The sequence below is a fragment of the Streptomyces sp. NPDC031474 genome (genome assembly GCF_055581185.1).
In genome coordinates, this window is the sequence record NZ_JBVIJX010000011.1 from 342583 (window position 1) to 400253 (window position 57671).

At 72.1% G+C, this 57671-nt stretch carries 48 protein-coding genes (2 of these 48 only partly in view); 40 read left to right on the forward strand and 8 right to left on the reverse strand.

Translation table 11 applies throughout. The features are described from left to right. The 6 genes from ACZ5SK_RS25070 to ACZ5SK_RS25095 all read left to right on the forward strand — a co-directional run. Positions 1-864 carry the 3' portion of a carbohydrate ABC transporter permease gene (locus tag ACZ5SK_RS25070; protein ID WP_334576794.1) on the forward strand. Its footprint begins 72 nt before the window's first position, so the window shows 864 of its 936 coding nt (coding positions 73-936); its start codon lies beyond the left edge, outside the window; its stop codon occupies positions 862-864. A gap of 218 nt (positions 865-1082) precedes the next feature. Then, positions 1083-3296 carry a WD40/YVTN/BNR-like repeat-containing protein gene (locus ACZ5SK_RS25075; RefSeq protein WP_334576793.1) on the forward strand — a complete coding sequence of 738 codons (2214 nt, stop codon included), beginning with the start codon at positions 1083-1085 and terminating at the stop codon, positions 3294-3296. After that, positions 3296-5278: a beta-galactosidase gene (locus ACZ5SK_RS25080; protein ID WP_468576606.1), complete on the forward strand. Its 1983-nt coding sequence runs from the start codon at positions 3296-3298 to the stop codon at positions 5276-5278. Before ACZ5SK_RS25075 ends, ACZ5SK_RS25080 begins: the two co-directional genes overlap by 1 nt. After that, positions 5275-7539, forward strand: coding sequence for a glycosyl hydrolase family 95 catalytic domain-containing protein (locus ACZ5SK_RS25085; RefSeq protein WP_334576791.1), 2265 nt, complete (start codon positions 5275-5277; stop codon positions 7537-7539). The genes ACZ5SK_RS25080 and ACZ5SK_RS25085 overlap by 4 nt, the downstream gene beginning before the upstream one ends. A gap of 26 nt (positions 7540-7565) precedes the next feature. After that, on the forward strand, positions 7566-8294 hold the full coding sequence (locus ACZ5SK_RS25090; protein ID WP_334576790.1) for a glycoside hydrolase family 12 protein: 729 nt from the start codon (positions 7566-7568) through the stop codon (positions 8292-8294). A gap of 35 nt (positions 8295-8329) precedes the next feature. Further along, positions 8330-8956 carry a chorismate mutase gene (locus tag ACZ5SK_RS25095; protein ID WP_334576789.1) on the forward strand — a complete coding sequence of 209 codons (627 nt, stop codon included), beginning with the start codon at positions 8330-8332 and terminating at the stop codon, positions 8954-8956. 55 nt (positions 8957-9011) lie between these two features. Here the strand turns inward: ACZ5SK_RS25095 and ACZ5SK_RS25100 are convergent, their stop codons facing one another. Next, on the reverse strand, positions 9012-11054 hold the full coding sequence (locus ACZ5SK_RS25100; protein ID WP_468576607.1) for a glycoside hydrolase family 31 protein: 2043 nt from the start codon (positions 11052-11054) through the stop codon (positions 9012-9014). 146 nt (positions 11055-11200) lie between these two features. Between ACZ5SK_RS25100 and ACZ5SK_RS25105 the strand changes: the two genes are divergently transcribed. Continuing rightward, positions 11201-12403, forward strand: coding sequence for an RNA-guided endonuclease InsQ/TnpB family protein (locus ACZ5SK_RS25105; RefSeq protein WP_334576787.1), 1203 nt, complete (start codon positions 11201-11203; stop codon positions 12401-12403). A 127-nt stretch (positions 12404-12530) separates the two neighbouring features. Here ACZ5SK_RS25105 and ACZ5SK_RS25110 read toward each other — a convergent pair whose 3' ends face one another. Next, the gene (locus ACZ5SK_RS25110) at positions 12531-13544 is read right to left on the reverse strand and encodes a LacI family DNA-binding transcriptional regulator (RefSeq protein ID WP_334576786.1); all 1014 of its coding nucleotides are present in this window, start codon (positions 13542-13544) and stop codon (positions 12531-12533) included. 448 nt (positions 13545-13992) lie between these two features. On the opposite strand from ACZ5SK_RS25110, the gene ACZ5SK_RS25115 reads away from it, so the two are divergent. The 13 genes from ACZ5SK_RS25115 (at position 13993) to ACZ5SK_RS25175 (ending at position 27820) form a co-directional block, all read left to right on the forward strand. Next, a complete protein-coding gene (locus ACZ5SK_RS25115) occupies positions 13993-15930 on the forward strand; it encodes an acyl-CoA dehydrogenase family protein (protein ID WP_334576785.1) in 1938 nt (645 codons plus the stop codon). A 109-nt stretch (positions 15931-16039) separates the two neighbouring features. Further along, positions 16040-17299 carry a 1-deoxy-D-xylulose-5-phosphate reductoisomerase gene (gene dxr, locus ACZ5SK_RS25120; protein WP_079659170.1) on the forward strand — a complete coding sequence of 420 codons (1260 nt, stop codon included), beginning with the start codon at positions 16040-16042 and terminating at the stop codon, positions 17297-17299. Further along, positions 17296-18600, forward strand: coding sequence for a M50 family metallopeptidase (locus tag ACZ5SK_RS25125; RefSeq protein ID WP_334576783.1), 1305 nt, complete (start codon positions 17296-17298; stop codon positions 18598-18600). The genes dxr and ACZ5SK_RS25125 overlap by 4 nt, the downstream gene beginning before the upstream one ends. A gap of 224 nt (positions 18601-18824) precedes the next feature. Next, positions 18825-19409 (forward strand): RICIN domain-containing protein, encoded by a 585-nt coding sequence (locus ACZ5SK_RS25130; protein ID WP_334576782.1) that lies wholly within the window; start codon positions 18825-18827, stop codon positions 19407-19409. Between the two features lie 252 nt (positions 19410-19661). Further along, positions 19662-20819 (forward strand): flavodoxin-dependent (E)-4-hydroxy-3-methylbut-2-enyl-diphosphate synthase, encoded by a 1158-nt coding sequence (gene ispG, locus ACZ5SK_RS25135; RefSeq protein WP_079659167.1) that lies wholly within the window; start codon positions 19662-19664, stop codon positions 20817-20819. 258 nt (positions 20820-21077) lie between these two features. Continuing rightward, positions 21078-21926, forward strand: coding sequence for a GNAT family N-acetyltransferase (locus tag ACZ5SK_RS25140; RefSeq protein ID WP_334576780.1), 849 nt, complete (start codon positions 21078-21080; stop codon positions 21924-21926). A gap of 21 nt (positions 21927-21947) precedes the next feature. Next, complete coding sequence (locus ACZ5SK_RS25145; RefSeq protein ID WP_334576778.1) at positions 21948-22478, forward strand: GNAT family N-acetyltransferase; 531 nt, start codon at positions 21948-21950, stop codon at positions 22476-22478. A gap of 73 nt (positions 22479-22551) precedes the next feature. Further along, a complete protein-coding gene (locus ACZ5SK_RS25150; protein WP_334576777.1) occupies positions 22552-24255 on the forward strand; it encodes a proline--tRNA ligase in 1704 nt (567 codons plus the stop codon). Positions 24256-24379: 124 nt separating this feature from the next. After that, entirely contained in the window at positions 24380-24742 is a 363-nt protein-coding gene (locus tag ACZ5SK_RS25155; RefSeq protein ID WP_457494156.1) for a hypothetical protein, read from the forward strand. After that, positions 24742-25770 (forward strand): FAD:protein FMN transferase, encoded by a 1029-nt coding sequence (locus ACZ5SK_RS25160; protein WP_457494155.1) that lies wholly within the window; start codon positions 24742-24744, stop codon positions 25768-25770. The genes ACZ5SK_RS25155 and ACZ5SK_RS25160 overlap by 1 nt, the downstream gene beginning before the upstream one ends. Further along, positions 25767-26366 carry a ferric reductase-like transmembrane domain-containing protein gene (locus tag ACZ5SK_RS25165; protein WP_457494154.1) on the forward strand — a complete coding sequence of 200 codons (600 nt, stop codon included), beginning with the start codon at positions 25767-25769 and terminating at the stop codon, positions 26364-26366. Before ACZ5SK_RS25160 ends, ACZ5SK_RS25165 begins: the two co-directional genes overlap by 4 nt. Further along, entirely contained in the window at positions 26363-27580 is a 1218-nt protein-coding gene (locus ACZ5SK_RS25170) for an NADH-ubiquinone oxidoreductase-F iron-sulfur binding region domain-containing protein (RefSeq protein WP_457494153.1), read from the forward strand. The genes ACZ5SK_RS25165 and ACZ5SK_RS25170 overlap by 4 nt, the downstream gene beginning before the upstream one ends. A 3-nt stretch (positions 27581-27583) precedes the next feature. Then, positions 27584-27820 carry a ferredoxin gene (locus tag ACZ5SK_RS25175; protein ID WP_468576608.1) on the forward strand — a complete coding sequence of 79 codons (237 nt, stop codon included), beginning with the start codon at positions 27584-27586 and terminating at the stop codon, positions 27818-27820. Here the strand turns inward: ACZ5SK_RS25175 and ACZ5SK_RS25180 are convergent. The 3 genes from ACZ5SK_RS25180 to ACZ5SK_RS25190 are packed head-to-tail and all read right to left on the reverse strand — an operon-like array spanning position 27817 to position 29832. Further along, the gene (locus ACZ5SK_RS25180; RefSeq protein ID WP_334576769.1) at positions 27817-28713 is read right to left on the reverse strand and encodes an aminoglycoside phosphotransferase family protein; all 897 of its coding nucleotides are present in this window, start codon (positions 28711-28713) and stop codon (positions 27817-27819) included. The genes ACZ5SK_RS25175 and ACZ5SK_RS25180 overlap by 4 nt on opposite strands. Before the next feature lie 28 nt (positions 28714-28741). Then, positions 28742-29239, reverse strand: a complete 498-nt coding sequence (locus ACZ5SK_RS25185) for a ferritin-like domain-containing protein (RefSeq protein WP_468576609.1) — start codon at positions 29237-29239, stop codon at positions 28742-28744. Next, positions 29236-29832, reverse strand: coding sequence for a hypothetical protein (locus tag ACZ5SK_RS25190; protein WP_361705005.1), 597 nt, complete (start codon positions 29830-29832; stop codon positions 29236-29238). The genes ACZ5SK_RS25185 and ACZ5SK_RS25190 overlap by 4 nt, the downstream gene beginning before the upstream one ends. A 227-nt stretch (positions 29833-30059) precedes the next feature. Between ACZ5SK_RS25190 and rimP the strand changes: the two genes are divergently transcribed. The 9 genes from rimP (at position 30060) to ACZ5SK_RS25235 (ending at position 42420) form a co-directional block, all read left to right on the forward strand. Then, positions 30060-30590 (forward strand): ribosome maturation factor RimP, encoded by a 531-nt coding sequence (gene rimP / locus ACZ5SK_RS25195; protein WP_334576763.1) that lies wholly within the window; start codon positions 30060-30062, stop codon positions 30588-30590. Positions 30591-30592: 2 nt separating this feature from the next. Further along, positions 30593-31591, forward strand: coding sequence for a transcription termination factor NusA (nusA, locus tag ACZ5SK_RS25200; protein WP_319340991.1), 999 nt, complete (start codon positions 30593-30595; stop codon positions 31589-31591). Positions 31592-31704: 113 nt separating this feature from the next. Then, positions 31705-32001 carry a YlxR family protein gene (locus ACZ5SK_RS25205; RefSeq protein ID WP_079659159.1) on the forward strand — a complete coding sequence of 99 codons (297 nt, stop codon included), beginning with the start codon at positions 31705-31707 and terminating at the stop codon, positions 31999-32001. 146 nt (positions 32002-32147) lie between these two features. Next, positions 32148-35279 (forward strand): translation initiation factor IF-2, encoded by a 3132-nt coding sequence (infB, locus tag ACZ5SK_RS25210; RefSeq protein ID WP_334576762.1) that lies wholly within the window; start codon positions 32148-32150, stop codon positions 35277-35279. 190 nt (positions 35280-35469) lie between these two features. Beyond that, entirely contained in the window at positions 35470-35763 is a 294-nt protein-coding gene (locus ACZ5SK_RS25215) for a DUF503 domain-containing protein (RefSeq protein WP_319676398.1), read from the forward strand. Positions 35764-35807: 44 nt separating this feature from the next. Beyond that, positions 35808-36257 carry a 30S ribosome-binding factor RbfA gene (gene rbfA / locus ACZ5SK_RS25220; RefSeq protein ID WP_079659156.1) on the forward strand — a complete coding sequence of 150 codons (450 nt, stop codon included), beginning with the start codon at positions 35808-35810 and terminating at the stop codon, positions 36255-36257. Next, the gene (gene truB, locus ACZ5SK_RS25225; protein WP_468576610.1) at positions 36257-37162 is read left to right on the forward strand and encodes a tRNA pseudouridine(55) synthase TruB; all 906 of its coding nucleotides are present in this window, start codon (positions 36257-36259) and stop codon (positions 37160-37162) included. Before rbfA ends, truB begins: the two co-directional genes overlap by 1 nt. 267 nt (positions 37163-37429) lie before the next feature. Next, positions 37430-41251: a trypsin-like peptidase domain-containing protein gene (locus ACZ5SK_RS25230; protein ID WP_457494150.1), complete on the forward strand. Its 3822-nt coding sequence runs from the start codon at positions 37430-37432 to the stop codon at positions 41249-41251. Positions 41252-41475: 224 nt separating this feature from the next. Next, positions 41476-42420, forward strand: a complete 945-nt coding sequence (locus ACZ5SK_RS25235) for a bifunctional riboflavin kinase/FAD synthetase (protein WP_099935834.1) — start codon at positions 41476-41478, stop codon at positions 42418-42420. Between the two features lie 66 nt (positions 42421-42486). On the opposite strand, the gene ACZ5SK_RS25240 is transcribed toward ACZ5SK_RS25235, so the two are convergent. The 3 genes from ACZ5SK_RS25240 to eccE form a co-directional block, all read right to left on the reverse strand. Beyond that, entirely contained in the window at positions 42487-45834 is a 3348-nt protein-coding gene (locus ACZ5SK_RS25240; RefSeq protein WP_468576611.1) for an SCO5717 family growth-regulating ATPase, read from the reverse strand. Between the two features lie 375 nt (positions 45835-46209). Further along, positions 46210-47022, reverse strand: coding sequence for a hypothetical protein (locus tag ACZ5SK_RS25245; protein ID WP_443041220.1), 813 nt, complete (start codon positions 47020-47022; stop codon positions 46210-46212). Then, positions 47019-48359: a type VII secretion protein EccE gene (gene eccE / locus ACZ5SK_RS25250; protein ID WP_361704991.1), complete on the reverse strand. Its 1341-nt coding sequence runs from the start codon at positions 48357-48359 to the stop codon at positions 47019-47021. Before eccE ends, ACZ5SK_RS25245 begins: the two co-directional genes overlap by 4 nt. A 208-nt stretch (positions 48360-48567) precedes the next feature. Here eccE and eccB point away from each other — a divergent pair, with 208 nt between their 5' ends. The 11 genes from eccB to ACZ5SK_RS25305 form a co-directional block, all read left to right on the forward strand. Then, entirely contained in the window at positions 48568-50094 is a 1527-nt protein-coding gene (gene eccB, locus ACZ5SK_RS25255; protein WP_468576612.1) for a type VII secretion protein EccB, read from the forward strand. 14 nt (positions 50095-50108) lie between these two features. Next, on the forward strand, positions 50109-51482 hold the full coding sequence (gene mycP / locus ACZ5SK_RS25260; RefSeq protein WP_468576613.1) for a type VII secretion-associated serine protease mycosin: 1374 nt from the start codon (positions 50109-50111) through the stop codon (positions 51480-51482). A 123-nt stretch (positions 51483-51605) separates the two neighbouring features. Next, the gene (locus ACZ5SK_RS25265) at positions 51606-52025 is read left to right on the forward strand and encodes a WXG100 family type VII secretion target (protein WP_334576752.1); all 420 of its coding nucleotides are present in this window, start codon (positions 51606-51608) and stop codon (positions 52023-52025) included. A gap of 56 nt (positions 52026-52081) precedes the next feature. Continuing rightward, positions 52082-52396, forward strand: a complete 315-nt coding sequence (locus tag ACZ5SK_RS25270; protein ID WP_334576751.1) for a WXG100 family type VII secretion target — start codon at positions 52082-52084, stop codon at positions 52394-52396. Further along, positions 52396-54153 (forward strand): RNase A-like domain-containing protein, encoded by a 1758-nt coding sequence (locus tag ACZ5SK_RS25275; RefSeq protein ID WP_361704984.1) that lies wholly within the window; start codon positions 52396-52398, stop codon positions 54151-54153. Before ACZ5SK_RS25270 ends, ACZ5SK_RS25275 begins: the two co-directional genes overlap by 1 nt. Before the next feature lie 70 nt (positions 54154-54223). After that, a complete protein-coding gene (locus ACZ5SK_RS25280; protein WP_334576748.1) occupies positions 54224-54823 on the forward strand; it encodes a hypothetical protein in 600 nt (199 codons plus the stop codon). A 61-nt stretch (positions 54824-54884) separates the two neighbouring features. Beyond that, positions 54885-55256, forward strand: a complete 372-nt coding sequence (locus ACZ5SK_RS25285; RefSeq protein ID WP_334576747.1) for an RNase A-like domain-containing protein — start codon at positions 54885-54887, stop codon at positions 55254-55256. Positions 55257-55268: 12 nt separating this feature from the next. Further along, positions 55269-55970, forward strand: coding sequence for a contact-dependent growth inhibition system immunity protein (locus ACZ5SK_RS25290; RefSeq protein ID WP_334576746.1), 702 nt, complete (start codon positions 55269-55271; stop codon positions 55968-55970). Between the two features lie 182 nt (positions 55971-56152). Next, positions 56153-56713, forward strand: a complete 561-nt coding sequence (locus ACZ5SK_RS25295; protein ID WP_361704977.1) for an SAV_915 family protein — start codon at positions 56153-56155, stop codon at positions 56711-56713. Next, a complete protein-coding gene (locus tag ACZ5SK_RS25300) occupies positions 56713-57015 on the forward strand; it encodes a DUF6317 family protein (protein WP_319676190.1) in 303 nt (100 codons plus the stop codon). Before ACZ5SK_RS25295 ends, ACZ5SK_RS25300 begins: the two co-directional genes overlap by 1 nt. Next, on the forward strand, positions 57015-57671 hold the 5' portion of the coding sequence (locus ACZ5SK_RS25305; RefSeq protein WP_468576614.1) for a WXG100 family type VII secretion target. It continues 618 nt past the right edge of the window; 657 of the gene's 1275 nt are visible here — the first part of the coding sequence; it begins with the start codon at positions 57015-57017; its stop codon lies beyond the right edge, outside the window. The genes ACZ5SK_RS25300 and ACZ5SK_RS25305 overlap by 1 nt, the downstream gene beginning before the upstream one ends.

Below are 57671 nucleotides of genomic sequence, written 5' to 3' on the forward strand. Positions count from 1 at the left end.
GAGGAGCCCAGCAGGGCCGGCCTCGCGGGCAAGGGCATCGCCCTGGCCTTCGCCTGCCTGGCGATCCTCTTCCCGCTGTGGATCGTCCTCGTCACCAGCCTCTCCTCCCGGAAGACCATCGACGAGGCCGGCGGGCTGGTGATGATCCCCAAGGGGATCACCCTCGTCGCCTACCGGGAGCTGCTCAGCGGCGGACAGGTCACCCGCGCGGCGGTCATCAGCGTCCTGATCACCCTCGTCGGCACGCTCTTCTCGATGGGCGTCTCCGTGCTGTGCGCCTACGGTCTCTCCCGCTCGGGCTCGCTCGGGCACCGCTGGATCCTGATGGTCCTGCTGGCGACGATGTTCTTCAGCGCGGGCCTGATCCCCACCTATCTGCTGGTGCAGTCCCTGGGCCTGATGGACTCCTACCTCGCGCTGATCCTGCCGAGCGCGATCAGCGTGTTCAACATCCTGGTCCTGCGCGGCTTCTTCATGGGGATCTCGCAGGAGCTCATCGACAGCGCGCGGATCGACGGGGCGGGCGACTTCCGCATCCTCTGGCAGATCGTCATGCCGCTGTCGAGGGCGGTCCTGGCGGTCATCACGCTGTTCTACGCCGTCGGGTACTGGAGTGCCTGGTTCAACGCGTCGCTGTACCTCAACGACCAGGACATGATGCCGCTGCAGAACGTCATGATCCAGCTGGTGCAGAAGCAGGAGGCGCCGGTGGGCATGGGGCAGGCCATCAAGACGGGCCAGGTGTCGGGCCTGGCCGTGCAGATGGCGGTCATGGTGCTGGCGTTGCTGCCGGTCGCCGTGCTCTCCCCGTTCGTCCAGAAGCACTTCAAGAAGGGCATGCTGACCGGCGCGGTCAAGGGCTGACGCCCGGCGCCGGGGGCGGCAGGCACGGCGGCCGCGGTTCGCCGTGGCAGGCGTGCCCATGTCGCGGAGCCGCATACCGACACTGTCCCGCGCCTTGCGGGCCGGGTGTGACCGGCCCTGCTCAGGGGCGCGGGGGAACCGCGCGACCAGCCCCCACCACCCGCAGCCGAACGACATGGCCCCGGCCCGTACACCTTCACCCACCGAGGTAGCCCACCATGCTCCCCACCCGCCGCACCCTCCTCACCGGCACCGCAGCCGCCGCCACGCTCACCGCACTCCCACTCACCCAGAACCCGGCCCGAGCCGCAGCCACCCGATCCGGTTCGACCGCCCGAGGCTACCGCTGGCGCAACGTCGTCATCGGCGGCACCGGGTTCGTCACCGGCGTCCTCTTCCACCCCACCGTCCGCTCTCTCGCCTACGCCCGCACCGACATCGGCGGCGCCTACCGCTGGGACGACAGAGCCGCCCGCTGGACCCCCCTCACCGACCACCTCGGCTGGGACGACTGGAACCTCCTCGGGGTCGAGGCGCTCGCCGTGGACCCCGCCCACCCCGACCGCGTCTACCTCGCGCTCGGCACCTACGCCCAGTCCTGGGCCGGCAACGGAGCCGTCCTGCGTTCCGAGGACCGCGGCGCCACCTGGACCCGCAGCGACCTCACCGTCAAGCTCGGCGGGAACGAGGACGGCCGGGGCACGGGGGAGCGGCTGCTGGTCGACCCGCGCGACAGCGACACCCTGTGGCTCGGGACGCGACACGACGGGCTGCTCAAGTCGACCGACCAAGGAGCCACCTGGGCCGCCGCCACCGCCTTCCCCGGCGCCCCGAGCGCGAGCGGCCAGGGCGTCACCCTCCTCGTCGCCGCCGGCCGCACCCTCTACGCCGGCTGGGGCGACTCCGACGGGGCCACCGCCAACCTGTTCCGCACCGCCGACGGCGCCACCTGGGAAACCGTCCCCGGCCTGCCCGCCGGCGCCGCCGCCAAGGTCCCCGTCCGCGCCGCCTACGACTGCCACACCCGCGAGCTGTACGTGACGTACGCCAACGCGCCAGGACCCAACGGGCAGTCCGACGGCAGCGTGCACAAGCTGGCCACCGCCACCGGCAAGTGGACCGACGTCACGCCCGCGAAGCCGGGCGGAACGACGAGCGACGGGAGCGTCGACAGCTTCGGCTACGGCGGCGTCGCCGTCGACGCCCGGCGGCCCGGCACCGTCGTCGTCTCCACCAACAACCGGTGGGCCGCCGTCGACACCCTGTACCGGACCACGAACGGCGGCCGTACCTGGACGTCCCTGAAGGACTCGGCGGTCCTCGACGTGTCCGAGACGCCGTTCCTCACCTTCGGCGCCGACCAGCCGAAGTTCGGCTGGTGGATCCAGGCCCTCGCCGTCGACCCGTACGACTCCCGGCACATCGTCTACGGCACCGGCGCCACCCTCTACGGCACCCGCGACCTGAAGCACTGGGCCCCACAGATCCGCGGCCTGGAGGAGACCTCCGTACGCCAGTTGATCTCGCCCCCGACCGGGCAGGCGCACCTGATCAGCGGGCTCGGCGACGTCGGCGTGATGTACCACGAGCGGCTCACGGCCTCGCCGTCGCGGGGCATGGCGACGAACCCCGTGTTCGGGTCGGCGACGGGACTCGCCCAGGCCGCCGCCAAGCCGTCCTACGTCGTCCGCACGGGCTTCGGCGACCACGGCAACGGCGCCAGCTCCAGCGACGGCGGCAGGACCTGGGCGCCCTTCGCGACCCAGCCGGCCCTCGCCAAGGACGCGCCCGGGCCGATCGCCGCGAGCGCCGACGCAAGCGTGCTGCTGTGGACCTTCGTGCACTGGGACGGCACCAAGTACCCCGCCCACCGCTCCACGGACAACGGCGCCACCTGGGCCGAGGTCTCCTCCTTCCCCAAGGGCGCCACCCCGCTCGCCGACCCGGCCGACCCGACGCGTTTCTACGCCTACGACAGCGACACGGGAACCCTGTTCGCCAGCACGGACGGCGGCCTCACCTTCACCGCTCGGGCCGGCGGACTGCCCTTGGGCGACAGCCAGTTCCAGCTGGCCGCGGCCCCGGGACGCTCCGGCGACCTGTGGCTGAGCACCAAGGGGAACGGCCTGTACCGGTCCACCGACGGCGGCGCGACCTTCACCAAGCTGACCAGCTGCTGGGCCTCGTACACCCTCGCCTTCGGCAAGGCCGCCGACGGCGCCGACTACCCGGCGGTCTACCAGGTCGGCTCCACCGAGGCGATCACCGCCGTGTACCGCTCCGACGACGGCGCGAAGAGCTGGACGCGGGTCAACGACGACCAGCACCAGTGGGGCTGGATCGGCGCGACCATCGCCGCCGACCCGCGGATCCACGGCCGTGTCTACATCGCCACCAACGGCCGGGGCATCCAGTACGGGGAGCCCGTCTGATGCCGGCCGTCCACCGGCCCACCCTCGCCGACGCCACCCGGGGCCGCATCCTCTTCGGCGGCGACTACAACCCCGAGCAGTGGCCCGAGGAGACCTGGCACGAGGACATCCGCCTCATGAAGGACGCCGGCGTCAACTCCGTCACCCTCGGCGTCTTCTCCTGGGCGAAGCTCGAACCCGAGCCGGGCGCCCGGGAGTTCGGCTGGCTGGACCGGCTGATGGACCTGATGCACGAGCACGGCGTCGGCGTCGTCCTGGCCACCCCCACCTCCGCCCCGCCCCCGTGGCTGGGCCGCCTGCACCCGGACACACTGCCCCGCGACGAGAACGGCGACGTCGAGCGGTGGGGCGGCCGGCAGCACTTCTCGCACTCCAGCGCCACCTACCGCCGCTACGCCGCCGCCATCACCGAGGACCTGGCCGCCCGCTACGGCGGCCACCCCGCCCTCACCATGTGGCACATCAACAACGAGTACTGCACCGCCGACCACGGCGACGAGGCGGCCGCCGCGTTCCGCCGCTGGCTGCGCGAGAAGTACGGCACCCTCGACGCCCTCAACACCGCCTGGGGCACGGCGTTCTGGAGCCAGGGCTACGACAGCTGGGACGGCATCCTGCCCGCCCGCCGCACCCACTACCTGAAGAACCCGGCCCAGGTGCTGGACTTCCGGCGCTTCACCTCCGACGCGCTCCTGGAGTGCTACCTCGCCGAACGTGACATCGTCGCCCGGCACACCCCGCACATCCCCGTCACCACCAACTTCATGCCGCTCTTCATCGGCCAGGACGCCTGGCGCTGGGCCGAGGAGGAGGACGTGGTCTCCGTCGACCTCTACCCCGACCCGCGCGACCCCTTCGGCGCCCAGCACGGCGCTCTCGTCCAGGACCTGACCCGGTCCCAGGCCCGCGGCCCCTGGATGCTGATGGAGCAGGCGGCCGGCCCGGTCAACTGGCGCGGGGTGAACCACCCCAAACCGCGCGGCCTCAACCGGCTCTGGTCCCTGCAGGCCGTGGCCCGTGGCGCGGACGCCGTCTGCTACTTCCAGTGGCGCCAGTCCCGGCAGGGCGCCGAGAAGTTCCACTCCGGGATGGTCAGCCACGCGGGCGAACACGGCCGCACCTTCCAGGAGGTCAAACAGCTCGGCACCGAACTCGCCCGCATCGGCGGTCAGGTGACGGGCAGTCATATCCCTGCGGACGTCGTGATCCTGCACGACTGGCACGCCTGGTGGGCCGGCGCCCAGGACGGCCGCCCCTCCACCCGCGTCGACCACGCGGCGGTCCTGCACGCCTGGCACCGCGCCCTGTGGGAGGCTCACCTCACCACCGACTTCGCTCACCCCGAGCACGACCTCACCGGCTACAGACTGGTCGTCGTCCCACAGCTGTACGCGATGACCGACGCGGCGATCGACAACCTCCTCGCCCACGTCCACGGCGGCGGCACCCTCGTGGCCGGCTTCCTGACCGGTGTGGCCGACGAGGACGACCGGGTCCGCCCCGGCGGCATCGACGCCCGGCTGCGCGAGCTGTTCGGCATCCGCACCCTGCACGAGTGGTGGCCGCTGGGGGCGGGGGAGCGCGTCGAGACCGACGGCTTCGGCGGCACCCTGTGGTCGGAGGAGCTGGAAGCGGCCGACCCGGGCGCGGTGGAAGCCGTCTACCAGGGCGGCGAGCTCGACGGACTGCCCGCCGTCCTGCGAGGCGACCGCGCCTGGTACGTCTCCACGCTCCCCGAGCCCGACGCCCTGCGCGCACTGCTCGCCCGGATCGCCGCCGACGCGGGCGCCCGGCCCGTCCTCGACGGCCTCCCGCCGGGCGTCGAGGCCGTACGCCGCGGCGACCTGCTGTTCCTGCTCCACCACGGCCGCGAGCCGGTCACCGTCCGCCTCCCGGGCACCCACCACGACCTGCTGACCGGGACGACCCTCACCGATGAGATCACGCTGGGCCGCTACGGCGTGGTGGTGTTGCGCTCATGACCCACGTCCCGCCCCGCGCGTACCCCGCCCGCCCGAACACCGACAGCCCCGTGCACGCAACCTTCGAGTACCAGCCCGCCGCCCGCTGGGAGGACGCCTTCCTCAGCGGCAACGGCCGGCACGGCGCCCTCGTGTTCGGCGATCCCTACGACGACCGGGTGATCGTCACCCACCACACCCTGGTCCGCCCCAACGGCGCCGAACACGCCCGCCCGCCCGAGCTGGCCGCCGAACTCCCCGCCCTCCAGGACAAGTTGCTGGCCGGCCAGTGGGAGGCCGCCGAAGGCTTCACCGACCACCGGCCCCTGCAATGGGTCCAGCCCTTCCACCCCGCCTTCCAGATACGGCTGCGCAGAGCGCCCTCGGACGAACCGCGCCGATACCGCCGCTATCTCCGCCTCGTCGACTTCACCACCGGCGAGACCGACGCCGCCTGCGTGGGCGGCGCCGGCCGGGTCTTCGTCTCCCGCGCCGACGACGTGATCGTCCACCAGGTCACCGGCCTCGACCTGGACATCTCCCTCGACCACCGGCTGCCCGGCGCGCCCGCCGACCTCGCCGTCGGCCAGGGCTGCGTCCTCACCCCGGACGGCGCCCTGCTCACCCTGCGCGCCCGCTACCCCGACAGCGACCGCGCCTACACCGGCGTGACCCTCGTCGTCGCCACCGGCGGCCGCACCCGGCTCACCCACCCCGGCGTACGCGTCACCGGCGCCCAGTCCGTACTGCTGCTCACCCGCGTGCACCGGCACACCGGCGAGCTCGACGTCACCGCGCAGCAGCGCGCCCTGACCGAGCTGCCGCACCTCTACGACGACCTCCTCGCCCGCCACCTCCCCCTCCACCGCACCGCCTACGACCGCGTCACCCTCGACCTGAACGCCGACCCCGCCGAGCGCGGCCTCCCCGGCTCCGAACTGCTGGAACGCCCCCGCAGCACGGCTCTCCTGGAGCGCCTCTTCGCCGCGGGCCGCTACCACCTGCTCTCCTCCTCCGGCCTCAACCCGCCCCGCCTGCCCGGCCTGTGGACCGGCGACTGGGACACCGCCTGGGCCGGGGCCTTCACCAACGACGCCAACGTCAACCTCCAGACCGCCTCCGCCGCTCCCGCCGCACTTCCCGAAGTCACCGACGCCCTCGCCTCTCTGATCCACCGTCAGCTCGACGACTGGCAGGAGAACGCCCGAGCGGTCTTCGGCGCCCGGGGCGCGGTCGCGCCCGCCCACACCGACGGCGAGTCCGGACTGACGTACCACTTCAGCCGCGAGTACCCGCTCCACCTGTGGACCGCCGGCGCCGACTGGCTGCTCAAACCGCTCGTCGACCACGACGAGACACGCGGCGCACGCGACCCGCGCACCGCCGCCGCCCTCGCCGAAGTCGCCCGGTTCTACGAGGACTTCCTGACCCGCACCGACCCCGGCGACCCCGACGGCCACCTCGTCGTCGTCCCCTCCTACTCGCCCGAGAACCGCCCCGCCAACGCGAGCTGGGGCGCCCTCAACGCGGCCATGGACCTCTCCGCCGCCCGGCACGCGCTCCTCACGGCTGCCGACTACCACCCGGACGACCCCGAGCAGGCCGACCGCTGGCGCGCCCTCGCCGACCGCCTCCCGCCCCACCGGATCAACGCGGACGGCGCCCTCGCCGAATGGGCCCGGCCCGGCCTCGACGACACCTACGACCACCGCCACCTCAGCCACCTCTACGGCGTCTGGCCCCTCGACGAGATCAACCCCTACGACACCCCGCGCCTCGCGGCCGCCGCCCACCGCGCCCTCGCCCTGCGCGGCGCCGAGAACGACTCCGCGCACGGCCACCTCCACCACGCGCTGATCGCGGCCCGGCTCCGGGACGGCCGGCGCGTCGCCCACGCCCTCGCCCAGGTCCTCGACGGCGACTTCTTCCACGCCTCGCTGATGAGCGCCCACTACCCCCGCCGCGACGTCTACAACGCGGACGCCGCGCACACCCTGCCCGCCGTGCTGATCGAGACGCTCGTCCAGTCGACCCCCGACCGGCTGGTCCTGCTGCCCGCCCCCGACCCGGCCCTCCCGTCGGGCGAACTGCGGGGCGTGCGCACCCGGTTCGGCGCCGAACTCGACCTCGTGTGGGGCCCCGACGGCGCGCGGGCCGTACTGAAACCGCACCGCAGCCACCGCATCGAACTCAGGACTTCCTCCGGCGACGGCGACGACGAAGCACAGCCGCTCGACCTCGTCGCCGGAGAAGACCACGTCCTCACCCTAGGGGCGTGGTAACTCCCCCCACCCATGGAAGGGACACCATGGCAACACGCACCCTCGGCAGGGTCGCCAAAGCCCTGCTCGCCCCCGCTCTCGCGCTCGGCGCCACGATCGGCCTCGCCTCCGCGCCCGCCTCGGCCGCCGTCTGGAACTCCTGCGACCAGTGGGGCAACACCAGCCTGAACGGCTACACCCTCTACAACAACATCTGGGGCTCGGGCGCGGGCAGCCAGTGCATCTGGGCCAACTCCGGCACCAACTGGGGTGTCTGGGCCAACCACCCCAACACCGGCGGCATCAAGTCCTACCCCAACGCCAAGAAGGTGATCAACAAGTCGATCACCTCCCTCGGGTCGCTCAACAGCAGCTACAACGTCACCGTGCCGTCCTCGGGCTCGTACAACACCTCGTACGACGTCTGGGACACCGGCAACAACCACGAGATCATGCTGTGGGTCAACTACAACGGCAGCGTCGGGGCGCTCGGCAGCCTCCAGGGCAGCGCGACGCTCGGCGGCCACAGCTGGAACGTCTACAAGGGCACGGCCACCCGGTCCGACGGCTCGACCTGGCAGGTCTACTCGTTCCTGCGCACGTCGGACTCGACCTCCGGCACCGTGCAGATCCTGCCGATCCTGAAGTGGATCAAGGACACGAAGCAGTGGATGGGCAACGTGACCATCACCGACGTGCAGTTCGGCTTCGAGATCACCTCGTCCTCGGGCGGCCTGGACTTCACCACGAACAACGTTTCCGTGAGCAGCAGTTGACCTGATCGTGAAGCGGCGTCGGGTTGGATGGGGGTATGCGTACCCCCACCCCCCTGCGCCGTGTCCTGACCACCGTGGCCGCGGCCGCGGCCGTCGCCCTCGCCGCGACGAGCACCGCGGTCGCGGTTCCCCTCTCCGGGACCTCCGCGTCCGCCACGGCGCCCCGTGCCACCCCCCACCCCCTCTCCGCCCTCCACCTCGTCGTCGAACTGTCCGCCGAGCGGCTCGCCACCGCCGACCAGGTCGCCGCCGCCAAGTGGGGCACCGCCACTCCCATCGACGACCCTGCCCGTGAGCAGCAGGTCCTCGACAACGTGGCCGCCCAGGCCACGCGGCTGGGCGCCGACCCGGACGAGGTCCGGACGATATTCCGCGACCAGATCGAGGCGAACAAGATCGTGCAGCGCGGCCTGTTCCAGCGCTGGACCGACCACCCCGAGCAGGCTCCCACCACCCGCCCCGATCTGAGCGTCGTACGCGTGGAGATCAACCGCGTCACGAGCGCCCTCGTCCAGGCCCTCGCCGACACGACCGCCGACCGCTCCACGCCCACCTGCCGTCCCGGAGTGGCCGTCGGCGTACTCCAGGTCCACCACGAGGACCACCTCGACGGCCTGCACACCCGGGCACTCGTCCGCTCCCTGGCCTCCGTCTGCGGCTGACCCGCACGACCATGCGGCCGGCCCCACCCCCGTGGGACCGGCCGCACCGGCGCCGCTACCCGGCCACCGGCAGCCGCGCCCCGTCCCGCAGGAACAGCGGGAGCCGGTCCAGCGGGGCGTCGACCGTCACGGCCGTACCGCCCTCGTACGTCTCACCCGTCCACGCGTCCGTCCAGGTCGCGCCTGCCGGGAGGTAGGCCGTGCGGGCCGTGGCGCCCGCCGTCAGCACCGGGGCGACCAGCACATCCCGGCCGAAGAGGTAGGAGTCGTCGACGGACCAGGTCGCGGGATCGTCGGGGAACTCCAGGAACAGCGGCCGCATCGGCGGCAGCCCCTCCTCGTGCGCCTCCCGCATGACCTTCAGGACATACGGCTTGATGCGCTCGCGCAGCCGCAGGTACTTCTCCAGGACCGGCCCGGCCTGCTCGCCGTACGACCACACCTCGTTGGGGCCGCCGGTCATGTCCGGGCCCAGCGGCATGCCCGGGTCGCGGAAGCCGTGCAGACGCATCAGCGGGGACAGCGCGCCGAACTGGAACCAGCGCACCATCACCTCCTGGTACGCCGGGTCGCCCGGGTCGCCGCCGTGGAAGCCGCCGATGTCCGTGTTCCACCACGGGATGCCGGACAGCGCCGTGTTGAGACCCGCCGCGATCTGGCGGCGCAGGGTCGCGAAGTCGGTGCCGATGTCACCGGACCACAGGGCGGCGCCGTAGCGCTGACTGCCCGCCCACGCCGACCGGTTGAGGCTGATGATCTCTTCCTCGCCCGCCGCGCGCAGCCCCTCGTAGAAGGTGCGGGCGTTGTCCGCCGGGTAGATGTTGCCGACCTCCAGACCCGGACCCGCCCAGTACCGCAGGTTCTCCTGGAAGCCCGGCTTCAGCTCGGGCTCGCAGGCGTCCAGCCAGAACGCCGTGATGCCGTACGGGGCAAGGTAGTTGTCCCGGATCTTCGACCACACGAACTCACGGGCGTCGGGGTTCGTCGCGTCGTAGAACGCCACCTGGACCGTGGAGGCGACGCCCTTGTCCGGCCAGTCGGCGTGCGCCATCGGGCCGTACTGGGTGCCGATGAAGTAGCCGCGCTGCTCCATCACCGGGTGGTTCTCGCTCAGCGGCGACACCGACGGCCAGACGCTGACCACCAGTTTCACGCCCAGCTCGTCCAGTTCACGGACCATCGCCGCCGGGTCGGGCCACTCCGCCGGGTCGAACTTCCACTCGCCGAGATGCGTCCAGTGGAAGAAGTCGCAGACGATGGCGTCCAGGGGCAGCCCGCGGCGCTTGTACTCCCGTGCCACGGCGAGGAGTTCGTCCTGCGTGCGATAGCGCAGCTTGCACTGCCAGAAGCCCGCCGCCCACTCCGGCAGCATCGGGGTGCGGCCGGTCACCGCGCTGTAGCGGCGCTGGCCCTCGGCCGGCGTTCCCGCGCTGATCCAGTAGTCGATCTGCCGGGCCGAGTCCGCCACCCAGCGCGTGCCGTTCCCGGCCAGCTCCACCCGGCCGATCGCCGGGTTGTTCCACAGCAGCGTGTAGCCGCGGCTGGAGGTGAGCACCGGGATGCCGACCTCGGCGTTGCGCTGGACGAGGTCCAGGACCAGCCCCTTCTGGTCCAGCCGGCCGTGCTGGTGCTGCCCGAGCCCGTACAGCTTCTCGTCGTCGTACGCGGCGAAGCGCTGCTCCAGACGGTGGTGTCCGTTGCCGACGGCCGTGTAGAGCCGTGAGCCGGGCCACCAGAAGTGGGCGCGCTCCTCGGCCAGGATCTCCGTACGGCTCTCCGTGCGCAGAAAGCGGATCAGGCCCTCGGCGGACACCTCGACGGTCAGCGCGCCGACCGTCAACTGGCCTTCGTCGTCGCCGACCTTGACGCTGCTCTCGGTGGCCGGCGGCTCGTCGAGCAGCGCTCCCGGCAGCCCTTGGAGAATCGGCCCGCCGAGCCGGGCCCGCACCCGGACGGCGTCCGGACCCCAGGGCTCGATCCGCAGGGTCTCCTGACGGCCGCTCCACTCCAGCGCGCCGTCGCGTTCGCGGAACGTGCCGACCGTGGGGGAGGACTGCGCGAGGGAGACCTGAGGCTGGTTTTCGGCAGGCTGTTTCATCGGATTCCTCCGTGGATGCTCCGCCCTTCAGGGCGGAGAAGAAACGGACTCCTGCGGAGCACGGCAAGGAGCGGGGTTTCGCCCCCAGGGCGGAAGACCGTGCCCTGACCCGCAGATTTGATCTTAAGTCGTAGCCTCGTTAGTTTGTGAGCGTGACAGCGACGTGCGTGAAGCGGGCGTTCAAGTACCGCTTCCATCCGACCGATGCGCAGGCAGCCGAGCTGTCGCGCACGTTCGGTTGCGTGCGGAAGGTCTACAACCTGGCCCTCGCTGCTCGCACGGAGGCGTGGGCGCGGCAGGAGCGGGTCAACTACAACGCCACGTCGGCGATGCTGACGGCATGGAAGAAGACCGAGGAGTTGGCGTTCCTCAACGAGGTGTCGTCGGTGCCGCTCCAGCAGACGCTGCGGCACTTGCAGACCGCCTTCACCAACTTCTTCGGCAGGCGGGCGAAGTACCCGCGCTTCAAGTCGCGGAAGAAGTCCCGCAGGTCGGCGGAGTACACCACCAGTGGGTTCCGCTTCCGCGACGGGGAGGTGACCCTGGCGAAGATGACCGAACCGCTTGACATCGTGTGGTCCAGGCCGCTCCCATGTGGGGCGAAGCCGTCCACGGTGACTGTTTCCCAGGACCCGGCGGGACGCTGGTTCGTCTCTTTGCTGTGCGACGACCCGTCCGTCCAGCCCCTCCCCGCCACCGAAAGCGCGGTCGGAATCGATGTCGGCCTGGACCACCTGCTGATCCTCTCCACAGGGGAGAAGATCACCAACCCCAAGCACGAACGCCGGGACCGTGTCCGACTTGCCAAGGCCCAGCGGAAACTGTCCCGCAAGGCCAAGGGCGACGGCGCCAACCGGACCAAGGCCCGGCGCAAGGTCGCCAAGATCCACGCGAGGATCGCCGACCGACGCCGTGACCTGCTCCACAAGCTGACCACTCGGCTCGTGCGTGAAAACCAAACGCTCGTGATCGAGGACCTGACCGTGCGCAACATGGTCAAGAACCACACGCTCGCCCGAGCCATCTCGGACGCGAGCTGGCGCGATTTCCGCTCCATGCTGGAGTACAAGGCCGCCTGGTACGGGCGGGAAGTGATCGCGGTGGACCGCTTCTTCCCCTCGTCCAACATGTGCTCCCACTGCGGCGCCTTGCAGGACAAGATGCCGCTCAACGTCCGCACCTGGGCGTGTGCCTGCGGAACGACCCACGACCGGGACGTGAACGCGGCGATCAACCTTCTGGCGGCCGGACGGGCCGTTGCAGCCTGGGGAGCTGGTGTAAGACCTCAACGGAGTTCTCCGGGCGGGCAGTCGGCGATGAAGCAGGAAGTCTCACGGCGCGAGCCGTAAGAAGCTCCCTCCGTCAGGAGGGAGAGCGTCAAGTGGGGTGCTCCTTATGAGGAGTGCAGGCCGGCGGTGCCCCGGCAGGGCACGACAGCGGGCAGAGCAGGGGTGGGGCAGGCGGCGAGGGGGTGGGTCAGGAAGCGGCGGGGGCCGGTCCCGTGCTCGCCCTGACCGTCAACTCGGGGGAGATCAGCACGACTTCGTCGCTGCCGCGCCCCTCCAGCTTGGCCACGAGGCGTTCCACCGCGTGGCGGCCCATGTCCTGGGCGGGGATGGCGACGGACGTCAGCCGGACCGAGGCCTGCACGGCGACCTGGTCGGGGCAGATCGCCACCACCGACACGTCCTCCGGCACGGCCCGGCCCTGCTGGCGCAGCAGCGCGAGCAGCGGCTCGACCGCCGACTCGTTCTGCACGACGAACCCGGTGGTGCCCGGACGCTCGTCGAGGACCCGGGCCAGGGTCACGGCCATCGCGTCGTACCCGCCCTCGCACGGGCGGTGCAGCAGCCTGAGGCCCAGGTCCCTGGCCCGGTACCGGAGTCCGTCGAGCGTGCGCTCGGCGAATCCGGTGTGTCGTTCGTAGACCGCCGGCGCCTCGCCGATGACAGCGATGTCCCGGTGACCCAACGTCGCCAGATGCTCCACGCACAGCGCGCCGGTCGCCGCGAAGTCCAGGTCGACACAGGTCAGTCCGGAGGTGTCGGCGGGCAGCCCGATCAGCACCGACGGCTGGTCGGTGGAGCGCAGCAACGGCAGCCGCTCGTCGTCCAGCTCGACGTCCATCAGGATCATCGCGTCGGCGAGCCCGCTGCCGGTGACACGGCGCACGGCGTCGGGACCCTCCTCGCCGGTGAGCAGCAGGACGTCGTACCCGTACGTGCGTGCCGTGGTGGCCACCGCGATGGCGATCTCCATCATCACCGGCACATACATGTCGGTGCGCAGCGGGATCATCAGGGCGATGATGTTCGACTTGCTGCTGGCCAGTGCGCGGGCGCCCGCGTTCGGGTGGTAGCCGAGCTCGCGGATGCTCTGCTCGACCCGCTGCCGGGTGGTCGTGGAGATGGACCGCTTGCCACTGAGGACATAGCTCACCGTGCTCGCCGAGACTCCGGCGTGCTGGGCGACCTCGGCGAGGGTGACCATCCAGCTCTCCAAGTTTTGTGAAGCGCTTCGACAGTGCGCATTGCGAACAGGGGCGGGTGAGGGTGGTTCGACAGTAGCTCTAGCGGGGGTGGGTGTCCATAGGTTGTCGAAGCGCTTCGACAGCGAGTTGTGGGGGATTGGTGGAGAAGAGTACGGCAACCCTTCGCCGAGGCCCTCACCCCCGCCCGGACACTCGTTCGGCGCAGGGCGCCGAGCGGCGACGATCACGCCCCCGGCGACGGGTTCGGCTCCGGCTCCGGCCCCGGCGTCGGCCGGGGAGCAGGCCGGGGAGCAGGCCGGGGAGCGGGCCGGGGAGCGGGCCGTCCGGGACGCCCGAACCCGCCCGCGAGGGGTGGCGGGCTCGTCCCGGATCGGGTACCAACGATCGGGTAGCACCCATCGGTAACCAATGTGGTCCGAGATCCCGATTCGCGGCGAGGTGAGCCTCATGTCCGCACCACCCCTCAAGAAACCCACCGTCACCGAGCGTGAGGCCCGCCAGGTCGCCGAGGCCGCCCGGGAGCAGGACTGGCGCAAGCCGAGCTTCGCCAAGGAACTGTTCCTGGGCCGCTTCCGGCTCGACCTCATCCACCCCCACCCGCTCCCCTCCGACGAGGCCGTCCGGCGCGGCGAGCAGTTCCTGGCCAAACTCCGCGACTTCTGCGAGACGAAGGTGGACGCGGCCCGCATCGAGCGCGAGGCCCGCATCCCCGACGAGGTCGTGAGCGGGCTCAAGGAGCTCGGCGCCCTCGGCATGAAGATCGACCCCAAGTACGGCGGTCTCGGCCTCACCCAGGTGTACTACAACAAGGCGCTGGCCCTGGCGGGCTCGGCCAGCCCCGCGATCGGCGTGCTGCTGTCGGCGCACCAGTCGATCGGCGTACCGCAGCCGCTGAAGCTGTTCGGCACCGACGAGCAGAAGCAGCGGTTCCTGCCGCGCTGCGCGACCACCGCCATCAGCGCCTTCCTCCTCACCGAGCCGGACGTCGGCTCCGACCCGGCCCGCCTCGCCACCAGCGCGGTCCCCGACGGCGACGACTACGTCCTCGACGGCGTGAAGCTGTGGACGACCAACGGCGTGGTCGCCGACCTGCTGGTGGTCATGGCGCGGGTCCCGAGGAGCGAGGGGCACAAGGGCGGCATCACGGCCTTCGTCGTGGAGACGGACTCGCCCGGCATCACCGTCGAGAACCGCAACGCCTTCATGGGCCTGCGCGGCATCGAGAACGGCGTCACCCGCTTCCACCAGGTCCGGGTCCCGGCCGCCAACCGCGTCGGCCCCGAGGGCGCGGGGCTGAAGATCGCCCTGACCACGCTCAACACCGGCCGGCTCTCGCTGCCCGCGTCCTGCGTGGCCGCCGGCAAGTGGTGTCTGAAGATCGCCCGCGAGTGGTCGGCGGCCCGTGAGCAGTGGGGCAAGCCGATCGCCCACCACGAGGCCGTCGGCGCGAAGATCAGCTTCATCGCGGCGACGACCTTCGCCCTGGAGGCGGTGCTGGACCTGTCGAGCCAGATGGCCGACGAGGACCGCAACGACATCCGCATCGAGGGCGCGCTCGCCAAGCTCATCGCCTCCGAGATGGGCTGGCGCATGGCCGACGAGCTGGTCCAGATCCGCGGCGGCCGCGGCTTCGAGACGGCGGAGTCGCTCGCCGCCCGGGGCGAGAAGGCGGTCCCCGCCGAACAGGTCCTGCGCGACCTGCGGATCAACCGCATCTTCGAGGGCTCGACGGAGATCATGCACCTCCTCATCGCCCGCGAGGCCGTCGACGCCCACCTCACGGTCGCCGGCGACCTCATCGACCCCGACAAGTCCCTCCAGGACAAGGCGAAAGCGGGCGCCAACGCGGGCGTCTTCTACGCCAAGTGGCTGCCGAAGCTCGTCGCGGGGCCGGGCCAACTGCCGTCGTCGTACGGAGAGTTCAAGCACGCGGGCGTGGACCTCTCGCCGCATCTGCGGCACGTCGAGCGGCACGCCCGCAAGCTCGCCCGCTCCACCTTCTACGCCATGTCCCGCTGGCAGGGCCGGATGGAGTCCAAGCAGGGCTTCCTCGGCCGGATCGTGGACATCGGCGCGGAACTCTTCGCGATGAGCGCCGCCTGCGTCCGCGCCGAGCTGCTGCGCTCGCGCGGCGAGAACGGGCGCGAGGCCTACCAGCTCGCCGACGCGTTCTGCCGCCAGTCCCGCATCCGCGTCGACGAGCTCTTCGCCCGTCTGTGGACCAACACCGACGACCTGGACCGCAAGGTCGTCAAGGGCGTCATGGCGGGCGCCTACGAGTGGCTGGAACAGGGCATCGTCGACCCGTCCGGGGAGGGTCCCTGGATCGCCGACGCCACACCGGGACCGAGTGAGAAGGAGAACATGCACCGCCCGATCAGGTGAGGCGCCGCACACCCGTCCGCAGGGTGCCCCCTGTCCCGAACCTCTCATGAGGGGGACGAGGAGGGGGCACCCTGCCCTGCCGCCCACCCGCCTCGGCAACAATGGGGGGATGACCGACAGTCCAGCCCCCCGCGCCCTCGCCGACCCGCACCTCGTCTACGACCCGGTCGCGGGCGACGGCCCGAAGGACGTGGTGATACTCGGCTCCACCGGTTCGATCGGCACCCAGGCCATCGACCTCGTGCTGCGCAACCCGGACCGCTTCCGGGTCACCGGCCTGTCCGCCAACGGCGGCCGGGTCGCCCTCCTCGCCGAGCAGGCCCGCCGGCTGCGGGTGCGGACCGTGGCGGTCGCCCGCGAGGACGTCGTCCCCGCGCTGCGCGAGGCGCTCACCGCCGAGTACGGGGCCGCCGAGCCCCTCCCCGAGATCCTCGCCGGCCCGGACGCGGCCACCCGGCTCGCCGCCTCCGACTGCCACACCGTGCTCAACGGCATCACGGGCTCCATCGGCCTCGCTCCCACCCTCGCCGCCCTGGAGGCGGGCCGCACCCTCGCGCTCGCCAACAAGGAATCGCTCATCGTCGGCGGCCCGCTGGTCAAGGCGCTCGCCGAGCCCGGGCAGATCATCCCGGTGGACTCCGAGCACGCCGCCCTCTTCCAGGCGCTGGCCGCCGGCACCCGCGCCGACGTCCGCAAGCTGGTCGTCACCGCCTCCGGCGGCCCCTTCCGCGGCCGCACCAAGGCGGAACTGGCGAACGTCACCGTCGAGGACGCCCTCGCCCACCCCACCTGGTCCATGGGCCCGGTCATCACGATCAACTCCGCGACCCTGGTCAACAAGGGCCTGGAGGTCATCGAGGCGCACCTCCTCTACGACATTCCCTTCGCGCGCATTGAGGTGGTCGTACACCCCCAGTCGTATGTCCACTCGATGGTTGAGTTCACGGACGGATCGACACTGGCCCAGGCGACGCCCCCCGACATGCGTGGGCCGATCGCCATCGGCCTCGGCTGGCCCGGACGCGTCCCCGACGCGGCCCCCGCCTTCGACTGGAGCACGGCGTCGACGTGGGAGTTCTTCCCGCTCGACAACGAGGCCTTCCCCTCGGTGAACCTCGCCCGGCACGTGGGCGAGCTCGCGGGCACGGCCCCGGCGGTGTTCAATGCCGCCAACGAGGAGTGCGTGGAGGCGTTCCGCAAGGGCGCGCTCCCGTTCAACGGGATCATGGAGACCATCACCCGGGTCGTGGAGGAACACGACACGCCGGTGACGGGAACTTCACTCACCGTGTCGGACGTCCTCGAAGCGGAGACCTGGGCACGGGCCCGGGTCCAGGAACTGACGGCTACCGCGGAGGCGCGTGCATGACAGCCCTGATGATGATCCTCGGCATAGTCGTCTTCGTGGTCGGCCTGCTGTTCTCGATCGCCTGGCACGAGCTGGGACACCTGTCCACGGCCAAGCTCTTCGGCATCCGGGTGCCGCAGTACATGGTCGGCTTCGGCCCGACCGTCTTCTCACGCAAGAAGGGCGACACCGAGTACGGCATCAAGGCCGTCCCGCTCGGCGGCTACATCCGCATGATCGGCATGTTCCCGCCCGGTGAGGACGGCCGGATCACCGCCCGCTCCACCTCGCCCTGGCGCGGCATGATCGAGGACGCCCGCTCGGCCGCCTACGAGGAGCTCCAGCCCGGCGACGAGACGCGCATGTTCTACACGCGCAAGCCGTGGAAACGGGTCATCGTGATGTTCGCGGGCCCCTTCATGAACCTGGTGCTCGCCATCGGGCTGTTCCTCACCGTCCTCATGGGCTTCGGCATCTCGCAGCAGACCACCACGGTCAGCTCGGTCTCCCCCTGCGTCATCGCGCAGAGCCAGAACCGCGACGCGTGCAAGTCGACCGACCCGGCCTCCCCGGCCGCGGCCGCCGGCATGAAGCCCGGCGACAAGATCGTCTCCTTCGCCGGAAAGCAGACGGACGACTGGAACACCCTCTCCGATCTGATCCGCGTCAGCGCCGGCAAGAAGGTCGACATCGTCGTCGACCGGGGCGGCCGGGAACTGACCCTGCACACGACCATCGCCACCAACCAGGTCGCCAAGAAGAACTCCGACGGCAGCTACGTCCAGGGCGAGTACATCAAGGCCGGCTTCCTCGGCTTCAGCGCGGCCACCGGCGTCGTCAAGCAGGACTTCGGCGACTCCGTGTCCTGGATGGGCGACCGGGTCGGCGAGGCCGTCGACTCCATCGCCGCCCTGCCCGGCAAGATCCCGGCCCTGTGGAACGCCGCCTTCGACGGCGCGCCCCGCGAGCCCGACTCACCCATGGGCGTGGTCGGCGCGGCCCGCGTCGGCGGCGAGATCTTCACCCTGGACATCCCGGCCTCGCAGCAGCTCGCCATGGCCGTGATGCTGGTAGCGGGCTTCAACCTCTCCCTGTTCCTGTTCAACATGCTCCCGCTGCTGCCCCTGGACGGCGGGCACATCGCGGGCGCCCTGTGGGAGTCGCTGCGCCGCAATCTGGCCAAGGTGCTGCGCCGCCCCGACCCGGGCCCGTTCGACGTGGCGAAGCTGATGCCGGTGGCCTATGTGGTGGCGGGCATCTTCATCTGCTTCACGGTCCTGGTCCTGATCGCGGACGTGGTCAATCCGGTCAAGATCAGTTGAGGACCGGCCGCCTTCCGGTCCGACGGCTGTGACACCGTGCCCCTTGCCCGCGTGACCCGCGTGGGCGAGGGGCATGGATCATTCGTACGGCGCGGAAGGCGTGATACGGCCAACTTCCGCCGTCCGGAGGGGTGTTCGGCGCGACAAACGGCCAACAGGTGGAACCGGAGGATCAGGTTGGCGCTCTGGCATGTCGACGTCAAGAGAAAGCAGGGACATCGAGCATGCTGGACATGAAGAAGCCGGACGAGACGCGCGCGACCGACGCGCAGGCGTCCACTCGCACTTCGGGCCGGGGACTGTCGTCGCGCCGCCGGTGGACCGCGGCGATCGGCGTGACCCTGTCGCTGGGGTTCGCGTTCATGAACACGAGCTCCGCGACCGCCGCGGGCTCCGTCTACGCGAAGACGAACATCCTGCGCAATTGGGAGACCGGGCGCTGCCTGGACAGCAACTGGGAAGGCCAGGTCTATACGAACCCCTGCGACCAGGGCAACGACTACCAGACCTGGACCGTGGTCTACAAGGGCCACAGCGCCTTTGACGAGGTCCAGATCGTGAACAAGGCGACCCAGCGATGCCTGTACTCGAACGACAACCCGGCCCTGGTGCTCGCCACCGTCCCCTGTGAGGGCGTCCCGGCGGGACAGACGCCCGGCGCGGGTCAGCTGTGGGGGGCGGACGGCCCGGGCTGGGACAACGTCCAGCTCAAGAGCGCGCGGTGGTGCCTGGACAGCAACCGCGGCGGCAGCGCCTACGTGCAGGGTTGCAACGGCGGCAACTACCAGCACTGGAAACTGGGTCTCTGAACCGGACCGCGCAGGGCGGGCCCGACCGGGTCGGACCCGACCGGGTCGGACCGGGCCGGGCGCGGCGACGAGGCGGAGATCATGTCCCGCCGGATCGGTCGTCATGCCCGGCCCGCCGTCAGGGGGCACGATCGGGCGGACCGCCGGGCGCTGCGTCCTCCCCGTTCGCGTCCGTGGCGTAATCTCGAAGCCTGGAACCCGCCTGAGGAGCGGGACCTGGGCCTTGATCCACGACTTGGGGTTGCACAGCAGATGACTGCGATTTCTCTCGGCATGCCGTCCGTTCCGACCAAGCTCGCCGAGCGCCGCAAGAGCCGGCAGATCCAGGTCGGCTCCGTGGCGGTGGGCGGAGACGCGCCGGTCTCGGTCCAGTCGATGACCACGACCCGCACGTCCGACATCGGCGCCACCCTCCAGCAGATCGCCGAGCTCACCGCCTCCGGCTGCCAGATCGTCCGCGTCGCCTGCCCCACGCAGGACGACGCCGACGCCCTGTCGACGATCGCCCGCAAGTCGCAGATCCCGGTGATCGCCGACATCCACTTCCAGCCGAAGTACGTCTTCGCCGCGATCGAGGCGGGCTGCGCGGCGGTCCGCGTGAACCCCGGCAACATCAAGCAGTTCGACGACAAGGTCAAGGAGATCGCCAAGGCCGCCAAGGACCACGGCACCCCGATCCGCATCGGCGTCAACGCCGGCTCGCTGGACCGCCGCCTGCTCCAGAAGTACGGCAAGGCCACCCCGGAGGCGCTGGCCGAGTCGGCGCTGTGGGAGGCGTCTCTCTTCGAGGAGCACGACTTCCGGGACATCAAGATCTCGGTCAAGCACAACGACCCGGTGATCATGGTCGAGGCCTACCGGCAGCTCGCCGCCCAGTGCGACTACCCCCTCCACCTCGGCGTCACCGAGGCCGGCCCCGCCTTCCAGGGCACGATCAAGTCGGCGGTCGCCTTCGGCGCCCTCCTCTCCCAGGGCATCGGCGACACGATCCGCGTCTCCCTCTCGGCCCCCCCGGTCGAGGAGGTCAAGGTCGGCAACCAGATCCTGGAGTCCCTGAACCTCAGGCAGCGCGGCCTGGAGATCGTCTCCTGCCCGTCCTGCGGCCGCGCCCAGGTCGACGTGTACAAGCTGGCCGAGGAGGTCACCGCGGGCCTCACGGGCATGGAGGTCCCGCTGCGCGTCGCCGTCATGGGCTGCGTGGTCAACGGCCCCGGCGAGGCCCGCGAGGCCGACCTCGGCGTCGCCTCCGGCAACGGCAAGGGCCAGATCTTCGTCAAGGGCGAGGTCATCAAGACCGTCCCCGAGTCCAAGATCGTCGAGACCCTCATCGAAGAGGCCATGAAGCTGGCCGAACAGATGGAAGCGGCCGGCACCCCCTCCGGCGAACCGTCGGTGTCAGTCGCGGGCTGACGCACTTTGGGAGCGCCGGCGGGGCAATCCAGCCCGTCCGGCGCTCAAGGCCGAGCGTTTGTCCTTTCAGCCCGTCCGGCGTTTGAGGACGAGGCGCCTTCGGGGCCGACAGCGGGGGTCTGGGGGCGGCAGCCCCCAGGGACGGCACGCAGGCCCACGGCCACCGGCAAACGAGCGGCCCCCACCGCAAGGCACCACGGCAAAGCTTCCGCAGGTACAGTGCGGGGATCAGCCAGACCTGAGTGTGAGGCCCCGCGCGTGTTGACCCAGACCACCTCCCGGGTCCTCGAACCGAGCGACCTGGACGCCGCGCTCGCCGTCCTCGACCGCGAGCCGGTTGCCAATGCCTTCGTCACCTCCCGGGTACAGGTCGCGGGCCTCGACCCGTGGCGGCTCGGCGGCGAGATGTGGGGCTGGTACGAGGACGGCATGCTGACGTCCCTGTGCTACGCGGGCGCCAACCTGGTCCCGATCTGCGCCACCCCGCGCGCGGTCCGCGCCTTCGCCGACCGCGCCCGCCGGGCAGGCCGCCGCTGCTCCTCGATCGTCGGCCCCACCGAGCCGACCACCCAGCTCTGGCGCCTCCTCGAACCCCACTGGGGCCCGGCCCGGGAGGTCCGCACCCGCCAGCCCCTCATGGTCACCGACCGCATGCCCGCCGACATCGCCCCCGATCCCTACGTCCGCCGCATCCGCAAGGACGAGATGGACACGATCATGCCGGCGTGCGTGGCGATGTTCACCGAGGAGGTCGGCGTCTCCCCGATGGCCGGCGACGGCGGCCTGCTGTACCAGGCCAGAGTCGCCGAACTCGTGGGCTCCGGCCGCTCGTTCGCCCGCCTCGACGACAACGGCAAGGTCGCCTTCAAGGCGGAGATCGGCGCCGCGACGTCCCAGGCCTGCCAGGTCCAGGGCGTGTGGGTGGCCCCCGAATACCGGGGCCAGGGCCTCGCGGCCCCCGGCATGGCAGCGGTCCTGCGCTACGCCCTGGCCGACGTCGCCCCGGTCGTCAGCCTCTACGTCAACGACTTCAACACCCCGGCGAGGCGCACCTACAGGAGGGTCGGCTTCCAGGAGGTCGGCGCATTCACGAGCGTGCTTTTTTGACGCCCCTGTAGGCTCCCCGCCATGGACCTCGTCATCGGCCCCTTGGACCTTCCCGCCCATGTGGACGAGGCACTGGCCGTCCAAGCGGTCGCCTTCGGACTGGGCCCGGACGAGGTCGCCGTCCGCCGTCAGATCGTCCTGCGCCACATGACGAACCCCGGCGCGAGAGCCTTCGGCGCGACCGTCGGGGACAGACTCGTCGGCTTCGTCTACGGCATGCCCAACGACCGCACGCACTGGTGGTCCACGGTCGTCCAGCCCTACCTCCGCGCCCAGGGCAACGAGCACTGGCTGGACGACTCCTTCGTGATCACGGAGCTCCACGTCCACCCCGCCCACCAGAACCGCGGCGCGGGCCGGGCCCTGATCACCACGATCACCGACACCGCGGCCGAACCCCGCTCGATCCTCTCCGCCATCGACACCGAGAGCCCCGCCCGCGCCCTCTACCGCTCGCTGGGCTACCGGGACCTGGCCCGCAGCGTCCTCTTCCCCAGCGCCCCCCGCCCGTACGCGGTGATGGGCGCCCCGCTTCCCCTCCTGCGCCCGTAACGGATTTCCGGCCCCGCCACGCTCCCGGCTAACCTCCTAGCCATCACCCTTACCCGGCAGGAGTACGAGAACGATGGCGAACGCACCGGTCCAGCGCATGTCCCAGTTGATGGCGAAGACGCTGCGCGACGACCCGGCCGACGCCGAGGTCCTGAGCCACAAGCTCCTCGTCCGCGCCGGCTACGTCCGCCGTACCGCGGCGGGCATCTGGAGCTGGCTGCCGCTCGGCATGAAGGTCCTGCGCAACGTGGAGCGGATCGTCCGCGAGGAGATGGACGCGATCGGCGCGCAGGAGGTGCTGCTCCCCGCCCTGCTGCCGCGCGAGCCCTACGAGGCCACCGGCCGCTGGGACGAGTACGGCCCGGAGCTGTTCCGCCTCCAGGACCGCAAGGGCGGCGACTACCTCCTCGGCCCCACCCACGAGGAGATCTTCACGCTGCTCGTGAAGGACCAGGCGTCCTCCTACAAGGACCTGCCGGTCATCCTCTACCAGATCCAGAACAAGTACCGTGACGAGGCCCGCCCGCGGGCCGGCATCCTGCGCGGCCGCGAGTTCCTGATGAAGGACTCCTACTCCTTCGACACCGAGGACGAGGGCCTCGCCCACTCCTACGCCCTGCACCGCCAGGCCTACCAGCGGATCTTCGAGCGCCTCGGCCTCGACTACCGCATCTGCGCCGCCACGGCGGGCGCGATGGGCGGCTCCAAGTCGGAGGAGTTCCTGGCCCCGGCAGGCGCGGGCGAGGACACCTTCGCGGACTGCCCGAACTGCGACTTCGCGGCGAACACCGAGGCGATCACGTACGGGCTGAAGCCGGTGGACGCCGAGGGCGTCGCCGCGCTCGAGGAGATCCCGACCCCCGACACCCCCACCATCGAGACCCTCGCCGCCCACCTCGGCGTACCCGCCTCGGCCACGCTCAAGAACCTTCTGGTCAAGGTGGACGGCGAGATCGTGGCCGTGGGCGTCCCCGGCGACCGTGAGGTCGACATGGGCAAGGTCGAGGCGCACTTCGCCCCGGCCACCGTCGATCTGGTCACCGCCGAGGACTTCGTGGGCCGCCCGGACCTGGTCCGCGGCTATGTCGGCCCGCAGGGCCTGGGCGAGAAGGTCACCTACATCGCGGACCCGCGCGTGGCCCCCGGCACGGCCTGGATCACCGGCGCCAACAAGGAGGGTCTGCACGCGAAGAACGTCGTCGCGGGCCGTGACTTCGAGGTCGCCGAGTACGTCGACGTCGTCGTCGTCCGGGAAGGCGACCCCTGCCCGAACTGCGGCACCGGCCTGAGGCTGGACCGCGCCATCGAGATCGGCCACATCTTCCAGCTGGGCCGCAAGTACGCCGACGCCCTCAAGCTCGACGTCCTCGGCCAGAACGGCAAGCCGGTCCGCGTGACCATGGGCTCCTACGGCATCGGCGTCACCCGCGCGGTCGCCGCCCTCGCCGAGCAGACCGCCGACGACAAGGGCCTGGTCTGGCCCGCCGAGGTCGCCCCGGCCGACGTCCACGTCGTCGCCGCGGGCAAGGCCCTGCAGACGGAGCTGGCGCTGGACGTCTCCGAGAAGCTGCACGCGGCCGGTCTGCGCGTCCTGGTCGACGACCGGGCCGGCGTCTCCCCGGGCGTGAAGTTCACCGACTCCGAGCTGATGGGCGTACCGAAGATCCTGGTGGCGGGCCGCCGTTCCGCCGAGGGCGTCCTGGAGCTGAAGGACCGCAGGACCGGCGAGCGCGAGGAGCTCACGGTGGACGAGGCGATCGCCCGTCTGACCGCGTGAAGTACGTGAATTAAAGGAACGTTTCAGACAGTTCTGGGGAGGCGTACGGCCGCCTCACAGACTTCTCTCAGGCCGTTCCCCGACCGTAGGGCGTGACAGAGCGTCACTACGGAGGGGAACGGTCATGGCGACAAGGGAAGCGGAACGGGGGGCCGCGTCGGCCGTCCGCAGAGGGGCACGGCGGACGGCGGCCCTCGCGGCGGCCGTCACGCTGGCCGCGGCAGCCGGGGTCTTCGCCCTGGTCGGCACGATGCAGGCGGACGCGAGCACGACGGCGAGCAACACCGGCACGAGCAACTCCAGCTCCTCGTCGAGCAGCACGTCCTCGGACAACTCGACCGGCTCGGACAGCTCCACCGGCTCGACCGGCTCGGACAGCTCGTCCTCCTCGGACAACTCCACCGGCTCCACGGGCTCCAGCAGCTCCGACAGCGGTCTCACCGCGGCCTCCGGCGGCTCCACCGACTCCACCTCGGGAGCGTCGTGATGAGCGCTCCTCTCACGTCCCGGTCCCGTACGACGGCCGCCGCGCAGTGGCGGGCCCTCGGCACCACCGTCCGGGTGGTCGTCACCGACCCGGCCCTGCTGGAGTCCTGCAACCTAATCCTCGCCGGGCAGCTCGCCGAGGTCGACGCCGCCTGCAGCCGCTTCCGGGCCGACTCCGAACTGACCGCCCTCGACACCGCCGCGGGCCGCCCGGTCCGGGTCAGCCCCCTGTTCGCCGAGGCCCTCGACATCGCCCTGCGCGCGGCCGAGGCGACCGACGGCGCCGTGGACCCCACCGTCGGCTCCGCGATGGACGCGATCGGCTACGACCGCGACTTCACCCTCGTCCGCGAGGACGACCGCTCGATCCGGCTCACGGTGAAGCGCGCCCCCGGCTGGCGCACGGTCCGCCTCGACCGGGAGACGGGTACGGTCACCGTCCCGACCGGAGTCCACCTGGACCTCGGCGCCACGGCGAAGGCCTGGGCCGCGGACAAGGCGGCGGCGATCCTCGCGGCGACGGCGGGCTGCGGAGTCCTGGTGAGCCTGGGCGGCGACACGGCGGTCGCCGGTGAGCCCCCGGCCGACGGCTGGCAGATCCGCGTCCAGGACATCACCGGCCCGGTGCAGGAAACTCCGACGCAGGGCCCGTACGCCACGGTAGGCCTCCACAGCGGCGGCCTTGCCACATCAGGCACCGCGGCCCGCACCTGGCGCCGCGCCGACCACACCCTCCACCACATCATCGACCCCCTCACGGGCCTGCCGGCCCAGACTCCGTGGCGCACGGTGTCGGTAGCGGCCGCCACCTGCGCCGAGGCCAACGCGGCGACCACGGCGGCCCTGGTCAAGGGCGCGGGCGCGGAACGCTGGCTGACGCGAAGGGGACTGCCGGCGCGCCTGGTCGCACAAGACGGCCTGGTCGTCACAACACCGGGCTGGCCCACCCACCCGAGGGGCGCGGGGCTGTGTCAACATGCGGCTGGGCCGCGGGGCGCGACCAGCCCCCACCGGGGGACTGCCGCATGACAGGCGAAACCCTCTGGTATGCCAACCGAGCCACCGGCGCCGTCTGCCTCGTTCTTTTCACCGTCGTCGTCCTGCTGGGCATCGCGGTCCGACTGAGAACCCGGTTCCCCGGCCTCCCCCGCTTCGGCACGGTCACCCTCCACCGCACCCTTTCCCTGTCGGCGACGGCCTTCCTGGCCCTGCACATCGCCCTCGCGGTGATCGACAGCTACGCCCACATCACCGTCGTGGACGTCCTGCTCCCCTTCGTCTCCGACTACCAGCCCCTCTGGCTGGGCCTCGGCACAGTCGCCCTCGACCTGATGCTCGCGGTGCTGATCAGCAGCCTTCTCCGCGACCGCCTCGGCCACCGCGCGTGGCGCGCCCTGCACTGGTCGGCGTACGTCTCCTGGCCGGTCGCGCTCGTCCACGGCATCGGCATCGGCACGGACACCGGCACCGACTGGATGACCTGGCTGACCGTCGCCTGCGTCGCCGCCGTGGTCGCCGCCTTCGCCGCCCGCCTCGTCCACGCCGCCCGCCTCGTCCACGCCGCACGCGCCGCCCGCGACACCCCCGCAGCCCTCCTGCGCACCGCCGAAGGAGCCCGACCGTGACCGCGACCTTCCCCGACCTGCACATGGCCCCACGTCTCCTCGCCCCCGGCGCCGCCCCCGCCGACCTGGCCACCCACCACCGGCGCCACGGCCCGCTGCCTCCCGGCGACCCCGAGAGCGTGCTGCGTGCGGTCGCAGAGTCCGGACTCACCGGGCGCGGCGGCGCCGGCTTCCCGACCTACCGCAAGCTCGTCTCCGTCGCCGAGGCAGGACGGCGCACCGGCCGCGCGTCCGTGGTCGTCGCCAACGGCGCCGAAGGCGAACCGGCCAGCCGCAAGGACAAGACCCTGCTGCGCCTGTCGCCCCATCTCGTCCTGGACGGATTGCAGTCGGCGGCCCACATGGTCGGCGCGGCAGAGGCGTACCTCGCCGTGGAGGACGGTGCGACCTGGCTGGAGTCCGCTCTCGCCCAGCGCACCGCGGACCCGCTGCCCGTCAAGGTCGTCCGCCTGCCGAAGTCGTTCCTCTCCGGCCAGTCCTCCGCCCTCGCCCGGTACGTCTCCGGCGGCGCGGCCCTGCCCGCCCACCAGCGGCCGCCGGTCCGGGAACGCGGAGTGCACCGGGCCCCGACCCTCGTGCAGAACGTCGAGACCCTGGCCCACCTCGCGCTCATCGCCCGCTACGGCGCCGACTGGTACCGCACCGCCGGCACCCCGACCCAGCCCGGCAGCGTCCTGTGCACGGTCCATGTGCCGGGCCGTGAACCCCGGGTCGTGGAGGCCCCCTACGGCCTGCCCATCGCCCGGCTGCTACCCCTGGAGGGTGCCCGGGCGGTCCTGGTGGGCGGCTACCACGGCACCTGGATCCCGGCCCCGGAGGCGGGTCAACTCGCTCTCGACGCAAGCTACTTGGGCGCGGGAGTCCTCGCCGCACTGCCCGCCGACCGCTGCGGCCTCGCCGAGACCGCCCGCGTCCTGCGCTACCTCGCCCTGCAGTCGGCCGGCCAGTGCGGCCCCTGTCTCAACGGCCTGCCCCGCATCGCCGCAGCCTTCCGCACCCTCGCCGCCCCCGGCCCCCAGGGCACGGTCCGCGCCGATCTCGCCCGCTGGTCGGGTCTCGTCGAGGGCCGGGGCGCCTGCCACCACCCCGACGGCACGGTCCGCCTGGTCCGCAGCGCCCTGACGACGTTCGCCACGGAGATCGACGCCCACGCCCACGGCCACTGCACGGCGACCGACCGCACACCCCTGCTGCCCGTCCCGGAGGAGAGCTGACCCATGAGCACGGACCAGCAACTCGACATCGACCGGACGTCCTGCCGGGCCCACGGCCTCTGCGCGGAACTCCTACCCGACCACATCACCCTCGACGAGTGGGGCTATCCCCTCGTGCAGCGGACGCCTGTCCCGTCGAGAACGGTGAAACGCGCCCGAAGAGCAGCGGCGGACTGCCCGGTCCTGGCCCTGAGACTGACACCGGCCACCACGCTCCCGCCCCCGAACCGCAACCCCTAGAGCCACCCGGCGAACTCCAGCAGCAGCTCGGCGTCCCGAGCCCGCCCCACCCGAAGCGCCCGCACCCCCGACTCCACCGCCCGGAAAAGCGTCCACCCCCGCACCCGCTCGGGATCCAGCTCCAACGACTCCGCCAGCTTCCGCACTCGCCGCCGCGTGATCGACGCCCCCGAGGGCGAGGCGATCAGATCCTCCACCCGGTCCCGCACCAGCCGCGCCAGATCGAACGCGCACTCACCGACCACCGGATCCGGCCCCACCGCCAGCCATGGCGTCCGCTCGCCCGCCAGCACCTTGCTCTGCCGAAACGTCCCGTGCAGCAACCGCACCTCGGGCGCCGTCCCCACCAACTCCTCACGGGCAAAGAGCGCCGCCTCCACCAGCGCACCCACGTCGGAGCCGACGGCGGTCCCCCGCATCGCCTCGGCCTGCCGGCCGGTCCGCTCGGCCACGGTCTCGAAGACCTGCCCGGCCGGTGGCTCCACCCACAGCCGCCGCAGCGTCCCCGCCGCCTCCAGCAGCGCCTTCGCCTCCGCGAGCGAGCGCACCGACACATCGGGATGCAGCCGTTCGAGCAGCAGCACCCCGGCCGTCTCCGGGCCCTGAAGCAACTGGACGGCGCCCAGGCCGCCCCAGTGCGCCAGCGCGGCCCGCTCGGCCTCGGGCCGGAATCGGGGCGGGGCCAGCTTCAGCACGGCCGGGGTCCCGTCCGCGCGCCGCACGAGCACGACCAGGCTGCTCCGGCCGCCCGGCACCTGCACCCGGTCCACGGTCAACTCGCGTAGATCCACGGCCTGTCGGGCCGCCTCCGGCAGCTTCTCCAACCAGCCGTCACCGTCCGGTGCCGTCTCACCGAGCGCCCTCACCAGACGCTGCGGCGGTTCGAAAGCCATGCGCGAGTCGTTCCCTTCCGTCTCCCGGTCAAGCGGTCGGTGTCCCCGAAGCCCCTGCCCCGGCTCCTGCCGCGGCCGGATTCGTACCGGTCGTACCGGACCGTTCCGCGAGACCAGGGAAGGCTACGCTCCCGCCGCGCCAGCGCACCGCGCGGACCGCCGCCTCCCGCAGCGCCGCCGCCGCGTCCCGGCGCCGTGCCCCGGTGGCCGCGCGCACCAGGTCGGAGTACACCCCGGCCACCCGGTCCTCCAGCTGGGCGGCGAGCCGGACCGCCGCGACGGCGTCGGGCACCGCGAACGGCAGCGCGTACCCGGCGTTCGCGGCGACCGGCTCGGCGCCCACGCCGCGCACGTCGCGCGCCAGCGCGTCCCGGCGCGCCCGGTGCGCGTCGTACGCCGCCCGCGCTTCCGTGCGCCGCTCCATACCGATGCGCCCGCCGACGACGCCGTACCCGTACACCGCGGCGTGTTCGGCGGCCAGCGCCGCCTGGAGTGCCGTCAGCTCCGCGGACGTCTCCTCGCTCATCGGGCCTCCTCCGTCAACAGATAGGCGTGCGCCGCGCCGGCCGCCGCCACCGAGGCCAGCAGCCGGGCCAATTCGCCGGGGACGTCCAGCAGTTCAGTGGCCCTGCGGTCGGCGAGCGCCCGCTCGGCGGCCGCCAGCCCGGCGAGGGCGTCCTGCTCGGTCACCGGCGCGGCGGACGGCGCCGCCGAGGCCGCCGGAGCCGCGGAGACGGGGGAGGAGGCGGATGAGGACGAGGGGGCCGACGAGGGCGACGGGGCCGACGAGGGCGAGGGGGACGCGGGCGCCTTTCGCGCGCCCCCGAAGGCCTCCACATGCCGTACGACCTCCGCCCGCAGCGGCGCCAGCCGTGCCGTCAGCGTCGGGTGGACGGCGAGGACGGCGTCGTAGCGCGCCACCAGCCCGTTGCTCTGCTGGGCCGCACGCGCGCGTGCCCGCTCGGTGACCGACGGGCCGCCGCTCGCGCTCCCCTCGCCCTCCTCGCTCTCCCCGGCGCCGGACGAGCAGCCCACGAGCAGCGCGGCCCCCGCGGCCGACGCGAGCAGGGATCTTCTGCGCGGCCCCGACAGGGTGCGCGAGGCAGGGGGGAACGGCACGACAGACGTCCTCGGGGAACTCGTACGAAAGAAACACCAAGAAGGGCGGCAGGCCCGTGATCACCGTACCCGCGCACTCGTCCGCCATCACTCAGCGGCACCGTTTCGCCGCATGTCCGGCCACCCTCCGTGCACGGGTGGACGGCAACACACCCTGCGACCGGATACCCTTTGACCAGACACGCGCCCCATCCCACAACAGCACACGCGGCCGAGGAGTCACCCGGATGAGCACCACCCAGAGCGAGAGGCTGCGAGAGCTCCTGGAACCGCTCGTCGCCTCCCAGGGACTGGACCTCGAAGAGATCACCGTGGACTCCGTCGGACGCAAGCGGGTGCTGAGCGTCGTCGTCGACTCCGACACCGGAGCGGACCTGGACAAAATCGCCGATGTGAGCCGCGCGCTCTCGGCGAAGCTCGACGAGACGGACGCGATGGGCGAGGGCGAGTACACCCTCGAGGTCGGCACCCCGGGCGCGGAGCGCGCCCTCACCGAGCACCGGCACTATGTGCGCGCCACGGACCGGCTGGTGCGGTTCCAGCTGACCGAGGGCGGCGAGCTGGTCGCCCGGATCCTGAAGGCCGACGACGAGGGGCTCGACGTCGAGGTGCCGGGCGTGAAGGGCCGCAAGGCCACCGCCCGCAGACTCGCCTTCGGCGACATCGACAAGGCGCGCGTGCAGGTCGAGTTCAACCGCAAGGACAAGCACGACGAGCACGACGACAACGACGAGAACGAGAAGGAAGAGGAGGCGTAGCCGTGGACATCGACATGAGCGCCCTGCGGGGCTTGGTTCGGGAGAAGGAGATCTCCTTCGACCTGCTGGTCGAGGCGATCGAGTCGGCCCTCCTCATCGCCTACCACCGCACCGAGGGAAGCCGCCGTCACGCGCGCGTGGAGCTCAACCGGGAGACCGGGCATGTGACCGTGTGGGCGAAAGAGGACCCCGAGGACCTCGAGGAGGGGCAGGAGCCCCGCACGTTCGACGACACCCCGTCCGACTTCGGCCGTATCGCCGCCACCACGGCCAAGCAGGTGATCCTGCAGCGCCTGCGCGACGCCGAGGACGACGCGACGCTCGGCGAGTACGCCGGCCGTGAGGGCGACATCGTCACGGGCGTGGTCCAGCAGGGCCGCGACCCGAAGAACGTCCTGGTGGACATCGGCAAGCTGGAGGCCATCCTGCCCGTGCAGGAGCAGGTCCCCGGCGAGACGTACGCGCACGGCCTGCGCCTGCGGTCGTACGTCGTCCGGGTGGCGAAGGGCGTGCGCGGCCCGTCCGTGACGCTCTCGCGCACGCACCCCAATCTGGTGAAGAAGCTGTTCGCGCTGGAGGTGCCGGAGATCGCCGACGGCTCCGTCGAGATCGCCGCGATCGCACGCGAGGCCGGTCACCGTACGAAGATCGCCGTCAGGTCCACCCGTTCGGGTCTGAACGCCAAGGGCGCCTGCATCGGCCCCATGGGCGGCCGGGTGCGCAACGTCATGGGCGAGCTGAACGGCGAGAAGATCGACATCGTCGACTGGTCGGACGACCCGGCCGAGATGGTGGCGAACGCGTTGTCCCCGGCCCGGGTCTCCAAGGTCGAGGTCGTCGACCTCGCGGCCCGCTCCGCGCGCGTGACGGTGCCGGACTACCAGCTGTCGCTGGCGATCGGCAAGGAAGGGCAGAACGCCCGGCTCGCCGCCCGGCTGACCGGCTGGCGGATCGACATCCGTCCGGACACCGAGCAGCCCGAGCAGCCCGCCGAGCAGTAGCCCGGGGAATAGATCTCGGCCTGCGGAGGCTCAGATCACGACAGATGTAACGCGGCAACTGTTCGAATCCTGGCCCAAAGGGGTGAGGTCGCCGCGGGGAGGTAGACTTAACAGTGTCTGGCCGGACGCACGCCGGAGCATGCCCTGAACGCACCTGTGTGGGGTGCCGGAAGCGAGCGGCCAAGACGGAGCTGCTGCGCATCGTGGCGATCAAGGACGCATGCGTCCCCGATCCTCGCGGTACGCTGCCCGGCCGGGGTGCGTATCTGCACCCCGCCCCGGTCTGTCTCGACCAGGCGGTACGCCGCAGGGCGTTCACGAGGGCGTTGCGAGCCCCGGGAGCGCTCGACACAAAGGTGTTGCGCCAGTACGTCGAGCAGACGACCGTTGCCGAGCAGGCAACACCGTAAGAAGCGTCGCACGGAACCCCCGCGCGGCTCAGGTACCCCGCGAGTTGGAAGTAGGTCGAGATTGCGATGAGCACTCGATGAGCACGCGATGAGTACGCCCATGAAGTAGCGACGGTCCGGACACACCCGGACCTAAAAGGAGCGAAGTGGCTAAGGTCCGGGTATACGAACTCGCCAAGGAGTTCGGGGTGGAGAGCAAGGTCGTCATGGCCAAGCTCCAGGAACTCGGTGAATTCGTCCGTTCGGCGTCTTCGACCATCGAAGCGCCCGTTGTACGCAAGCTGACAGACGCCTTCCAGGGCGGCGGCAAGCCCGCCCCGCGCAAGGCTGCCCCCAGGCCCGCGGCGCCTTCCCCGGCGCAGGCGGCCCGTCCGGGTCCGGCCGCTCCGCGGCCGGCCGCCCCCAAGCCTCCCGCGGCCCAGACGCCCGCGGCTCCGGCTGCCCCGGCGGCTCCGGCCGCCTCGTCGGCCCCCGCGCCGGCTGCTCCCGGACCGCGTCCGCTGCCGGGTCCCAAGCCCGCGCCGCGTCCGGCCCCGGCCGCCCCGGAGTTCACCGCTCCGCCGGCCGCCCCGGCCGCTCCCGCGCAGTCCGGTCCGGCACAGTCCGGTCCGCGCCCGGCCTCCCAGGGACCGCGCCCCGGCGCGCCCCGTCCCGGTGGCCGTCCCGCGCCCGGTCAGGGTCAGGACCGTGGTGACCGCGGTGACCGCGGTGACCGTGGTCAGCGTCCGGCCGCAGCGCAGGGTCCGCGCCCCGGTGGCGCCGGCGCCCCGCGTCCGGGCGGCGCCCGTCCCTCGGGTCCGCGTCCGGGCAACAACCCCTTCACCTCCGGCGGCAACGCCGGTATGGCGCGCCCGCAGGCGCCCCGTCCGCAGGGCGCACCGCGTCCCGGCGGCCCCGGTGGCGCTCCCGGCGCCGGTCCCCGTCCCCAGGGCCCCGGTGGCCAGGGCGGCGGTCCTCGTCCGCAGGCTCCGGGCGGCGCCCGTCCGAGCCCGGGCGGCATGCCTCGCCCGCAGGGTGCGGGCCCCGGCGGTCCGCGTCCGGGCGGTCCGCGTCCCAACCCCGGCATGATGCCGCAGCGTCCCGCTGCCGGCCCGCGTCCCGGCGGCGGCCCCGGCGGCCGCGGTCCGGGCGGCGGCGGTGCCGGTCGTCCCGGCGGCGGTCGTCCCGGTGGCGGCGGCGGCTTCGCCGGCCGTCCGGCCGGTCCCGGCGGCGGCGCCCGTCCCGGTGGCGGCGGCGGCTTCGCCGGTCGTCCCGGTGGCGGTGGCCCCGGCGGCGGTGGCGGCGGCTTCGGCGGCGGCGGTGGCCGTCCCGGCTTCGGCGGTCGTCCCGGCGGTCCCGGTGGCCGTGGTGGCACGCAGGGCGCCTTCGGTCGTCCCGGCGGTCCCGCGCGTCGCGGTCGCAAGTCGAAGCGGCAGAGGCGCCAGGAGTACGAGGCCATGCAGGCCCCGTCGGTCGGCGGCGTGATGCTGCCTCGCGGCAACGGCGAGACCATTCGCCTGTCGCGCGGTGCGTCCCTCACCGACTTCGCCGAGAAGATCAACGCCAACCCGGCGTCGCTCGTCGCGGTCATGATGAACCTCGGCGAGATGGTCACGGCCACGCAGTCCGTCTCCGACGAGACGCTGCAGCTCCTCGCGGGCGAGATGAACTACGAGGTTCAGATCGTCAGCCCCGAGGAGGAGGACCGCGAGCTGCTCGAGTCCTTCGACATCGAGTTCGGCGAGGACGAGGGCGACGACGAGGACCTGGTGGTCCGTCCGCCGGTCGTCACCGTCATGGGTCACGTCGACCACGGCAAGACCCGACTGCTCGACGCCATCCGCAAGACGAACGTCATCGCGGGCGAGGCCGGCGGCATCACCCAGCACATCGGTGCCTACCAGGTCGCGACCGAGGTCAACGAAGAAGAGCGCAAGATCACCTTCATCGACACCCCGGGTCACGAGGCGTTCACCGCCATGCGTGCCCGTGGTGCGAAGTCGACCGACATCGCGATCCTGGTCGTCGCGGCCAACGACGGCGTCATGCCGCAGACGGTCGAGGCGCTCAACCACGCCAAGGCGGCCGACGTCCCGATCGTCGTCGCGGTCAACAAGATCGACGTCGAGGGCGCCGACCCGACCAAGGTGCGCGGTCAGCTCACCGAGTTCGGTCTGGTGGCCGAGGAGTACGGCGGCGACACCATGTTCGTCGACATCTCCGCCAAGCAGGGTCTGAACATCGACTCGCTGCTGGAGGCCGTGATCCTCACGGCCGACGCCTCGCTCGACCTGCGGGCCAACCCCAGCCAGGACGCGCAGGGCATCTCGATCGAGTCCCGACTCGACCGCGGCCGCGGCGCCGTGGCGACGGTCCTCGTCCAGCGAGGCACGCTGCGGGTCGGCGACACGATGGTCGTGGGCGACGCCTACGGTCGTGTGCGCGCCATGCTCGACGACAACGGCAACAACGTCGCCGAGGCCGGCCCGTCGACGCCGGTCCAGGTCCTGGGCCTGACCAACGTCCCGGGTGCGGGCGACAACTTCCTCGTCGTCGACGAGGACCGCACCGCCCGCCAGATCGCCGAGAAGCGTGCGGCCCGCGAGCGCAACGCCGCCTTCGCCAAGCGCACGCGCAGGTTCTCCCTGGAGAACCTGGACGCCGCCCTGAAGGCCGGCGAGGTCCAGCAGCTGAACCTGATCATCAAGGGTGACGCTTCCGGTTCGGTGGAGGCCCTCGAGTCCTCCCTGCTCCAGCTGGACGTCGGCGAAGAGGTCGACATCCGCGTCCTGCACCGCGGCGTCGGTGCGGTCACGGAGTCCGACATCGACCTGGCGATGGGCTCGGACGCCATCGTGATCGGCTTCAACGTCCGTGCGGCCGGTCGTGCCGCGCAGATGGCCGAGCGCGAGGGCGTGGACGTCCGGTACTACTCGGTCATCTACCAGGCGATCGAGGAGATCGAGGCGGCCCTGAAGGGCATGCTGAAGCCGGAGTACGAGGAGGTCGAGCTCGGCACGGCGGAGATCCGCGAGATCTTCAAGTCGTCCAAGCTGGGCAACATCGCCGGTGTCCTCATCCGCTCGGGCGAGGTCAAGCGCAACACCAAGGCCCGACTCATCCGCGACGGCAAGGTCATCGCGGAGAGCCTCAACATCGAGGGCCTGCGTCGCTTCAAGGACGACGTCACCGAGATCCGCGAAGGGTTCGAGGGCGGTATCAACCTCGGCAACTTCAACGACATCAAGATCGACGACGTCATCGCGACGTACGAGATGCGGGAGAAGCCCCGCGTGTAAGGCCGATGGTCGCTGCCGGCCGGCGGGACATGGTCCCGTCGGCCGGCGCGCCGTCCCGGGGGCTGCGGCCCCCGGCCCCAGGGGGTAAAACCCCGTCGAGCCGTCGGACGGATCGTTGTACCGTTCTTGATGTCCCTGTCCCATGGCGGCAGGGCCGTCGATCCCGTACCGGCGGGTGAACCGGTTACACATGTACGTGGGGACTCTGTCCTTCGACCTTCTCCTCGGCGACGTACGGTCGCTGAAGGAGAAGCGCTCCGTCGTCCGTCCCATCGTCGCCGAGCTCCAGCGCAAGTACGCGGTGAGCGCGGCCGAGGTGGACAACCAGGACCTCCATCGCCGGGCCAAGATCGGCCTCGCCGTGGTCTCCGGCGACGCGGAGCACCTGACCGATGTGCTGGACCGGTGTGAACGGCTGGTCGCCGGCCGCCCCGAGGTGGAGCTGCTCTCGGTCAGACGCCGCTTCCACGGCGAAGACGACTGACCGACCGAAAAAGGCAAGAAGAAGAAAGAACGGGAGACGGACCAGTGGCCGACAACGCGCGCGCCAAGAGGCTGGCGGACCTCATCCAGCAGGTGGTGGCTCAGAAGCTGCAGCGCGGGATCAAGGACCCGCGGCTCGGCTCCCACGTCACCATCACGGACACCCGGGTCACCGGTGACCTCAGGGAGGCGACCGTCTTCTACACCGTGTACGGGGACGACGAGGAGCGTGCGGCAGCGGCCGCCGGCCTGGAGAGCGCCAAGGGCATCCTGCGCTCCGAGGTGGGCCGCGCGGCGGGCGTGAAGTTCACGCCGACGCTGGCCTTCGTCGCCGACGCCCTGCCGGACAACGCCCGCACCATCGACGACCTTCTCGACAAGGCGCGCGCCGCCGACGAGAAGGTCCGCGAGGCGTCCGCGGGCGCCGGGTACGCGGGCGGGGCCGACCCGTACAAAAAGCCCGGTGACGAGGACGAGACGGACGACTCCGCCTGATGAACCGCAAGCCGACCCCGCCCGACGGCCTTGTCATCGTCGACAAGCCGTCGGGCTTCACTTCGCACGACGTCGTGGCCAAGATGCGGGGGATCGCGAAGACCCGCCGCGTCGGCCACGCCGGCACACTCGACCCGATGGCGACGGGCGTCCTCGTCCTCGGCATCGAGAAGGCGACCAAGCTCCTCGGGCACCTCGCGCTCACCGAGAAGGAGTACCTGGGCACGATCCGGCTCGGGCAGACGACGCTGACGGACGACGCGGAGGGCGAGATCACGGGGTCCACGGACGCCTCGAAGGTCACCCGGGAAGCGATCGACGCGGGCATCGCCAAGCTGAGCGGCGACATCATGCAGGTGCCGTCCAAGGTCAGCGCCATCAAGATCGACGGCGTCCGCTCCTACAAGCGGGCCCGCGACGGCGAGGACTTCGAGATCCCGGCCCGCCCCGTCACCGTCTCCTCCTTCTCGGTGTACGACGTCCGCGACGCCGTCGCCGAGGACGGCACCCCGGTCCTGGACCTGGTCGTGTCCGTCGTCTGCTCCTCCGGCACCTACATCCGGGCCCTCGCCCGCGACCTGGGCGCCGACCTCGGCGTCGGCGGCCACCTCACCGCCCTGCGCCGCACCCGCGTCGGCCCCTACAAGCTGGACTCGGCCAGGACGCTCGACCAGCTCCAGCAGGAGCTGAGCGTGATGCCGATCGCCGACGCGGCCGCCGCGGCGTTCCCCCGCTGGAACGTGGACGCCAAACGGGCCCGGCTGCTCCTGAACGGCGTGCGTCTGGAGATGCCCGACGAGTACGCGGGCGTGGGCGCAGTGGCCGTCTTCGACCCCGAGGGCCGCTTCCTGGCCCTGGTGGAGGAGCAGAAGGGGAAGGCGAAGAGCCTGGCCGTGCTCGGCTGACCGGCTCCGGACAGTCCTTCTGCCGTTGCCCGTGGAGCGGCGAACACGGGGTTGTGCTGCGCCGCCGCTCCACGGTCCCCCCTCGGTTCCCCCACCCCTAGGGTGTATCCAACGTCCCCCGTTCAGTCACCCGTCCGGGCAGGCGCTCGGAGTGAACCGAGGGAGTGCAGGGGGGCGCGTTCGCTGCGTGATCTGTCCCGCTGATCATCCCGCCCCTACCGTCGACGTCGGACAGAGGGCAGGCGGGCGCGGCGGGGAGGTACCACGATGGCGGGACTAGGCCCGCGGACCGGCGAGGGCCACCGCGCACAGACCGAACCCAGGGGCGTCGCTTCCGGCCCCGCTCCTTCTCCGGACGCCTGCCTGGTTCGCATCCGCGACCTCGCCGGCCGCCCCCGCGGCACCGGCTTCGTCGCCGACCACCACGGCACGGTGATCACCAGCCACGAGGCCGTCGACGGTCTGCCCCGGCTCGTCCTGTACGCCGCTGACGACCGCGGCTGCGTGGTGACCGCCGACGCGGTGACGCCCCTCCCGGAGCTCGACCTGGCCCTCGTCCGCACCGAGGGCCTCGGCGTGGACCCGCTGCCGGTGACCGTGCGAGAGGGAGTCGAGTCCGGCAGGTACGTCCGGCTGGCCGCCGGCTGCTGGCGCGAGGCGCGGGTGCTGACCGGGACGCCGGTGACGTACACGGCCACCGACCGTCCGCACGTCCTCGACGAGGCACTGGAACTGGCGATCGGCACGGCGGGCCGGGACGCGCTGCGGCTGGGCGGCGGCGCGGCCGGCGGCCCGGTCCTCGACGCCGGGACCGGGGCGGTCGTCGCGGTACTCGGCACCGCACTGCGGTCCGAGGACCGTGACGTCGGCTTCGCGGTGCCCTTGCGTCCGGGCACCCGGATTCCGGACGGCGACGGCTCGGCGTCGGAGCCGCCCCCGTGGTCGGCGCCGGCGCCGGCAGACGGTCCCCTCGCCGAGTTGCTCGCCCGCAACGCGGCGACCGTGCCCGCGTACGGGGCCGACCTCAACCTGGCGGGCATCCTGGAACTGACGGCCACATCGGTTGGCTCGGACGGGCCGCCCGGCGCCCTGGGACGCGCCGGGACCGGCTCCCGCGTCGCCGCATCGGAACCGGTCGAACGCGCCCACCCGGCACGGGAGTTCGCTGCCTTCGCGACGAGCCCGGCGGCCGTCCTCGGCCTCGTCGGCGCACCGGGCACCGGCCGTACGACCGAGCTCGCGGCCCTCGCGGCCCGCCGCAACCGGGGCGCGCAACCGGCCCCCACCCTGTGGCTGCGCGGCGCCGACCTGCGGGACGAGGACGACTCACTCGCCGACGCGGCCCGCCGCGCCCTGATCCGGGCGGCACGCATCGTCGCGGCTCCGGACACGGCTCCCGACCCGGCCCGGGGCACGAGCACGAGCGCGGGCGCGGGCATGGGTGTGGGCGCGTGTGTGGGTGCGGTCTCGGAGACGGCTTCGGACATGGCTTCGGGCACGGCTTCGGCTTCGGGGGCCGGGCGGTGGGTGCCGGAACCGGCCGGCTCCGGTCCTTCCGGCTCCTGCGGTTCCTCGGGGCTCGGTGACGTCGGTCCCGAGCGGCTCGCCGGCCTCGCGCGGGCCGTCGGGCGGCCCCTGCTCCTGCTCCTCGACGGTCCCGAGGAGATGCCCCCGGTCCTCGCGCACCGGCTCGCCGAGTGGACCGAGGGCACCGCGGCCTGGCTGCGGGAGACGGGAGCGCGGCTGGTGGTGGCGTGCCGGGGGGAGTACTGGGAGCGGGCGGGCGCGGAGTTCCCGCCGGAGATGCTGTACGGGGTCGCGGCCGCCGGAGACCCGCTCCCGCCCTGCGTCCGCCTGGGCGACCTCACCCCCGACGAGGCGCGCGAGGCCCGCGCCCGCTACGGCCTGCCGGAGGCCGTCCTCGCCGCCCCCGACGCCCGGCACCCCCTCACCCTGCGCCTCCTCTCCGAGATCCGCGCCGCCCTCCCCGGCCCGCCGGATCAGGGCGGCCCCGTCGACCGGGACGACGTCCTCGCCGCCCACCTGGACCTGATGTGTCTGCGCATCGCCGTCCGCCTCGCCGCCGAGAACGGGCTGCGCGGCACCGCCGTACGACGCCTCGCGGCGAAGGTCGCCGGCCAGGTGCACGAAGCCGCCCGGCGCAGTCTCGGGCCGGGACAGGGCGAACTGGACCGGGCGTCGTTCGAGACGGTGTTTCCCTGGGGGCCAGCGCCCGCCCGCCTCGGCGGCGGCACCGGCTGGGCGTCCGCCGTCCTCACCGAGGGCCTCCTCGTGCCCGCGGGCGCCGGCTACCGCTTCGCCCACGAGGAACTCGCCGACTGGATCCAGGGCGTCCACCTCGACCTGGACGAGGCCCTGCGCGCCCTGGTCCACGACCGCCGCGCCCCGGAGCAGGGCGGCCACCCGCTGCCCGTTCCGCACCACCGCATCGGCCCGGTCGTCCATGCGCTCCTGCTCGTCGCCCGCCAACAGGGAGCACATCAACTCGCCGCCCGGCTGAGGGAGTTGGCCCACGCCCTGGAAGCCGACCCGGACTCGTGGTGGGCCGCCCGACTGCTTCGCGAGACCCTGCTGAGGGTCCCCGACGCGACGCCGTACACAGGTGTCCTGCGCCTGCTGGCGGACCGGATCGGCGCGGGGGGCGGGCTCGGCTCAGAGGCGGAGACGGAGACAGAGGCGGAGGCGGGGACGCGGACGGGGGCGGGAACGGGAGCAGAGGTGGGGGCAGGGGCGGCGGAGGGCGGCCGGGGCGTCGACTTCGGTCCCTCCTTCTGGACGGAGATCGCCCTGCCGCCCGACGCGCGCCTCGACCTGCTGCGCCGTCTGGTCCTCGCCGACGGCGCCCCGCGCGACGCGGACGCGCCCCGCTACCTCGACGCCGTCGCCCGGCTCCTCGCCGTCGACCCCACCGCCGTACAGCCGTATCTCACCCATTGGTTCGACGACGAGCGGCCGTTGCCCGCGACCCCGCACGCCACCGTGGCGACGGCCGCGCAGGCGCTGCTGCACACCCACCGGCGCCGGGCGCTGGACGACCTCACGGAGGTGCTCGTCGACTGCGCGCACCACCGCGCCGACGAGCTGCTCGCCGTCCTGGCCGAGGACGAGCCGTCCGCGCTGTGCCGGGCCGTCGACCGGTGGGCGCACGACGAGCGGCAGGCCCGCCGGGTCGCGGCGGCGGCGTACGGACTGCGCGCCGCCCCGCACGCGAAGACGGACGCCGACCGTCGGCTGCTGCGCTACGCGGCCCTCGCCCTCCTGGCCCGCCCCGCCGACCGCGCGCTGCACGGCGGCGCGCTCGCCCTCCTCGTCCGGGACCCCGAGACCCGGTCCCACCACCTTCCGCGGGCACTGGAGCGGTTCGAGGCGGGCGATCCGCAGCTGCCGCCGGGCGCGCTGCTCGCCGCCCTGAGCACCCATCCCGAGCCGGTCCTGGACGCCTTCCGGAACCGCCTGAGCGGCGCCGACCGCGCGGACGCGGGCAGCACCCTGGCCGCGCTCGCCGACGTCACCACGCCCGAGTCGGCCCACCGGGTCGCCGCCCTCGTCCGGGACGTGCTGGAGCGACGGCCGGACAGCGCCGGGCACGTGGCCGCGTACGTCGACCGGCGGCTCGACCACGGCCCGGCCGCCCGTGCTGTCCTCCTCCCGCTGGTCACGGGCCTGCTGGACGCCGGCGCCCCCGAGCAGGTACGGGCCGCGCTGGCCGGCGTGCTGGCCGCGCCCGGCGCCCCGGACTCCGGTCCCCTCCGCCGCGAACTCCTGGAGCATCTCCTCACGCACGAGCACGCGCCCGCCGTCCTGGACGCCGTCCTGCACGGGGCCGCCGGGCGCAGCGGCGAGGACCTGCGCGACCTCGTCCACCGCACCGGCCTCCTCCTCGTCCGCACCCCGGACGGCGCGACCTGCTTCGACCGCGCTCTGGTCGACCTGGGACGGCAGGTGCCGGGCTTCGCCGCGCAGGTGGTGCACTGGCTCACCGACGCGCCGGGGGAGTGGGCCGCGGTGGTCGGCCCCAGCGCCCGCCGGACGATCGAGAACCTGGCGGGGGTGCGGGTGCCCGCCTGAAGCACGCACCCGCGGTCCTGAGCGGCGCGCCCTGCATGCGGTCGGGCGTGGCGCCCTGCGTGCCGTCGTGTGTGGCGCCCTGTGTGCCGTCGTGCATGGGCCGACGCGCGTGGGGCGGGTCACAGCCTCCATGCCGATGCGGGCACGGGCCACCCGGCATGGCACCCTTAGACCTGCGTAAGAGGCAATGCTAGATACGGACACGGGTTCGAGGAGCGGTCACAGTGCAGCGCTGGCGTGGCTTGGAGGACATCCCCGAGGACTGGGGACGCAGCGTCGTCACCATCGGTTCCTACGACGGGGTCCACCGCGGACACCAGCTGATCATCCGCCATGCCGTGGAACGCGCCCGTGAACTGGGCGTTCCCTCGGTCGTCGTCACCTTCGACCCGCACCCCAGCGAGGTCGTCCGCCCCGGCAGCCACCCGCCGCTGCTCGCCCCGCACCACCGCCGCGCCGAGCTGATGGCGGAGCTGGGCGTGGACGCGCTGCTGATCCTCCCCTTCACGACGGAGTTCTCGAAGCTGTCCCCTGCGGACTTCGTGGTCAAGGTCCTGGTCGACCGGCTGCACGCCAAGGCGGTCGTCGAGGGCCCCAACTTCCGCTTCGGCCACAAGGCGGCGGGCAACGTCGAGTTCCTCGCCGAGCAGGGCAAGGTCTACGACTTCGAGGTCGAGGTCGTCGACCTGGTGCTGTGCGGTGAGGCGGGCGGCGGCCAGCCGTTCTCCTCGACGCTGACGCGACGTCTGGTCGCCGAGGGCGACGTCGAGGGCGCGGCGGAGATCCTCGGCCGCCCGCACCGGGTGGAGGGGGTCGTGGTGCGCGGGGCCCAACGGGGACGCGAACTCGGCTTCCCGACCGCAAACGTCGAGACGCTGCCGCACACCGCGATCCCGGCGGACGGCGTCTACGCGGGCTGGCTGCATGTCGACGGCGAGGCGATGCCGGCCGCGATCTCCGTCGGCACGAACCCGCAGTTCGACGGCACCGAGCGCACGGTGGAGGCGTACGCCATCGACCGCGTCGGCCTCGACCTCTACGGTCTGCACGTCGCCGTCGACTTCCTCGCCTTCGTGCGCGGCCAGGCGAAGTTCGAGTCGCTGGAAGGGCTGCTGGAGCAGATGGCGCGGGATGTGAAGCGCTGCCGGGAACTGGTGGCGGCGCAGTAGCGAACGCCGAAGGGCGGCCGGTGTCCCAGGACACCGGCCGCCCTTCGGCGTTCTTACGCCTGGTTCCTACTGCTGCGGGTAGCCGTAACCGGCCGGGGGATACCCGGGGTGCGGCTGTTGCGGCTGCTGGGGCTGTTGCGGGTAGGGCTGACCGGGCTGCTGCGGCGGGTACGGCTGGGCCGGCGGTTGCTGTCCCTGCGGGGGGTACGGCTGGCCGGGCTGGGGCGCTTGGGGCTGCTGCGGGTACGGCTGCCCCGGCATCGGCTGACCGGGCATCGGCTGACCGGGCATCGGCTGACCGGGCATCTGCTGGCCCGGCATCGGCGGGGCGGCCACCGGGGGCGGGTTGCCGTCGCTGGTCCACAGTCCCTGGCGCTGCTGGTGACGGATGAAGTCCTCCGCGACCATCGCCGTGAGGTTGAAGTACGCCTCGCGCACCTTCGGCCGCATCATGTCGAGGTCGACCTCGGCTCCGGCGGCCAGATGCTCGTCGAACGGTACGACGACGACCCCGCGGCAGCGCGTCTCGAAGTGCGACACGATGTCGTCGACCTTGATCATCTTGCCGGTCTCGCGCACCCCGGAGATGACGGTGATGGACCGCGAGACGAGCTCGGCGTACCCGTGCGCCGACAGCCAGTCCAGCGTCGTACTGGCGCTGCTCGCACCGTCCACGGAGGGCGTGGAGATGATGATGAGCTGGTCGGCGAGGTCGAGCACACCGCGCATGGCGCTGTAGAGCAGACCGGTGCCGGAGTCGGTGAGGATGATCGGGTACTGGTTGCCCAGCACGTCGATGGCCCGCCGGTAGTCCTCGTCGTTGAAGGTCGTGGACACGGCCGGGTCGACGTCGTTGGCGATGATCTCCAGCCCGGACGGCGCCTGGGAGGTGAACCGCCGGATGTCCATGTACGAGTTGAGGTACGGGATCGCCTGGACGAGGTCACGGATCGTCGCCCCGGTCTCGCGGCGCACCCGCCGACCGAGCGTACCGGCGTCCGGGTTGGCGTCGATCGCGAGGATTTTGTCCTGACGCTCGGTGGCGAGGGTGGAGCCGAGCGCGGTGGTGGTCGTGGTCTTGCCCACGCCGCCCTTCAGGCTGATGACGGCGATCCGGTAGCAGGACAGCACCGGCGTACGGATCAGCTCCAGCTTGCGCTGCCGCTCCGCCTCCTCCTTCTTCCCGCCGAGCTTGAACCGCGAGGATCCGGCGGACGGCCGGCCGCTCTTCGCCTTCTGCTTCTTGTTGTTGAGCAGCCGGTCGGAGGACAGCTCCACGGCGGCCGTGTAACCCAACGGCGCCGCACCGGGGTTGACCGGCTGCCGCTGGTCATGCTGAATCGGCTGCGGCCAGGCGGCCCCGGCCCGAGGATCGACGGGCTGCTGCGGAACCTGCGGTGCCTGCGGTGCCGACGGGACGTGTGCCCCGTCGGGCGCGGCGGCGTGGTCCTGCGGGGCGTGCGGTGCCGGCTGGGGGAACGGTCCGGGGAAACCCTGAGGAGCTCCCGGCGGGAAACCCTGAGGAGCGGTCGGCGGAGCCTGGCTGTCCGCCTGCTGTGGAATCCCGGGCTGCGGGAAACCGGGCTGCGGGAAACCGGGGTGCGCTTGCGGGGTTTGAGGGGCCTGCGGGGCTTGCGGTGCCGGGGGAGCCTGCTGGCCCTGGGGCGGCTGGGCGTGCTGCTGAGCCTGGGGCTGGGGGAAGCCGTAGCCACCGGGGGTGTTGGGCGCGGGCGGTTGGGGGAAGCCGTAACCGCCTGCCGCGTGGGCATCGGCGGGCGGCTGGGGTGCCGAAGGCGCCGGGTGCGGCTGGGGGTTGGGTGCGGCGGGGGGCGCTCCCGGGCCGGTGTTCTGCTGCGGGAAGCCGTAACCGCCGGGGGTGGCCGGTGGGGTCGGGGCCGGTGCGCCGCCGGGGGGCGGGAAGCCGTAGCCGCCTGGTGTGTGGGGGTCGGCGGGGGGCTGGGGGTTGGGTGCGGCGGGGGGTGTTGCCGGGCCGGTGTTCTGCTGCGGGAAGCCGTAACCGCCGGGGGTGGCCGGTGGGGTCGGAGCCGGTGCGCCGCCGGGGTGCGGGAAGCCGTAGCCCGGAGGCGGGGCGGATGGCTGCTGCGCTGCGGGGGCGGCGGCAGGGGGCTGCGGGAAGCCGTGGCCGGGCTGCGGTGCGGGAGGGGCCGGCGGGGTCCAGCCGTCCGCCCCGGGCGGAGACGCCTGCGGCTGGACAGGCGGCTGCGGGGCGGGCGCCGCGGCCTCGGCGGGCTGCGGCTGTGCCGGCCACTGGGCCGCCGGTGCGGGCGCCGCGGGTTGGTACGACGGAGGCAGCGGAGGCAGTTCGCTCTGCGGGGCCGGCGGGGGAGTCCAGGCGGGCGGCGCGGCCGGAACGGCGTCCTGGGGCGCGCTGACCGGGGTGTCGGCGTCAGAGGCCCCCTCAGCCTCGGCGTCCTGAACAGCCGTCTCGTCGTTGGCTACGGCCTCGGAGACGGCCTCCCCTACCTCGGGCTCGGGCTCGGGCTCGGGCTCGGCAGGAGTGTCACCTTCGTCGAGCGTGTCGTCGACGGTGACGTCCGTGGCCTCCGCGACGACTTCGCCTCCGTCCGATGCGTCCGGGTCCTCCGTCGGCACGGGGGCCTCCGGCGTGGGGTCCACGGCCTCGGCGGGCTCGACGGGCGGCTCCACGGGCGCCTCGGGCTCGGCCTGCACGGCAGCGGTGTGCTCAGCGATCTCCCGCTTGAGGGCGGCCGCGGAGAAGCGCATGGTGGCGCCGCTCTCCAGATCCCCGTTGCCGGGACCGCTCTCCTCGGCACCCGCGGAAGCGGCCGTGGCCTCCCACTGGGCCTCGGACTGCTGCGGCTGCGGCTCGAACCCGCTGCCCGACGGAAGGTGGGGCACCGCCGAGGGCGGCACGGGCGGCACCGCGGGAGCAGCCGGAGCAGCCGGGGGAGTCGAAGCCACCGGAGGCGTCGGAGCAGGAGGACTGACCGGTACACCCGGAGCGGGCGGTGCGGCCGGAGCGAAGTGCTCACCCGGCACATGGGGCGCGGCCAGAGCGAAGTGCTCGCCGTGCCCACCCGCAGCATCCGGCACGGGCGGCGCGGCCAGAGTGACCGGCACCCCCGGAACTCCCGGCGCCGGCGGCACAGTCGGTGCCGCGGACACAGGCGGTGCGGCAGGCGCCGCAGGCGGTGCGGGGGGCGCAGGCGGTGCGGCCGGTGCGCCAGGGTCACCGGCTCCGGCACCGCCCCCCGAGCCTGCTCCCGCCCCCTGCGCATCGCCGCCCGCGCCGCCCGTGGTCTGCGTGTACCAAGCCGGCGGCGCGTAGTCGATGGTGAACTCGCCCGTCGCCTCGACGGAGGACTCCGCGTCGGGCTGATCATCGCCGGGTGTGGCCCAGCCCCCGCGGATCCCGTCCCGATCGCTGCTCACAATTCCTCCTGGTGTGGTCGAGCACCCTCATGCCGTGCCGAAGCGACCATTTGCTTGTCCTGCTTGTCGTCCGAAGTGGTTCGAGGCCGTCTGACGTCGTCCGATGACGTCGTCCGATGCGGCCCTCCCCCGGAGACGCCGACGTCCACCCGCTGGTTTCCGGCATCGCGCCCCGTACCAGCCTAATCATCGGAAGGCCCGCCCCGGCAGGCCCGCCCGCCCCTGAGCACCAGTCCACCACGTCACGCACTCCCCGAACGGGCCGCGCGCGCACGCCAAGCCGCCGGACGAAACGGCCATAGCGGCTGAAGTGCCGCATGAACAACGGGAGAAGCGGTCTCAGTCGCGGTCTCAGTCGCGGTCTCAGTCGCGGTCTCAGTCCATCCGTCTCGGCGTACCGAGCAACCCGATCTCCGCGTCCGTGGGCTGTGTCATCACGTACTGCCTGTCCCGGTCGGCGCACCACAGGGTGAAGCCGTCGGCGAGAGTGGGCAGGGCCTCCACGTCGTGCCGGGGCAGAGCCAGGGTCCGGCCCAGTTCCGCGGCCTCGTCCGGCGAGATCCGCTGCACGCCGACGAGTCGGGCCTGCCGCATCAGTCGCGGGGCGACCGGACTGAGATAGGGCAGCAGCGTCAACACGGACTGCCAGGGCCCGGAAGCGACCCTCCCGCGCGGCGGACGCATACCGCAGTCCCGCACCACCAGCACCGGCGTACCGGCCGAGGCGCCCTGCGGGGGCACCCGCCCGACCTCGTACACCGCCAGCCCGTTCTGCCCGCCGCCCATCGCGTGCACCATCTGCACCCAGGCCTGCGGCCGCCCCGTCTCCACGGCCACCCGGGCCCCCGTCGCCGCCGCCCGGAGCGCGAGGACCTGCGCGGTCCACAGACCGCCGATCAGGACGACGTCGTACGGCGTGGGCCGGTTGATGCCCAACACGGCCGGCCGGCCCTCGCCGCCGACCCCGATGACGACACCGTCGTCCCCGATGGGCAGCGCGAGCCCCGCCAGTTGGTCCACGGACACCGAGTGCCGGCCGTGCCGCGGTCCGAGCAGGCCGAAACCGCTGCGCGGCGAGCGGCGCCCGGCCCGCCCGAGTCGCCCCGGGCGGCCGGCCTGTCCGGACCGGCCGGTGGACGGCTCCGGTTCACCCGAAGCGATGGTTCCGCCGGACGTCGTCGCCGTCACCGGGCACCTCCGAGGGGCAGTGTCGCGAGCATGCCGGGCACCTGCTCCCGGTCGAGACGGGCGAGCCCGGCGCCGGTGTGCCGGGCCGCGCCCTGCACCGCGCGCCGGGCGGCGACCAGTTCGTCGTCGCTGCGGCCGGTCACCCGGATGTGCCCGGTCAGGGACACCTCCTGCCGGTCACCGCGGGCGAGGGTGACGCTGAACGTGGTGGCCAGCGCCGGAACGGCCGTGACCAGGGCGACGAACTGCGGCAGCGACGGAGCCCCGCCCCCGCCCAGGGCGGGCCACCGGCGCAGCCAGTACGTGGTGTGGCGGCGGTTGTCGCAACGCCAGCTCCGGCTGGTCTCCTCGGTCCGCCGCTCCGTCGTCCCGGTCCGCCCGGCCTCCGCCGTCACCAGCGGGTTGGCGCACGCCGACGTGGCGATGGCGGCCGTCAGCTCCTCCTCGTCGAGGACGGTCGCCCGGAACCCGGCGCCGGTCAGCCGGCTCGCGAGGTGGTCCGCCGCCCGCACGACGCACTTCTGCGCCCCGATCAGCCCGCCCCCGCGGACCGCCACCGCCTCCGGACACAGCTCCGGGTCCAGCTTCAACGCGATCCAGGTGATGCGTACCGCCGGCGCTCCCGTCTGCTCCTGCAGCGGCGCGTAGTTGGCCACGGCCACGGACTGCGGGGGCAGATGCAGGGCGGGCGCGGGCTGTGTGTGCAGCACGATCTGCGCGGACTCCAGCCGGATGCCGTCCACCTCGAGGGCCCCCTGCACCAGGGCGAGCGGCAGCGGCTGCCGGCCGCGCTCGGCGCGCAACGCGGTCGCGTCCGCCTCCACCTGAAGGACGGCCGTGACGAACGTGCCGTCCCCGACGAGCCCGACGGGCCGCCGGTCACGGCCGCCGTACGCGTACGTCCGCAGCCCGGGATCGCACTCCACGGCCGGTCCGAACCCCGGTTCCGTCCCGGCCGGTATCTCCAGGCGGGCGGCCAGGCGTCGGCGGGCCTTCAACTCCCGTGCCGTGGCCAGCCATTCCGGCAGCGAGCGGCCGCGACGACGTGCGAAGGCGAGGACCACCAGCACGGCGGCGACCACGCCCGCCGCCACCAGCGCCACCGGCCCGCTCACCCAGCCCACCAGCAGCACGGCCGCCGCGATCTCCAGCAGGACAAGGCGTTGCAACCGGAATGCCCCGCCCTGCCCCGCGCGTGCCCTGAGCGCGGGCGCACCCGGCGCCGACGGCTGCCCGGACCGCCGGGACCGGGACCGCTCGGGCGGCTGCGGACCGGCCGCCGAGGAGCCCCGGTTCCGCGACCGGCCGGCAGAGCGCACGCCCGTTCCCGAAGCCATCACTCCATCCCCCCGTTCCGTTCACGATTCGCCCGTGTTCCAGCACCGCACAGGGCACTCGACGGCCCAGGAACCCTACCCGCTCCCCAAGTCCCCACGGTTACCGGGCATAGTAGGTGGCCGCTCTGACATCGTCGGACGGGGAACCGGGTCCACCCGCGGCGCGGAGCACGCGGATCGGCCGGAAAACGGGGAGTGACGGGCACAGATGGCATCTCGGCGGGACCAGCTCAACGCCTACACCTTCGCGAAGCGCCGGATGCTCGCGGCTTTTCTGCAGCCGTCGCCCGACGGCTCGGAGGAGGGGGCGCCGCGCCCGCTGCGCGCGATCCTGCCCGGCGTGGTCGTCGGAGTGATCGTCATGGCCGTCTTCGGTGCCTGGGGCATGTTCAAGCCGACCGCGCCCAAGGGCTGGGACGTGCCCAACGCCAAGGTGATCGTCGCGAGCAAGTCGACCACCCGTTATGTCGTCCTGAAGACCGGCAAAGAGGTCCAGCTGCACCCGGTCCTCAACATGGCCTCCGCGAAACTGCTCCTCGACGAGGGACAGGGCGAGGTGGTGACCGTCTCGGAGTCCGTTCTCGACAACGGCAAGATCCCGCACGGCGTCACCGTCGGCATCCCGTACGCCCCCGACCGGCTGCCCTCGGCCTCCGAGGCGGGCACCGCGAAGCGCTGGGCGGTCTGCGAGCGGCCGAGCGCGGGAGGCGGGGACTCCGTCCAGAAGGCCGCGCTGGTCCTGGCCGCCCGGGAGAAGTCGGCGACCGAGGGCGCGGAGCGCCTCCACGGCGGCCAACTACTCTACGTCGCGGACCCGGACGGCAAGCGCTACGTCGTCGACGCGGACGGCACGGCGTACCCCGTCGACAAGAGCGACGAGTTGCTGCTGCGGGCGGTGGTCGGTTCCGGCCGACAGCCCCAGCGGGTGTCCGCGGAGTGGCTGGCGACCCTGCACCGGGGCGACCCGATCGCCTTCCCGGAGGTCCCCGGGCAGCCGGGCAGCGCGGCCGGCGCGCCCGGCCAGCTGGACCAGTCCGCCGACAAGGTCGGCATGGTGCTCAAGGCGTTCGACAACAACAAGGAGCAGTACTACGTGGTGTTGAACGGCCGGGTCGCTCCCGTGTCCGCGTTCGTCGCCCAACTGCTGCTGTTCAGCAAGGAGCTGGCCCCGCTCGGCCAGGCCGGTCACGCCCGGGAGATGAGCCCCGGCGCCATCGTGCCGGGCCAGGCCTTCGGAACCGAGCACCGCTGGCCGACCGGTGACCCCGAGCCGGTCAACGAGGCGTCGTCGGCGGCCGGGAGCCGCAGCACGATCTGCAGCGTCCTGCGCGGCGTGAACGCCACCTCGGGCGCCACGACCCTGAGCACCTGGGCGGGCACGGAGTTCCCCGCCCCACTGCCCACCGGCTCCTCCAGCGCCTACGTCACGCCGGGATCCGGCCAGCTCTACCGCCAGTTCCAGGGCGAGGAGACCAAGGCCGGCCCGGTCTTCCTAGTCACCGACACGGGCCTGCGCTACGTCCTGCAGTCCAACGGCGACAGCGCGACGGACGACGCGGGCATCGGCACCACCCCCGAGAAGCGCGAGCAGCTCCAGCAGGAGGCGAAGCAGGCCCAGACCCTGCTGGGCTACAAGGACGTCGACCCGGCGCCGGTCCCGGCCGCCTGGTCGGAGTTCCTGCCCACGGGCCCACGCCTGTCGACGGCGGCGGCCCGCCAGCCCCAGGGCTCGTGAGGAGGAGGACGACGATGGCGCTGCCCACGACAGCGGCCCCGCGCACGACGCCGGCGCTGCGCACGACGCCGGCGCTGCGCACGACGCCGGCGCTGCGCACGACGCCGGCGCTGCGCACGACGTTGGCACTGCGCACGACGCTGGTGGCGGCCGCGACCCTCCTCACGACCGCCACGCTCCTAGCTCCCCCCGCGGAGGCCGCGGCTGCGGAATCGGCGCCGACGGCGGGCAAACTCCCCTACTCGGACCAGTGCACGTTCCCCAACGGCGAGTACCCGGGCCGCCCCTGGTCGCTGCAGCGCGTCCTCCTGGACGAACTGTGGAGCCGCTCCAAGGGCAGGGGCGTCCGGGTGGCCGTCATCGACACCGGCGTGGACGTCAAGAACCCGCAGCTCACCGACGCGGTGGACGTGAAGGCCGGCCGTAACCTCCTGCCCAGGAACCTCAAGGACGACAACGGCGACCCGATCGAGCGGGGCAACGAGAACGGCACGACGGACACCGTCGGCCACGGCACCAAGGTCGCCGGCATCATCGCGGCCCGCCCCCTCGACGGCACCGGCTTCGTCGGCCTGGCCCCCGAGGCGACGATCATCCCGATCCAGCAGAACGACGCCGAGGGCCACGGCGACACCAAGTCCCTGGCCGAGGCGATCCGTTACGCCGCCCAGGCCGGGGCCGGGGTCATCAACATCTCCCAGGACACGTCGAACGCGTTGAAGCCGTCCCCCGACCTGGAGCGGGCGATCGACGAGGCCCTGGCCAAGAAGATCGTGGTCGTGGCGTCGGCGGGCAACGACGGCCTCGGCGGCAACGTCAAGGAGACCTACCCCGCCTCCTACGCCGGCGTCCTCGCGGTGGCCGCCTCCGACCGCAACAACGAACGTGCCTCCTTCTCCCAGTCCGGCGAGTTCGTCGGCGTGGCGGCCCCCGGCGTCGACATGATCTCCACGGTCCCCCAGGGCGGCCACTGCTCCGACAACGGGACGAGCTTCTCGGCGCCGTACGTCGCGGGCGTGGCCGCGCTGCTCAAGGCGAGGCACCCGGACTGGACCACGCGCGAGATCGTCGCCCAGATCGAACAGACCGCGGAACGCACCATCGCGGGCCACGACCGACTGGTCGGCTGGGGCGTCGTCGACCCGGTCCGCGCCCTCACCGAGGACGACCGTCCCGTCGAGTCCCCGAGCCCCGAGGGCGGCCTGGGCAAGGCCGAAGCCCCGTCCCCCGCCACATTCCGGACCGGCGAGACCCCCGACGAACGCAACGCCCGCCTCGCCACCTACGTGGTCGTGGCAGCGGCAGCGCTGGTGGCGGGCCTGGGCGGCACAGCGGTGGCGATCCGCGACGCCCGCAGGCGGGCGCGCAGGATCGCCGGGGCGGAGTAGGGAACACCGGCCATCTCACTGCGTACCGGGGCGAGTTGAAGCGTGCGATGACCACCGACTTATAGGATCATCGCAACAGCAAGTGACTTGTGATGCCGATGTGCCGGGGGACGGAGGTACAGCATGGGCGTGCCAGGAGCCGCCTCAGGGCAGGGCGGCGGCCCCGATCTACGGGCATCCGCAACGGACCTCACCAAACTCGCCGACGACCTCGACGACATGCAGGATCACCTGGACAAGCAGGTGCAGCGCATGGACGCGATCGTCGACAGCATCGAGGCGGGCTGGCGCGGCCCGGCGGCATCGGCGTACCGCGACTTCCACCGGGCGGCGACCGAGGACGCCGTACGCATCCGCGAAGTGATGCAGCTCCTGGAGGAGGCGGTACGGCTGAGCCGCGACGGCTTCTCCAAGGACGACCTCGAGGTGCTCGCACAGATGCGACGGATCCAGGTGGACGTCGACAGCGAGGTCAACCGTCTCTCGACCCCGAACACGCAGCCACCGCCATCGACGCCGCGCAGCAGCCTCGACGACCTGTGAGCGAGCGTCGCCACGTAGCCGCCCCACACCTGTAATCGCCAGTCAGTAGGGGGAACATGTCGACCGGCGCCACACCCGACGAACACATATCCGTCTCCTTCACCACCCTCCACGAGCTCGCAGCCGACCTGGAAGACATCGTCAAGAAGCTCAACGAGAAGCTGGACGCCCTGTACGACCGTGTCGAGCCGGTGGTCCTGTCCTGGCAGGGCGAGACCCGGGAGGTCTTCGTCGACAAACTCGACGAATGGGACCGCTCCGCCCAGGACCTCCAAGCAGCCCAGAAATGGCTCCACGAGTACGTCACCACAGGCCACACCAACTACGCGGCGGCGCACCGGGCGGTGCTGCGCGGCTGGGGGACCGGCTGATGGCCGACCGTCCCAGCGACGCCGAACGTAAGCGGGAACGGGACCTGCTGACACCGGCGGCGCCTGACGCGGGCGGGGGGTTCGACGTTCAGCCGCCGCATCTGTACTACACGTCGGCAGTGGTGCGCGACGGGCAGTTCGACTACGACAAGGGCGCGACCACGCTGGTGAGCGCGCTCAACGAGTACAGCCAGTCGGCGGGCACCGGGTGGGGCCCGGACTCCTTCGCCAAGGTCTACATGCAGGTTGCCGAGAAGTTCGTCAGGGTCTGGGCGGCGAGTGTGGTGAGCGTCGGCGGCGTGGCGGTCGGCTTGACCGTGACCGCCAACAACTACCAGGCGGCGGACTGGTCCACCCGTGGTATGCAAGGGCCGCCTCCCCGCCGTACTCCTCCCGTCGTCATCGACAAGGAGCCCGGCTACGGAAAGATCAACGACATCAAGTGGACCGGGACCGGCGAGGACGCGGACTCGTGGGCGATCTCCGGCGCGATGGGCGAGATCCCGGACTTCCTCGCGGACGTCATCCGCCCGGCCATCGAATACGGGCTGAATCTCGGCAAGACCCATGAGATCACCCCGGGTGCCCGCGAAGACGACCTCAAGGGCATGGCCACCGCGTGGCGGCAAGCCGGGAACACCGCACTGAAGGCCGGAGACACCTTCACCTCCGCCATCGGCTACCTGACGGACCCGCACGGAAACAACGAGTGGCAAAGCGCGATGAAGTCGTTCTGCCAGTCGATCTGGGGGACCACTGCCTGGGGCCGTAGCCGAGACGCGCAGGGCCAGGTTGCCCCGCCCCAACAGGGCGGCCGCAACTGGAAGACTTCGGGGAACGTGTCGCCCGCGCAACGCCGGCCGATCCTGGAGGTGCTGCACGAGACCGCCGACACCCTCCAGAAGACCTGTGACGACCTGGCCCAGGTCGCCCAGACCTGCCGGGAAACCACCACCAACCTCGCCAAGCAGGCCGCCAAGGGGATGGTGGAGGACCTGACAGCCGGGCTCGACGCGCTGGAGCTGCTCCAACTCGCGGGCACGGCGATGCTCGGCAAGCTGGTGATGACCTTCCGCCAGCACATGAACCGGGAGGCCGCGGACAAGGCCGTCGAGACCTACCAGCAGAAGTTCAGCGACGCCGCCACCACACTTCTCGCGCTGGAATGGGAGCTGGACGAGGCGCTCAGGAGCGCGCCCACGTTCCTCGCGGAGGAAGCGAGAGCTGAGGCCTTCGCCGGACGCTCGTTGAACGACTTCAAGAAGGAGCACACGCTGCTGAACGGGGCGAACGCGGTCCCGTACAAGTACACGATCGACCTGGTGATGGAGGAAGACCTCGGCGGCAGTCACAGCATCGACAAACACGTCGGCAAGACCGACGCCCAGCTCCTGCAGCGGCTGCGCGATCAGGCCAAGGCGAACGGCGAGCCGAAGATCCCGGCGGCGTCCACCTTCACGGACCTGGCCTCGGCACAGCAGTACACACAGGACTGCATACGGCAGCGGAGCGCCGATATCGACGCGTGGCTGGCGACCGGGCCCCCGCCCAACCCGTCGAGCCAGGTCTTCGAGGTCAGCGCGGTGGGTCCGGCCGCGAACAACCCGCTCGCCGTGGCCCCCGTGACGGGGCGTACCTCCAGGGTGGTCAACGGCCACGCGACCCCCGTGACGGACGCGCACGGTGTACAGACCCGCCTCACCTACGACCCCAGTCTCGACCCGCCCTTCGTCGTGGTCACCTCCATGCCCAAATAGGCCCCGGAACAGCCCCCGAATAGGCTGAATCCTCCCCGCGCAGAACACGACCGTCGAAGAAGGAGCCGCGATGTCGACGCCGGATGCCGAGGCCTGGGCCGAGGCGCTCACCATGTACGAGCGGCGGTACTCGTACGTCCTGGTGGGGCCGCGCGCGCACCAGGACTGGGTACGGGACGTGGCGGCAGTCATGCGCCGGGAGGCGGTTGACCCCCGGTCCTGGAAGTGGATCGACGTTGACGAAGACGAGGAGGAACGCCTGGAAGACCCGTTCTTCCCCTTCGTCCTGCCGCCTGCCGACCCGACGGGCTCAAAGGCTTGGCGTGCCCGGCTGCGGACGGTGCCTCGGACATCGGTGGAAAGGCTGCTCGTCATGCTGTCCACCACGTGGCTGGATGTCCCCAGCGAACGCACCCACAACCACTTCGAGACCCATCGGCCGGAACTCGAACGGAAGGCCCAGGTGATCCTCGCGCGCTTTCCGCAGGGGACGTCCTTCTACACGAACGCCGGCCACCCGGGAGCGCGTACCGGAGAACGCGACGACTCACCGGACTTCTACCAGGCCACCACCGGCTGCACCCCCCTCTCCCGATACGACTGGGATCTCGGTTTGATCGCGGTGTCCGACACAGAGGTCGGCGTCTTCTGGTCCTTCGACGCCACGTGAGCGCCCGGCCCCTTCATCTTCATCCGATGCCGCCGCATCCGACGCCATCCGAACGGACTCCATGAACAACCTCGGCAACACCGACGACGGTGCCGCTTCTGAGCTCGAAGCCCCCGCCCTGGCGCTCACGCGCAGTTCCTCCTATCCCGACCGTGAGACCGTCCAGTGGGCCACCCAGCAGGTCGTCACCGCCAACGAGCAAGTCATCCACCGCTGGCTGGCCCGGTCCACGCGTGCGCGCCTGAGCATCGAAGCGTCCTGGCCGTCGCGGTCCGAACCGGTCGGCCGGGTGCTGTTGCAGGCAATGATGCTGGCCGGACGGGGGCCGGTGGACGTACGCGCGGCCCGGGTGATCCTGAGGCGGGACGAGTCCCGCCCCCATGGCTTCGCCGTCCAGGCCACCTACCCCGTCTATCTCCAGACGACCGCGTAGAGGTTGATCACCGTGCCCTTGAGCCCCCTCGAACACGACCGCCGCTACGGCGAGTTGGACCAAGTGATCCGCGCCTACGCCGGCCAACTGGCCGACGACACCCCCGACAAGCCCAGCCATGCCCTGACGGCCTACCTACGCCAGACCTGGCACACCCGCCCCTGGGCTCTGGCGGTCGCCGAACGTCAACTGCGCGAGTACGCCGACAACCCGCCGGGCCGACTCCGCCTCCGTCTGGGCGAGTTCTACGCGATCCCCGATGTCGGTCTGCCCGAGGGCGAGATCCAGCAGTGGCTGTACTGCCTGGCCGATCACCTCAAGCACAGCATCGAGCAGGGCGACGTCCCGCCCATGGCCACTCCCGCCACCCACTGGGAGTGGCAGACCCGCTTCCCGGAACTGACCCAGTTCCTCGGCGGCTGGTTCTCCCAGGACATGCCGGACGAGTTCGACGACCACGACGCGGCCGTCGACGACTACCGCACCACCACCGACCCGCACCTCGCGGCCCGCCTCGTCGGAGAACTGCACGAACTGCTCGCCCTCGACCTGGACGAGTCCGACTACGCCCTGGCCGTCGCCGAGTTGGGCATGGAGGTCGACCCGCCGGCCCCGTACTCACCCAGCGCCTGGCTCGCGCTCGCCGCAAGCCGGCTCAGCGCTCCCCGCGCCGACTACGGGCCCGGCTCCGGCCCGCAGACGGACACGCCCTGACCGGCGGACCGGAAGCCGGGTCATTTCGCGGTCAAGTGCTGATCTGGCCACGGCCAAACACCTGTATGGGTTCCGCATACTCCTACCCCGTCAACCCGAAATAGCCGGACTCGCCCGAAAGCTCCCTGGCTACGGTGGTGCCGCCACACCATCCGCAGGTCCACGGGGAACAGGAGACGGCGGTGGGCACACCAATCCGTTCGCGCCTTCTCGACTACATCGAGGCAGAGCCGCCCGCAGGCGCGGCCCCGGCCCCTCCGCCGACGCCGCAGCCCGGTAGATCACGCCTTCTCGAATACGCCGAGGCCGCAGGAACCGAAGCAATCCAGCCCGCGCCCCCGGGCCCCAAGCCCAACGTCCCCGCCTACCACACGCCGGTCTTCGTACCGGCCCACCCCCGCTACGCCGACGTCACGGACGCGGACGGCCGTCCGGCCCGCGTGCCCTTCATCGCCTACGAACTCTTCGAGCACCCAACGGCCGGAACCAGCCCCCAGACCGGAACCGGAACCCAGACCGGGGACGGAACCCAAACCGGGGCCGTGGCCTTCGCCTTCACCACACGCGACCGCCTCGTCGCCGCGCTCGGCGAGGCCCAACCCTGGGTCGCCACCTCGATAGGCCCCCTGGCCGAGGCGGTCAGCGCGTACGGCGCCACCGTCCTCCTCGACCCGCGTATCGCCCCCGGCCACCACAACTGGCAGCCGGACGACCTCGCCGCCTACGCCCGGGAGGTGCGCTGATGCCGCCCGACTTCAAGGCCGTCCTCGGCGACCTCACGTCGATGTCCAAGACCTTCCACGACGAGGCCGTCAACTACCGCAAGCTGCACGCGGACGTCGCCCCACCCCTGGTCAGCGGCGGCGACGCCGGGCTCGACCACGCCCTCAAGGAGGTCGCCGACCTCATCGTCGCCCTGCACATCGGATTCGCCGACCGCCTCGACGACCACGGCGACAAGGTGACGTACGCCCGCGACTCCTTCCAACGGCACGACATCGACGTACACGGCCTGTTCGAGGACCTGATGGCGGGTGACGGCTGATGGCCGACAGCTGGGTCGGCGGCGACATCGGCGGACTGCGCACGATGGCCGAGACGTACAAGAACGCCAAGGACAAACTCGACGACGTCATCACCCCGATCAGCCGCGCCGTCGAGGCGTTGGTCGGCGACGCGGCCTGGAAGGGCGAGGCGGCGGAGACCTTCCGCGCCACCTGGAGCGAGGACGCGCTGACGGCAGGCGCCTTCGCGACCCTCGTGCACAGCGCGGGCGTCATCCTCGACACGCTCGTCGGCTCGCTCGCCGCCTGTGAAACGGCACTGCAGAACGCCGAACACGTCGCCACGGGCAAAGGCGTGGCGATGGGAGACAAAGGCGTCCCGCTGGAGATCGTCACCGCGAACCCACCCAGCGCCGAGGACCAGAAGACGATCGCCGCACTCGACGAGTACGGCAAGGTGCGCCACGGGATACTGCACACCGCCCAGCACGCACGGCTGGTCGCGGCGGACGGGCTGCGCGGCCTGTACGCGCAGGTGACGGCGCCGGTCTCGACCGGCGACAAGATCACGATCGCCGACGCCCTGCGCGGTCTGTACGCCTACGACGCCGAGGACGCCCGGGCCGGCGGCAAGGAGGCCCGCAACCTGATCGACGGCGCCAAGGACGAGGAACGGGCCGCCAAGAAGGAACTGCGC

Coding starts and splice junctions, on each gene's coding strand:
- ACZ5SK_RS25075 (WP_334576793.1), top strand. CDS start 1,083: ATGCTCCCCACCCGCCGCACCCTCCTCACCGGCACCGCAGCCGCCGCC.
- ACZ5SK_RS25080 (WP_468576606.1), top strand. CDS start 3,296: ATGCCGGCCGTCCACCGGCCCACCCTCGCCGACGCCACCCGGGGCCGC.
- ACZ5SK_RS25085 (WP_334576791.1), top strand. CDS start 5,275: ATGACCCACGTCCCGCCCCGCGCGTACCCCGCCCGCCCGAACACCGAC.
- ACZ5SK_RS25090 (WP_334576790.1), top strand. CDS start 7,566: ATGGCAACACGCACCCTCGGCAGGGTCGCCAAAGCCCTGCTCGCCCCC.
- ACZ5SK_RS25095 (WP_334576789.1), top strand. CDS start 8,330: ATGCGTACCCCCACCCCCCTGCGCCGTGTCCTGACCACCGTGGCCGCG.
- ACZ5SK_RS25100 (WP_468576607.1), bottom strand. CDS start 11,054: ATGAAACAGCCTGCCGAAAACCAGCCTCAGGTCTCCCTCGCGCAGTCC.
- ACZ5SK_RS25110 (WP_334576786.1), bottom strand. CDS start 13,544: ATGGTCACCCTCGCCGAGGTCGCCCAGCACGCCGGAGTCTCGGCGAGC.
- ACZ5SK_RS25115 (WP_334576785.1), top strand. CDS start 13,993: ATGTCCGCACCACCCCTCAAGAAACCCACCGTCACCGAGCGTGAGGCC.
- dxr (WP_079659170.1), top strand. CDS start 16,040: ATGACCGACAGTCCAGCCCCCCGCGCCCTCGCCGACCCGCACCTCGTC.
- ACZ5SK_RS25125 (WP_334576783.1), top strand. CDS start 17,296: ATGACAGCCCTGATGATGATCCTCGGCATAGTCGTCTTCGTGGTCGGC.
- ACZ5SK_RS25130 (WP_334576782.1), top strand. CDS start 18,825: ATGCTGGACATGAAGAAGCCGGACGAGACGCGCGCGACCGACGCGCAG.
- ispG (WP_079659167.1), top strand. CDS start 19,662: ATGACTGCGATTTCTCTCGGCATGCCGTCCGTTCCGACCAAGCTCGCC.
- ACZ5SK_RS25145 (WP_334576778.1), top strand. CDS start 21,948: ATGGACCTCGTCATCGGCCCCTTGGACCTTCCCGCCCATGTGGACGAG.
- ACZ5SK_RS25150 (WP_334576777.1), top strand. CDS start 22,552: ATGGCGAACGCACCGGTCCAGCGCATGTCCCAGTTGATGGCGAAGACG.
- ACZ5SK_RS25155 (WP_457494156.1), top strand. CDS start 24,380: ATGGCGACAAGGGAAGCGGAACGGGGGGCCGCGTCGGCCGTCCGCAGA.
- ACZ5SK_RS25160 (WP_457494155.1), top strand. CDS start 24,742: ATGAGCGCTCCTCTCACGTCCCGGTCCCGTACGACGGCCGCCGCGCAG.
- ACZ5SK_RS25165 (WP_457494154.1), top strand. CDS start 25,767: ATGACAGGCGAAACCCTCTGGTATGCCAACCGAGCCACCGGCGCCGTC.
- ACZ5SK_RS25175 (WP_468576608.1), top strand. CDS start 27,584: ATGAGCACGGACCAGCAACTCGACATCGACCGGACGTCCTGCCGGGCC.
- ACZ5SK_RS25180 (WP_334576769.1), bottom strand. CDS start 28,713: ATGGCTTTCGAACCGCCGCAGCGTCTGGTGAGGGCGCTCGGTGAGACG.
- ACZ5SK_RS25185 (WP_468576609.1), bottom strand. CDS start 29,239: ATGAGCGAGGAGACGTCCGCGGAGCTGACGGCACTCCAGGCGGCGCTG.
- rimP (WP_334576763.1), top strand. CDS start 30,060: ATGAGCACCACCCAGAGCGAGAGGCTGCGAGAGCTCCTGGAACCGCTC.
- ACZ5SK_RS25215 (WP_319676398.1), top strand. CDS start 35,470: ATGTACGTGGGGACTCTGTCCTTCGACCTTCTCCTCGGCGACGTACGG.
- truB (WP_468576610.1), top strand. CDS start 36,257: ATGAACCGCAAGCCGACCCCGCCCGACGGCCTTGTCATCGTCGACAAG.
- ACZ5SK_RS25230 (WP_457494150.1), top strand. CDS start 37,430: ATGGCGGGACTAGGCCCGCGGACCGGCGAGGGCCACCGCGCACAGACC.
- eccE (WP_361704991.1), bottom strand. CDS start 48,359: ATGGCTTCGGGAACGGGCGTGCGCTCTGCCGGCCGGTCGCGGAACCGG.
- eccB (WP_468576612.1), top strand. CDS start 48,568: ATGGCATCTCGGCGGGACCAGCTCAACGCCTACACCTTCGCGAAGCGC.
- mycP (WP_468576613.1), top strand. CDS start 50,109: ATGGCGCTGCCCACGACAGCGGCCCCGCGCACGACGCCGGCGCTGCGC.
- ACZ5SK_RS25265 (WP_334576752.1), top strand. CDS start 51,606: ATGGGCGTGCCAGGAGCCGCCTCAGGGCAGGGCGGCGGCCCCGATCTA.
- ACZ5SK_RS25270 (WP_334576751.1), top strand. CDS start 52,082: ATGTCGACCGGCGCCACACCCGACGAACACATATCCGTCTCCTTCACC.
- ACZ5SK_RS25275 (WP_361704984.1), top strand. CDS start 52,396: ATGGCCGACCGTCCCAGCGACGCCGAACGTAAGCGGGAACGGGACCTG.
- ACZ5SK_RS25280 (WP_334576748.1), top strand. CDS start 54,224: ATGTCGACGCCGGATGCCGAGGCCTGGGCCGAGGCGCTCACCATGTAC.
- ACZ5SK_RS25285 (WP_334576747.1), top strand. CDS start 54,885: ATGAACAACCTCGGCAACACCGACGACGGTGCCGCTTCTGAGCTCGAA.
- ACZ5SK_RS25300 (WP_319676190.1), top strand. CDS start 56,713: ATGCCGCCCGACTTCAAGGCCGTCCTCGGCGACCTCACGTCGATGTCC.